Source organism: Gallibacterium sp. ZY190522, from assembly GCF_054166015.1.
Window position 1 is genome coordinate 2,183,187 of the sequence record NZ_CM135118.1, and the last position, 57,671, is coordinate 2,240,857.

A 57,671-nucleotide genomic window follows, 5' to 3' on the forward strand; every position below is an offset into this window, starting at 1 on the left:
CGTTGAAGCGGAAGTGCATTTAGAAGGCGGTTTCGTTGGTCTTGCAGCTGCTCCATCAGGTGCATCAACAGGTTCACGTGAAGCATTGGAATTGCGTGATGGCGATAAATCACGTTATTTAGGTAAAGGTGTATTAAAAGCAGTTTCAAACATCAATGATGTTATTGCGCCGGCTTTATTAGGTAAAGATGCAACTCAACAAGCTGAAATCGACCAAATTATGATCGATTTGGACGGCACAGAAAACAAATCTAAATTAGGTGCGAATGCGATTCTTGCGGTTTCTCTTGCTAATGCAAAAGCGGCAGCAGCATCTAAAGGTTTACCACTTTATGCGTGGATTGCTGAATTAAACGGTACTCCAGGTCAATATTCAATGCCATTACCAATGATGAACATCATCAATGGTGGTGAACACGCAGATAATAACGTTGATATTCAAGAATTTATGATTCAACCGGTTGGGGCAAAAACTTTACGTGAGGCACTTCGTATCGGTTCTGAAGTGTTCCACAACTTAGCGAAAGTATTAAAAGCGAAAGGTTTAAATACTGCAGTTGGTGATGAAGGTGGTTTCGCACCTAACTTGGCTTCTAATGCGGAAGCATTGGCTTGCATTAAAGAAGCTGTGGAAAAAGCAGGTTATGTATTAGGTAAAGATGTTACTTTAGCAATGGACTGTGCATCATCTGAATTCTATAACAAAGAAACCGGTATGTATGAGATGAAAGGTGAAGGCAAATCATTCACTTCTCAAGAGTTCACACACTACCTTGAAAAACTTTGTGAAGAATACCCAATCAAATCTATCGAAGATGGTCAGGATGAATCAGACTGGGAAGGCTTCAAATACCAAACAGAAGTTCTTGGTGACAAAATCCAACTTGTTGGTGATGACTTATTCGTAACTAACACTAAGATCCTTAAAGAAGGAATCGAAAAAGGTATCGCTAACTCAATCTTGATCAAATTCAACCAAATCGGTTCATTAACTGAAACTTTAAATGCGATTCGTATGGCGAAAGAAGCCGGTTATACCGCAGTAATCTCTCACCGTTCAGGTGAAACCGAAGATGCAACTATTGCAGATTTAGCAGTTGGTACAGCAGCAGGTCAAATCAAAACCGGTTCAATGAGCCGTTCAGACCGTATTGCAAAATATAACCAATTAATCCGTATTGAAGAAGCATTAGGCGATAAGGCACCGTTCTTAGGATTAAAAGCGGTTAAAGGTCAGGCTTAATTTCTGATTCTGAATTATGAATGACGAAACTGCACCCTAAAAGGTGCAGTTTTTTATTGGAATAAGCAGAATAACTGTGGTTAATGATCAGGAAATGCGATAAGTATGAGATTTAAGCAAAAAAACGAAAATCTGCCGTTTCTGATTAAATCTCGTTGACATCAATTCAGCGTGCCATTAATATTAGCAACGTTTCACATCGATCGTGGGGATATAGCTCAGTTGGGAGAGCGTTTGAATGGCATTCAAAAGGTCGTCGGTTCGATCCCGATTATCTCCACCAAACAAATAAATCACACTAACCCACCATAACTCACAAACCCAATAATACCAAGACTTGAAAGCACTTTTTATCAATCAGATTAAATCACAATAAATCACCATAACCCAAGATTTTAGTAACACATTTAGTAACACGGAATTATAATAGCTCAATAGCGTGTTACTAAAATTTAGATAAATCCATATATAACAATGATTTATATAATATCGTGATTTAGTAACACGGAATGATAGACTTTGAATTGTGTTACTAAAACTTGATTAATCTTAAATATGGCAAGGCTAACAACACCACTAACCAATACACAAATTGAGAAAGCTAAACCATCCGAGAAAGAATATAACTTAGCAGATGGGAAAGGTCTTTATTTACGTATAAAGCCAACGGGTTTAAAGATATGGCTTTTTAATTACTATCACCCTCTAACAGAAAAGAGAACTAATCTAAGTATTGGGCGTTATCCTGAAATATCATTGGCACAAGCAAGAGCAGCTAGAAATGAGTTTTTAGCATTATTAGCAAGAAAGATCGATCCTAAAGCCTACTATGAGCAACAAAAGCAGGAACAGCAATTAAACAGACATAGAACTTTTTTAGCTATTGCCGAACAATGGAAAGCGAAAAAACAAGGCGAGATTGAGTTAAAAACATTAGTGAAGTATTGGCGTAGTCTTGAATTGCATATTTTTCCTTTTATTGGGAATTACTTAATTAATGAGATTTTGCCGACAGTTGTTATTCCGCCGATTAAACGAGTTGAGGAAAGAAATAACATTGATATGGCTCAACGCTTATGCGGTTATATTAATGAAATCTTGAATTTTGCAGTCAATAGCGGACTGATAGCATTTAATCCTTGTTTAAAGATAGGAAAGACATTCAAGCGTGTTTCTAAGCAGAATAATCCTCGTATTAGTAGCGAAGAATTACCCGATTTTATTCAAGCTATAGAGCAAGCTCATATAGAGCCACAAACAAAGAATTTAATTTATTTCCAAATGCTCACAATGACAAGACCAGGCGAAGCGAGTGGGGCAGAATGGGGAGAAATAGACTTTAAAGCTAAGTTATGGACTATTCCAGCTGAAAGAATGAAAGCGAGAGAAAAGCATATTATTCCATTATCTAAACAAGCCATTGCAATTTTACAACGCCAGAAAGAAATAACAGGTCAATTTAAATATGTGTTTACAAAATATGGCAACAATAACGAGCCAATGAACCCGAGTAGTGCAAATGTGGCGATTAAAAGAATGGGCTATCAGGGTAAGCAAACCGCACACGGTTTAAGAGGGTTAGCAAGGACTTATTTAGCTGAACAAAATGTTATACACGAACACGCTGAAGCCTGCTTAGCACATAAAACAGGGGGAAATGTAAGCCTAGCCTATAATCACGCTACCTATTTAAAACAGCGTAAAAAAATAATGCAATTATGGGCGGATTATGTTGCCAAATGTTCCACTATTAAGGTTATTTAATCATCAATGCCACCATTAGAATAACACTGTAAAAATAAACAGTTTTTAATGTATAAAATTACAGTATTTGCCGTTGACTTCATTTCTCTGGTATGGAATATTGTGTTATACAGATTTAATCTGATTTAACTTGAATCAGTGCAACTAGATACGGCGTAATTAACCGCATTGAAAAGAAAGTAACCCTATTTGCTTTTCTGTTGCACTTCCACCAACAAATAGGGCAACGTATAGGGGCGGTTTATGGCAAAGCCACAATCTTATTATAATTCATTGCCTGAATGTTCAATTATTGATTATGAAGTAATACCATTACCAGAAGCCGCCTTATTATGGTGCGGAGTTGAGTTTAAAGACTTATCTGGCGAAGTACCTTTTTTGACAAATATTTCACAAAGCATATATAGACACCCTTATATTCCTTGCTTAGAAAAGAAAACAAGAGTTTTAAACCGAGCTATTAACAATGGAACCTTGCGAGCCGTTAGAGAACACGGAGAGGGGGGGCGAAAATGGCGATCACGTTGCATATGCAAGGCGGCATTTTTGGATTAAGGATTTAAAACAATTTATTACAGATAATTACCCAAATGACCGACCTAAAACAATTTTTTTTGAAGAAGAGCTAAGACCGCAAATTGATATTGCAGAATATGAGCGAATGAATAACGAGTATCAGAAGTTTTTAGCAGAAAATACTAATCTACAAGCAAAAATAAATGAATTACAAATTTCACTGGCTAGTAAAGATAGTTTTCTCAGGGATCAAGAATTAGCTATACAATCTTTATCTTCTCGATTACAACAAGCAATAATGGCACAAAATGACGCGGAAGAAAGACTAGAACGAGGGCGAAAACTTTATAGTTGCTTAAGAGCGGAGTATGAAACTATTATTTCTAATTCTAGCGACATAAACACAACCACCGCACTATATTTAATTGGTGAAATGATAAGCGTATTAAAAAATCCAATCTCACCAGCTAAAAAATGGACTCAAAACGACATTATAAACGCTATATTGCAAGCTAGAGTAAACGCCAGTAGAAAGGTGCAAGGCTTAGAACAACGAAAAATAGAAGAATATTTTGCAGAAGCAAATAAAAAACTCAAGTAAATTGCCAATCTTAATACTCAATTCCCTATAAAATCATTAAAAATCAATTAATTATTTTTGCAGCGAAAATTTATTTTTCGTTGCGATGACTCATTTCTTTTAATTTTCCATAATCCCCACCAAGCCCAAGACTTACGAGGGTGAACCTAGATTGATATGTATCACTACCACAATTAAGAGATGGAATTATGGAAACAACACACATTCAAAAATATTACAGCATTAAAGAATTAACCGATTTAGGAATAGGATCACGCTCAACGATAGATCGCCTTGTTAAAGCTGGAAAATTAACACGGATTAAATTAGGTAGCTCTACCCGTTTTTCTGCTGAAGATGTTCAGAAATACCTATCACAACAAACTAATAAATAATCCACCAACAAACCGAACCGAATAAACCAGATAGAGAAAGGGGAAAATGCGAGCAGAAATAGCAAAAAGGAATTTACTTAATATCGCTATCAAGCATTACCTAGAGAATAGCGAAATTATGCGATTTATGAGCTTACAAGACGATAACGAACCTTACCCAAGTGAAACCGCTTTAAATTTCTACCGACAAGGAGCAACACAATGAACGACTATAAGCCAACCCTACAGGACGCAAAAGAACAGATTGAAACGTTATTGGCGATGGTGGAAAACGCTACAGAGGGAAATTATCCACGTTGGAAGCATACAACAGATGGCACGACTCACACCGACACACCAGAACAGTTTTTAGAGTTTGTTCACGAGCGATTAATTTACATTGATATGGATATTGAGAAAGTGCAGCAACAGCTAGCGGTAATTGTAACCCCTATCACGCCATTTATCGCAATTAAGGAGTAAACAATGACAATTAGCAACACTTCACTACACACGCAACGAATAGCCATATTAAACCGATTAAAAACGGGGTCTTGCTCAACGTTAGAATTTAGGGCGATGGGAATTTGTAGCCCAGCTCCACGAATTATGGAATTGCGGTCTAAAGGTTATGACATTTCCACCACCACAAGGGACGAAGTGGATCACGCAGGAGTTAAACACAAAGGCATAGCAGTTTATACCTTACACTCACAGGCACAGGATTAACCACAATGACCGAAAAACTAACGCCAAAACAAGAAAAATTTTGCCAGTTATATCTTGAGTTAGGCAACGCAAGCGAAGCCTATAGGCAGGCTTACAATGCGGAAAAAATGAAGTCTGAAACCATTAACACCAAAGCAAGCGAATTATTGCATAACGGTAAGATCGCGGAAAGGGTAAGCGAACTTAGACAATTACATCAAGAACGGCATTGCCTAACCGTGGATAAAGTTATTTTTGACCTACAAGACTATTTAGCGGTTTGCACGGGTAAAAAGCCGATCACCACCACCGCGATTATAAAAAACGCCCAAGAGGGAACCGCCAACGCCGTAAACGTTGAAGCCTTTATTTTTGAACCCACAGGAGCAAATAAAGCCCTTGAGCTACTTGGCAAGCATTTAGGAATGTTCAGCCAAAAAGTGGATTTAACCTCAAGCGATGATGCGATAAAACTAGGCTCATTAAGAGATTTATTTTTAGATGGCACAGAAGAGGGGAAGCAAGAGCAATAGACAAGCGAGGCTTTACCTGAACCCCAAAAAACGCCCTCAAGGGGAGGGCAAGAACAAAGATTAACTTTAACTTTTAGGAAAAAATAATGAAAACTCAAACTAATTATAGCCAAAATATGAATTTCGTTCATCAAAATTTTAAACATTATCAAGCCTATTTTAGAGCAAATATTAGTTTATGTTAAAATATTAACAATATTCAAATACTCACGGGAGCGTTTCTATGATTGTAAAAGGCAATAAACATCATATTGTCAAAAGCGGTAGATACTCCGCAAAACTTACTGAAGTTAAGACCGTTCAAAGCGGATATGGTGAAAGAATAGCATTCATCTTTGAAATTATTGAGGGAATATATCAAGGCGTTAAATTAGCCCGAACTTGTACCCCAATACTAAAGCCTAACAGCAACTTAACTGAGATCATCCAAAGTCTAAACCACAAACCACTTTCAGCAGAGCAAATTTATGACGGTATTGACGTCTCTCAATTTCAAGGCAATGAATATCAGATTAGAGTTACGCAACGAGAAAGCAAAAACGGCTTTTACTACAGCCACATTGAACAAATAATCTAGTTGGTAGCTACACTTTTAACATCACCAAAAAGCAAAGGCTAAAAGGTATGAAGAAAAAGACAAAGAATAATAGTCAGTATTTCCAAGCTGATTTTTCTCTATTGAAATCTATTGCAAGTAAAGGCGATTTTAGGCTTCTATCTGCTATGCTTGTATTAAATCGTTTTGCTAACGGCATTCCCAAAACCCCAAAAGAACAACCTTTTAGCATTACCTATGCAGGTGCGAAAGCAATTAGCGAGCATTTAAATTGTCGCTGGGAAACCGGCAAACAGCTTCAGACTGAGCTTTTTTTAAATGGTTATATTTCTAGGCTAAAACAGGCACAAAGAACATTATTTAAAATCAACTACACGGCACTAAACATTAATTTGCCCGTTGCATTTGTCGATAGTATCAATCAAGTTGATTCTGTTATATATCGTATAAATCACGCTGAAAACGTTACAGAAAGCGAAAAACTAAATATCTTAATGCTATACTAACTTTTTATAAAAACCTCTCTATGAGTGAATTAGGGGGCTTTAATGGCGTATTTCAAGAGTGGGATATAGAAAAAACGCATTTTGATACGACTGATGCACTAATAAGGCTTTCTGCTTCTAACACGAATGAACAGAAAGCCTATAATTCATTTATTCAAGATTTTTTACTCTCACAAGACGCCGTTATCACTCAAGAAAATAGTGAGCTATTTTGGGAAACGATCCCACAATTAAAACAACTAGGATTAATTTATGAGGTGATTGTATTACTAGAAAAGCAACACCCCAAAAAACAGCCCGAGCTGATATTCACGATAAGGATTAACGACTATCACGCAGACAATGCTGATTTCTCGTATGTCAGTTCGGCAATGGACAGCAGTATTGCTTACTACGGTAACAAGGATTTTAACTATGATGTAGATGAATTGTACGATGAAGAAATGAGCCTGAATGACAGCACCATAGGCAGCAAAGCAATTCGCCTAGTTATCCCTTACACCCCAGATAAACAATATGAAATTTTAACAATCTATCGCCCACGCTTCCGTTTTAGCCATCCTGATATTGCACGTTGGCAAAAAATGGAAGAAGAAAATATCTCGCATTTTATTGATGAAGTAGATAAATCTTTGCAGTGCGAACGCGAAAAGAATTGACCTGATTTGATGATTATTAGATAAAAATCTCCACCCAAAAAAGGGGGCTGAGTTAAGAGGTTTTTTATCTGTTCTAAATAACCATAAAAACCAGTGGGAAGACATATAAGTAGAACGTAAATATATACGTAGATCGTAGATATATAAGTAGAGCGTAGAATATAAGTAGAACGATTGTCAGAAAAAAATTTTTTCTGACCGTCAGAGCCAAACACAAAAAAAATTAAGATGAATAATTTGTACATTCTAGAAATGTGTAGATCGTTTTCTGATGAAAAAATCAAAAAATGTGAACAAGATCACTTTACAAATTATCATTACAGATTTATGCTTTAAACACTGTAGCAAAATCTACAGTCAGCCGTGAGAAGCTGAATATTCAAAAGGCGAACAGCACGCCAACCCGTGCTTTTTTTGTTCGTAATGTTCGCACACCTAAAGAAAACAACCTAACCGATTTTGGTTGCGTTGCGTTTCTCTCAATGGTAGAGCGTAACAGGCACGCTTTTAGCGTGGCTAGTGTTCCTTTTGAGCTAGTTTCTCACCCCGTTACGTTCTACCGCCCGACCGTGAGAAGTCTAGCGGTAGTCTTTGAAAAATTATCAAAAGGACTATCAGCAATGCTTTACCTATTCAAAGCCGTAAGCCGTTCAGACTTACGCAATACCAAAAAACATTTTTCCGCTTTCCCACGCTATACCGTCCGCATAAATGCCGACAGTATCAAGCAAGCCACCGCACAAGTTGCCCCGTTTTTTGTGATTTTGGAGGTGAACAATGCGTAAAAACACCGTTACCCAAGATTTCAAACAAGCATTTGTGCTAGCTCGCTTTTCTGAACTGGAAGCCTTGATTTACCTAGTAAGAAACTATGCCGAAACCAAATACAGCGACAGCGATTTAATGCTAATCAATAGCCTAAAATTGCTTAGCGAAGGCGTGCTAATAGATTTATACAAAGCGATTTCACTCGAAACCGAGCAAGAAAAAGCGGAGGTAACCCAATGAGCTATTTCAAATTAATCCGCAGATTACCGATTTTTTCAGATGTGAGCTTGGTGATTATTGACCGCATTGCCAAAAGCGAAGCACGGGCAAAAGCCTATCAAGTGGAACACTACCGCAAAACAGGGGAAATATTAGAGATTAAAACAATGCTCAATAAAGGTATTGCAATAGTTTCAATGATTGAAATTGGGGGATTGAATAAGGAATTTTTGCTTACGGTGGTGGAAAGTGAAAAAGAGGCGAGAAGTGTATTAAAAAGCTATTCTATTGTGTTTCCTTTCTTACAACCAATAACAAAGCCGTTAAATGATATTAGCCTTAGTTATTACTTTTTAGGGGGTAATGATGAAACTCACTAAAGCACCTTTTTTAAAATATCAGAATAACGAACCTTACGAAGAGTTAATTATTCTTGCAGGGTCAGAAGCGTGGCAAGCCTGGGGAAAAGGCGAGGGGCAAGGCTGGCATTTATTAACTGAACTGATAAAAGCTGATTATAAGAAACGGCCAATTATATTAGGAGCAGATCAACTAACAGAACTTAATTCCTTACAAATTTCACCAAAGGAAAAAAAGGTTATTGGCATTTACCGCTTTGGGGAACTGTCCAGCAATCAAATTACCGCTATCGTGTTAAATCTCGCTAAACAGACTGAAGCGGAAATTGTCGCCTTAAAGGATAATATCGGGCAAGTGGTGGAGAATTTAAGCAACTATATTGAACGCACAAGGAAAGGCGATACAGCAGCCGAAATCATCACACAAGAAGTCATAGCAACGACAGTTAAGCCTGATAAAGATAATTTATTACCTTATATCGAAGAACGCACAGAAAGCGGAAAAAAGGGCTTGTATCGCATTATTCCGAAGCTAGATAAAGATACTGGCGAAATAAATGAGCGAGTGCAGTGGCTTTCTGATGTGGTGAATGTGATAGGTATCGGACGCAGTGAAAACGAAAGCTATTTAGTGTTACAGTGGCAACTTGAGGGAAGTTATCAAAAGGTAGTGGAAGCCTTGCCACTTGGTGATATAGGTGAGCGCGAGGGCTGGCGAACATTAAAAAATAGGGGCTTAAAAGTAACAACAAATACCTCACTAAAGAACGAGCTTGCCGATTATTTACAAAACTCTGGAAATCGCACTTTATGGACAGTTACCCACGCCACAGGTTGGCAAAATGGAGCGTATATCTTACCTAATGGTGAAGTGATAGGACACCCTGAAATACCCGTCTTATTCCGCAGTCAATCCTCTAGTTTTAGTGGATATGATACTAAAGGCACATTAGGCAGCTGGCAAAAAGAAATTGCTCAATATGTAAGGGGTAATCCGTCAATGATGTTAGGAGTTGCGGTTGCCTTATCAGCGCCATTAATCCACCACCTAAACGTCGATAGTTTTGGTGTTCATTTATTTGGTGGCTCAACGTCAGGGAAAACCACAACCGCCAATATCGCCAATAGCATTTATGGCCACCCCGAGATCACAAGGGTAAGCTGGAACGCCACGTCCTTAGGCTTGACAAATGAAGCCGCAGCCCGTAATGATGGCTTTTTAGTGATGGATGAAATTGGCCAAGGTGCAAATAAAAAGCATATCGAGCAAACCGCTTACGCTTTATTTAATGGAGTGGGCAAGATTCAAGGTGCAAAGGAGGGCGGAAACAGAGAACTTTCACGCTGGAGGATTATGGCGTTCTCGACCGGAGAAATAGACTTAGAGGGGTATTTATCACAAGCAGGCATTAAAACTAATGCAGGGCAATTAGTCCGCTTGCTCAATGTTCCTATTTCTCCAGCTAAGCAATTTTATCAGTTTAGTAATGGTAAAGCTCACGCCGACCACTTAAACCACGCTAGCAAGCTAAATTATGGCGTTATTGGGCGAGAGTGGGTTAAATGGATAACCGCACATCAAAATGAATTAGATAGCACCTATCAAGTCATAAAAGCGAAATGGCTACAACGTTTACCGAAAGATGTTAGCTCACAGGTGCAACGAGTATCAAACCGATTTGCGGTATTAGAAACGGCTTTACAGCTAGCTCACCACCTGACACAGTGGAGCGAGGCAGAAAATGCGGAAGCCTTGCTACACTGTTTTAATGAGTGGGTAAATATCTTTGGTTTACATAGCCGAGAAGAAAAACAGGTTATTGAGCAGGTGAATGGGTGGTTATTAGCTAATGCAGAAAGCCGATTTATTACTTATCCTCCAACCAATCAAGCACCCATTAAAGACATTGCTGGCTATAGAGTGTTGATCACAGATAACAACAAGGAAGAATTTTTTTATCTGTACCCATTAGCCTTTAATGAAGCGATTAACGGCAACTCAAAAGAACAGGCTTGCAAAATATTAGCAGATAAGGGAATGTTAAAAAGGGGGGAGGGTGCTTACAAGTGGTTAGTAAGATTACCGCACAAAATCGACACCAAGCGGACAAGGTGCTATATGTTGTTTCCACTTATAGAACCAGATTGCGAAGAAACAGGAGAGTAAAAACAATCCCATTTTGATAGTTTTTATCAATTAATAAAACAAGCCAATCTACTTAACAGGGTTGGCTTTTTTTGTTGGTATTAACTCACTAAAATCTTACATATTAGGAGAGTGTTTTTTAGTAGTCCAATTAGTCCAATGAAAAATGCATTTATAATAATATCAATTAGATAATCTAAAAATGGATTAATAAATAACCAAAAATTGGACTAAAATAAGGGCATTTTGGACTAAAAATTTTTCTATTTATTTTTTGTTTTGGACTATTTTTGGACTAATTGGACTAATTTAAAAAAGTAAATTAGTCCAAAAAATCGCACTTAAACTATTGAAAAATAAGAAATTGGACTATTGGACTAATTGGACTAAGGTTTTTTACTAATATATATAAAAATTTTTTTAATGTTTTTTGTTGATGGATTTTTGATAGGTAAAATCTTACAAAAAGGCAAAAGAAAGCAGAATGTAAAAAAGCATTAGGATAATATAATTATAACGGCTTATTTGTTTGAATTATGGTAATAAGATCCACTATTAAAAGCCAAAATATTGAAGTCCGTAAAACATCAGATCCACCACCAACAACCGACATCCTTTCTTAAAAATAATTGGCATAATTAGCCTTTAATTGATCACCCTATAAACCATTGCTAGACAAGTAAAAATAGCTATAAAAACACTAAATACGATCACCCAGATAAATAGCTTTTAATAGAAAGATGATGATGACTAGAAATGCAAAAAAACTGCCAAAAACCACGAGCCAGCAACCCCGTGGAAAGGCTATCCCCTCAGGAGTACCTTTTAATGTATAGTGTGGGTAAAAGTTCAGCGAAAAAAGCCCAAACAACCGCCTCCGGAACTCAATTTTATCGCTATTACAGTTTTTACTGGCTTTTATTGATATGCAAAATTGCATATCTCAATATAAAAGAATAAGAACAAAGCTATCAAGAATTTGCAGATTTTGCCGGCACTATAAAAAAGGAATTAAAATTTGTTTAAATAATGTTCTATTTCTCGATTGACTTTTGATTTTAGTAACACAGGAAGTAACACGGAATAATTTTGTAAAACTAAATATTATTTATAATCAATAATATATGTTTATAATTCGATTGTGATTATCGCATCCATATAATTTTATAACTCTCCATAAATTTTTAATTTTAACAATTGATCGTAGTTGACATTGAAATTGCTCAGTGTTTTTCTAGAAGTGTATTTTTGAGTTACCTAGTCGTAAATTTTTTATATGTAGCAATACCTTATAAACCGTAGGTAGTGGATGTTCCTTGTTTTGCATTACATTACCAAAACGATGCCCTATCTCACCAATACTTTATAAAATAATTGTTTTTGTGAAGTTGATCTCTTTTTTTGCCTAAAAAATATGATATAAAAGCATATAATTTTACAACAAATAATAAAAGATAAAGTTTTATGAATATTAGTACAGAAAACTCTCTCATTCCTAAGATAAGAATGAAGCAAGAAAAAATGACGGTAACAGAGAAAAGAATTATTGATTACCTGCTTAATCCTAGCAAATTTGATTATCAAACTTCTCTAAAAGAAGTGGCTAATGAATTGAGCGTTTCAGAAGCTTTAATTGTAAAAGTAGCAAAATTACTAGGATTCACTGGATTTAGGGAGTTAAGAGCTGTTTTAGCAGAGCAACTAAAAAGCCAAGAAATTGAAAATTTTGAATTATCAAAGAGTGATACTACTCGGGATTTGATAGATAAAGTATTCAATTTATCGTACCAAACTATTTCTGAGGGAAAGTCTATAGTATCTCCTGAAATTATGGAGCGTGCGGCAGAATGTTTTTTTAATGCTAAACAACGTGATTTATATGCTGCTGGTGGTTCTAGTACGATTTGTGATGATATTTTTCATAAATTTTTACGCATTGGCGTACGTTGTAATAGTTATCGAGATATTCATTTAATGATGATGTCTGCATCTTTATTAACTAAAGACGATGTTGTTTTGGTTGTTTCTCATTCAGGGAAAACGAGCGACTTATTACAGGCAATTAAAATCGCTAAACAGAATGGCACTAAAATTATTTGTATTACGCATAGTAATATTTCTCCAATAGCTGAATTAGCGGATTTTGTGATTTGTACACCAGCACCGAATACCCCTCTTTTGGGGAAAAATGCATCAGCAAGAATTTTACAATTAATTTTAGTTGATGCGTTCTTTGTTTCTGTTGCAAAACAAGATATTCAATTTTCTGAGCAGAATTTAGAGAAAACTTCGTTAGTAACAGAATATTTTAGGAAAAAATGAGGATTGAACTATGAAGAAATCAATGAAAAAACTTATTTCTTGTATGGCTGTAGCTGGCTTATTTTGTTCAGTTAATGGTAATAGCTTTGCCGCAGATTATGCAGTGATTTTAAAAACGTTATCTAATCCATTTTGGGTGGGAATGAAACAAGGTATTGAAGAACAAGCAAAAACAATGGATGTGGAAGTTGATGTTTTTGCTTCACCATCAGAAGGAGACTACCAGTCACAACTCCAGTTGTTTGAAGATCTTATTAACAAGAATTATAAAGGTATTGCGTTTGCCCCGCTTTCTCCCGCAAATCTTGTCATTCCCACAGCAAAAGCCTATCAGAAAGGTATCTATTTAGTCAATTTAGATGAAAAAATAGATTTAGATAATTTACATAAAGCAAAGGGTAATGTAGAAGCTTTCATTACAACAGACAATGTTGCTGTAGGAGCTAAAGCGGCTCAGTTTATCGTTGATAGGTTAGGTTCACAAGGTGGTGAAGTCGCTATTATAGAAGGTAAAGCGGGCAATGCCTCAGGAGAAGCAAGACGCCGTGGAGCGAAAGAGGTTTTTGAGAAAAACCCACAAATAAAATTGGTCGCCAGTCAGCCGGCTGATTGGGATCGTATCAAAGCGTTAGATGTTGCAACTAATGTCCTATCTCGTAATCCGAAAATTAAAGCATTTTATGCGGCTAATGACACAATGGCTATGGGGGCTGCACAAGCTGTAGTGAATGCTAGTAAGTTAGATACTGTGATTGTAGTGGGTACAGATGGAGTACCTGAAGCAAGAAAAATGGTCGCAGAAGGTAAATTGACAGCTACTGTTGCTCAAGATCCTGCCAAGATTGGTGCTAGAGGATTAGAGTTATTAGTAAATGCCGTCAAATCAGGTAAAAAAATAGCTGTAGATCAAGAGCCGAAATTTGAAACAGTTGATTCTATTCTAATCACAAAATAAAAGAAAACACTAAATCAACTTAGTGTATGGCACTTAAATTTGCATTATCAGCAGACAGGTTATTGCTGATATGGGAGTGATCTGTCTGTAATTTAGTGATTAGGAGGAATTATGTCAGAACTTTTGGTTCAGATGAAAGGAATTGCTAAAAATTTTGGCGCAGTACAAGCACTGAAAAATGTAGATCTTGATATTTATACTCACGAAATTCAGGCATTGCTTGGAGAAAATGGGGCAGGAAAATCTACCTTAATGAAAGCTCTTTCTGGGTTACATAAACCAAGTGCTGGAGAGATTATTATCAAAGGGAAATCTTATTCTTGCTTGGATCATAAAACAGCTGCAACGCTTGGGATAGGCATTATTTATCAAGAGTTAAGTTTAATAGACGAACTTTCTGTTTTAGAAAATCTTTATATCGGACGGTTACTCTATAAGACTGTTTTAGGGGTGAGGCTGGTTGATTGGCAGAAAATGAGAAAACAAGCGGCAATTACTTTATTGCGTTTAGGCATTAAAGTAGATCTAGATGAGAAAGTTGCTAATTTGTCTATTTCATATAAACAAATGGTAGAGATTGCAAAAGTATTAATATCTGATGTCAATATTATTATTATGGATGAGCCAACATCATCATTAACCAATACTGAAATTGAGTTTTTATTTGTTGTAATGAAGCAATTAAAAGCAGATGGTAAGGCTCTCATCTATATTTCTCATAAATTAAATGAAATTCGGCAAATTTGTGATCGTTATACCGTGTTAAAAGATGGTAGTAGTGTGGCATCAGGATTTATTAAAGATGTTAGTAACGATGACATTATTCGTTTGATGGTTGGGCGTGAATTGCAATCTCGTTTTACTGCTGAATCAAGATCTCCTTCCAATGAAGTAATTTTTGCAGTGAAAAATCTTATTGGTAAGAAAACTAAGCAAGTCAATGATATTTCATTTGAGCTAAAAAAAGGTGAAATACTTGGATTTGCGGGGTTAGTAGGTTCTGGTAGAACAGAATTAATGAATTGTATTTTTGGGGTGGATAAAAAAGTAAGTGGAAAAATTTATTTACACCAGCAGGACATCACACCTAACTCACCATTTCAAGCAGTAAAAAGAGGAATGGCATATATTACGGAGAATAGACGAGGGAATGGTTTTTTTGCCAATTTTTCTATTCAACAGAATATAGCTATTAGCACAAGTCTTAAATCAGGAAAGTTTAAAGGTGCATTAGGGTTTATTAATGCGACTTTAGAAAAGAATACTGCACTGCAACAACAAAAGGATTTACACATAAAATGTGCATCAATTACTCAAAATATTACAGAGTTGTCAGGTGGTAATCAGCAAAAAGTGATTATTGCTAAGTGGGTTGCTTGCCAGCCTGATGTTTTAATCTTTGATGAACCTACTCGAGGAATTGATGTAGGAGCAAAAGCAGAAATCTACAAAATTATGCGAGAGTTAGCTTTAGCTGGAAAAGCTATATTAATGGTTTCTTCAGAACTTCCAGAAATTATGTCAGTTTGTGATCGTATTGCTGTATATAGAGAAGGCAAGATAGCTACCATTCTAGAAAATAATTTTTCATTGAGTGAAGAACAGATTATGAGTTATGCCCTTCCCTTAAATTCAGGAGTTGTTTATGAGTAAAGTAAATTTTCCCCAATTCTGGGATAAATATGGCACATTTTTTATCCTTAGTATTATTGTTGTGATTTTTGGTTTCCTTTCACCACAATATTTTTTAACAGCGAATAATATCCAGCAAATTTTTGTACAAAGTTCAGTAACAGTACTTATTGGTGTAGGTGAGTTCTTCGCTATTTTAATTGCAGGTATAGATTTGTCTGTTGGTGCAATCTTAGCATTATCAGGTATGGTTACTGCTAAATTAATGTTGATGGGGATCGATCCTTTTTGGGCTGCATTAATCGGTAGTATTGTTATTGGTGGTGGACTTGGGGCTATCAATGGTTTGCTTGTCAATTATACCGGATTACATCCTTTTATTATTACTTTAGGTACAAATGCGATTTTTAGAGGCGTTACCTTAGTAATTTCAGACGCTAATTCAATCTATGGGTTTTCCTTTGATTTCGTAAACTTTTTTGCTCAAGACGTTATTGGTATTCCTGTACCAGTTATTTTTGCCCTTACCGTTTCAGCAGTGTTATGGGTACTAACTACTAAAATGCGTTTAGGCAGAAATATTTATGCTTTAGGCGGTAATCGTGAATCTGCTTATTATTCCGGAATAGATGTGAAATTCCATACTTTAGTTGTTTTTATTATTTCTGGTATTTGTGCTGGGTTTGCAGGGATTGTTTCTACAGCTAGATTAGGCGCAGCTGAACCCCTTGCAGGTATTGGTTTTGAAACATATGCAATCGCAAGCGCTATTATTGGAGGAACGAGTTTTTTTGGAGGAAAAGGACGTATTTTCTCTGTCGTTATTGGGGGATTAATCATAGGTGTGATTAATAATGGTTTAAATATTTTGCAAGTGCAAACCTATTATCAATTAGTGGTTATGGGTGGACTTATTATTGCAGCAGTGGCTTTAGATCGTTTAATTAGTCGTTAAATAAGGATTATACAAATGAAAAAAATATTAATTTCTCCATCATTAATGTGTATGGATCTTCTTAAATTTAAACAACAAATAGAATTTTTAGATCAACACGTTGATTATTTTCATATTGATATTATGGATGGGCATTATGTACCTAATTTAACATTATCGCCTTTTTTTGTTCAGCAAGTGAATCGAATTGCAAGTAAACCTCTAGATTGTCATTTAATGGTAACTAAACCGGAGAATTATATTGATGATCTGGCAAAAGCTGGAGCAGATATGATTACGTTACACGTAGAAACTATTTCAGGTCAGGCTTTTAGGCTTTTTGAAAAAATTAGAAAGTTAGATATGAAAATAGGATTAATTTTTAATCCGGAAACACCTATTGAAGCAGCTAAATATTATTTGCATAAAATAGATAAAGTTACTGTTCTCACAGTAGATCCGGGGTTTGCAGGTCAACCATTTATTCCAGAAATGTTAGATAAAATTGAAGAATTGAAACAATATAGGGAGAAAAATAAATTAAATTATCTTATTGAAATAGATGGTTCATGTAATCCAAAAACATTTAAAACATTACTCAATGTTGGCGCTGATGTATTTATCGTTGGTTCATCAGGGTTATTTAATAATAATCCTGATATTGAAATAGCATGGAATATAATGATGCAATCTATTAATGAATCTCATAATTAAGTATGGGGGAAATATGCAAAAACAAAAAGTTGTTGTCGGTATTGATATGGGGGCAACACATATTCGTATTTGTGTGATTAACCCTCAAAAAGAAATATTATTAACTCAAAAAAATAAAACGAGTGAAATAATAGGAAAGGACTTTTTATCAGGTATTAGGGAATTTATTTTTCATTATTGTTCTAATTTTGATATATCCAAAATCGTTATTGGAATGCCTGCAGCTATTTCCAAAGATAGACAACAGATACTGTCTGTTCCAAATTTACCTATTAAGTTAGAACAATTAAATAATGCGATTCCATATTTACAGGAAACTTTCCATTGTTCTGTACGATTAGAACGAGATGTCAATTTGCAATTACTTTATGACGTGCATCATTTTAATCTACAGGAGTTTGCTGTACTTGGGGTTTATCTAGGCACAGGATTAGGTTTTGCTATCTATCAACAAGGTAATATTTTTGTTGGGCAAAATGGTGTTGCGGGAGAATTAGGACATATACCTTATGGAAATGCAAATAAAAAGTGTCAATGTGGTAATTATGGTTGTTTAGAAACAGTTTGCTCAGGAAGAGTATTACAGGAATGGTATAACAGTGAACAGCCTACTTATCCTTTCAATGAACTTTTTATTTATGCGTTAGATACAAAATTTGTACAAGATTATTTGCAAAATTTAGCTAAATCTATCGCAATGGTGATTAATTTATTTGATCCGGATTGTATTGTTCTAGGAGGCGGAGTGATGGATATGGAAAATTTTCCATACCATCAATTAAAACAGCATTGTTTAACAATGATTCGTAAACCATTGCCATATAACAGAATTGAATTTTATCAGGCTCAATCTTCAGATTTTAATGGCGCTATCGGAGCAGCATTGCGGGCAATATTGTGAGGTGGAATTATGAAAAAAATTGCTATCGGTTCAGATCATATTGGAATAAATCATAAAGCATTTTTAATAGAAAAATTAAAATTACAGGGATATGAATTATTGGATGAGGGAACATTTAATGAACAAAGAACAGATTATCCCCTTTATGCAGAAAAAGTTGCCTTAGCAATTCAGAATGGAGATGCGGATTGTGGAATTTTGATTTGCGGTACGGGTATTGGTATTTCTATTGCTGCTAACAAATTCCCTCATATCCGTTGTGCACTATGTGCAGACGAGTATAGTGCATTAATGTCTAGAGAACATAATGATAGTAATATTATTGCTTTTGGAGCTAAAGTAGTATCGCCAGAAAAAGCTTTAGCATTAGCAACATTATGGATAAATACACAATATGAGGGTGGACGTCATCAACAACGTTTGGATATGATAACTCGATTTGAACATCATCAATATTGATATGCTATATCAATAAAGAAAATATTGCTGAAATATTGTCAAATCCTTATACTTTTTAATTAGTCTAAAACGCACGCTAATGTTGGATATTCAGCGTGCGTTTCTTTTCCTAAGCAGAGCAAAATAGGATAGAAATTTAATGAAAAAACAAAAAATCATTTTAGCGACAGGTAACCAAGGAAAAGTCAATGAAATGGCGAATGTCTTAGCAGAATTTGGGTTTGAAGTAGTGGCGCAAACTGCACTAGGAATCGAAAGTCCGGAAGAAACGGGTTTAACATTTGTTGAAAATGCGCTGATTAAGGCTCGACACGCTGCAAAAATCAGTGGATTGCCGGCGATAGCGGATGACTCCGGTTTGGCAGTGGATTATTTAAATGGACAACCGGGATTATATTCGGCTCGTTTTGCCGGAGAACACGCTAGCGATGCAGATAATCGAGCGAAGTTGTTACGCTTGTTGGAAGGTGTTTCAGTAGAAAAACGGAATGCGAAATTTGTCAGTTGTATTGTGTTATTGCGATCAGCGGATGATCCAGTACCGATTATTGCTCAGGGAGAGTGTGAGGGAGTGATTACCGAACAAGAGATTGGAGAAAATGGCTTTGGTTATGACTCGTTATTCTTTTATTCTGAAAAACAAGCGACTTTTGCACAATTGAGTAAGGCGGAGAAACAGCAGATTTCACATCGGGCAAGAGCGTTAATTAAGTTACAACAGCAATTAAAATGATAGTTTTACCTCCTCTCAGTTTATATATTCATATTCCTTGGTGTGTGCAGAAATGCCCTTATTGTGATTTTAATTCGCATGCACAAAAAGGCGAAATTCCGCAACAGCAGTATATTCAACATTTGCTGGCGGATTTAAATCAACAGCTCAAATTTGTTCAGCAGCGGCAATTACATTCTATTTTCATTGGTGGAGGTACTCCCAGCTTATTTTCTGCGGAAAGTATTAATTTTTTATTAGCCCAAATTGCACAGCGTATTCCATTTAGTCGGAATATTGAAATTACCTTGGAGGCTAATCCTGGAACAGCAGAAGCGCAACGTTTTTTAGGTTATCGCCAGGCAGGAGTAACACGGCTTTCTATGGGAGTGCAGAGTTTTCACGATCAACAGTTACAACTGTTGGGACGTATTCATAACAGTAATGAAGCGAAAAAAGCAGTAACTTTTGCTAAATCAGCTGGATTTACACGTTTTAATTTGGATTTAATGCACGGATTGCCGAATCAAAGTGTGGATGAGGCGTTGTCGGATTTGGAGCAAGCAATCGCGTTAGCGCCACCACATCTTTCTTGGTATCAATTAACAATTGAACCGAATACACTGTTTGCTAGCAAACCACCTCGTCTGCCGAATGATGATGATCTTTGGAAAATTTTTGAATCAGGGCATCAAAAGTTGCTTGCCGCCGGTTATCAGCAGTATGAAACATCAGCATATGCAAAACCAGGTTTTCAATGTGAACACAATTTAAATTATTGGCGATTCGGTGATTATTTAGCGATTGGTTGTGGTGCTCACGGTAAAGTGAGTTTTAAAGACGGTCAAATTTTACGTTATTCTCAAACCAAACATCCGAGAGGTTATTTGCAGGGACAATATCGTTATCAACAGCATTATGTGGAATTGGAAGATCGTCCGTTTGAATTTTTTATGAATCGTTTTAGGTTGTTGGAAGCTGTACCGAAAGTGGATTTTGAACAATTTACTGGATTAGGTTTGAATGTGATTGAAAAGCAGATAGACGAAGCATTAAAACAGGATTATATTGTAGAACGGGCAAAGAGCTGGCAAATTACTAAACACGGTAAACTATTTCTAAATGATTTGCTGACGCTTTTTTTATCAAACTCTTCTGGCGATTAAAATTTATTCAATGGTAAACTTGATCTTATGCGGAAAGAGTTAATGTTTTACCGAACGAGCAATTTATTGGACAATGCTGTATATGTTGTTCTATGAATTGAAATACCAAAAGTTGAATGAAAGGATGGCAAAATGGATCAATTAACAATGAAGAAAATGGCAGCAAATGCGGCATTACAATATGTAAAAGCAGATACAATTGTTGGTGTAGGTAGCGGCTCCACAGTAAATTGTTTTATTGAAGCATTAGGAACAATTAAACATAAAATTAAAGGTGCGGTAGCAGCCTCAAAAAATTCGGAAGAATTGTTGCTTGCACAGGGTATTGAAGTGTTCAGTGCCAATGATGTTTCCGGCTTAGATATTTATGTTGACGGAGCAGATGAAATTACACCGTATAAAATGATGATTAAAGGTGGTGGTGCGGCATTAACCCGAGAAAAAATTGTCGCAGCATTGGCGAAAACATTTATCTGTATTGTAGATCGTTCTAAGCAAGTTGATGTATTAGGCTCAACTTTTCCATTGCCAGTTGAAGTGATTCCAATGGCACGTTCTCAAGTTGCGCGTAAATTAGTGGCGTTGGGGGGCTCGCCGGAATATCGTGAAGGGGTAGTTACTGATAACGGCAATATTATTTTGGATGTACACAATTTTAAAATTCTTAACCCTGTTGAGATGGAGAAAGAGTTAAATAATGTTGCTGGTGTGGTAACCAACGGTATTTTTGCGTTGCGTCCGGCAGATATCGTGATTGTTGGCAGCCCTGACGGCGCACAAATTCTCAAATAGATTTCACATATATAATAAAGGAAAATGCAAATATGACAGCTAAAGTATCATTAGATAAAGCAAAAATTAAATTCTTGTTGTTGGAGGGCGTGCACGAGAGTGCATTAGAGGTGTTACATAATGCCGGTTATTCCAATATCGAATATCATAAAAAAGCCCTTGATGAAGAAGAGTTAATTGAAGCGATTAAAGATGCTCATTTCATCGGTATCCGTTCCCGTACTCATTTAACTGAAAAAGTGTTGCAGCACGCACATAAATTAATTGCAATTGGTTGTTTCTGTATCGGTACTAACCAAGTGGATTTAGAAGCAGCAAAACAGCGTGGTATTCCGGTATTTAACGCACCATTTTCAAATACTCGTTCGGTAGCAGAATTGGTTTTAGGTGAGATGTTGTTGTTAATGCGCAATGTGCCGAAAGCAAATTTTGAGGTGCATCGAGGGGTATGGAATAAATCAGCAGCAGGTTCAAACGAAGCAAGAGGTAAAATCCTTGGCATTATCGGTTATGGTCATATTGGCTCGCAATTGAGTGTAATTGCCGAATCGCTCGGAATGCGTGTTTATTTTTATGATATTGAAAATAAATTGCCATTGGGTAATGCACAACAGGTTCGCACTTTGGAAGAGTTATTAACAATGAGCGATGTGGTTTCTTTACACGTACCAGAAAACAGCTCTACTAAAAATTTGATGAGTGCAGAGCGTATCGCACAATTGAAACAAGGGGCAATTTTGATAAATGCCGCCCGTGGAACCGTGTTGGATATTGATGCTTTAACCAAAGCATTGGAAGCTGGAAAATTACGTGGCGCAGCAATTGATGTATTCCCAAAAGAGCCGGCTTCTATTAATGAAGCGTTTGAATCACCGTTATGCCGTTTTGAGAATGTGATTTTAACTCCACATATCGGCGGTTCAACTTCTGAAGCACAAGAGAATATAGGTACGGAAGTGGCAAGTAAATTTGTCAAATATTCTGACAATGGCTCAACTGTTACTGCAGTGAATTTCCCTGAAGTATCATTGCCGAGCCACAGTTTAGTGAAAGCAAAACGGTTATTGCATATTCACCATAATCGACCGGGTATTTTGAATAAAATTAACCAAATTTTTGTAGATGATGGTGTCAATATTGCCGCACAATATTTGCAGACTGATGAAACAATCGGTTATGTTGTTATTGATGTTGAATCAGAAAACACAGAAAGTTTGCAGCAAAAATTGAAGCAGATTGACGGCACAATTAAGGCGAGAGTTTTGTATTAGTTTTTTTACTTTGTATAGAGCATATGTAATTTAAAATAGAAGCAGCTCTTATTGTTAAGTAAGAGCTGTTTTAGCTTAAATGGTTCATAATGTTCATAACGAAAGAGTTTCTATTATGGGTTTATTAATTGATAGCATCAAAAATAGTAAAATATAATTGATTTATGAAGTATTAGGTTTGTAAAATAAAAAATTTTTTAACTATTGACAGTTAAAAAAGGAAAATTACAATGCCTGACAGCACAGCACAGCACAGCACAGCACAGCACAGCACAGCACAGCACAGCACAGCACAGCACAGCACAGCACAGCACAGCACAGCACAGCACAGCACAGCACAGCACAGCACAGCACAGCACAGCACAGCACAGCACAGCACAGCACAGCACAGCACAGCACAGCACAGCACAGCACAGCACAGCACAGCACAGCACAGCACAGCACAGCACAGCACAGCACAGCACAGCAGCTTGACCATCTTTCGTTAAGGGAGCAACAGCTTTCGCAACTCAAATCCCTGCTTCCTGAAATTTTTTCTGAACAGCAAATCGATTTTGAAAAGTTTAAACAATTATTTGCCAACGAAATCGCCACTCATCCCGATCGTTATACCCTCAACTGGGCAGGAAAATCCGAAGCCTATCAGGTTTTACAAACCCCAACGCAACAAACGCTTACCCCTTGCGAGGCGGAGAGTGTGGATTTTGCTCAATCGCAAAATGTGTTTATTGAGGGTGAAAACCTAGAAGTCCTCAAAATTCTGCAAAAATCCTATTTTAATTCTGTGAAAATGATTTATATCGATCCGCCGTATAATACGGGGAACGATTTTATCTATAAAGATAACTTTGCCGACAGCCAAGCCGATTATGCGGAAAAAGTAGGCGATAAAGACGAAGCGGGCAAACTTAAGCGTGCCTTTGTGAAAAACAGCAAAGAAAACGGGCATTATCACAGCAATTGGCTCAATATGATGCTGCCTCGCCTGCATTTGGCACGAAATTTATTGCGTGATGATGGCGTGATTTTTATTTCCATTGATGATAATGAACAAGCCCAATTGAAATTGCTTTGTGATGAAGTGTTTGGGGAAGAGAATTTTGTGGCAGAGGTGGTTTGGAAAAAGAAATATGGTATCCAAAATGATGCAAAGTTTTTTTCAAAGAATCATGACTTTATAATTGTTTATGCAAAAAATATTTTGGAATATCGTCAAAATTTATTGCCTAGAACAAAAGAGCAAGATAAGCGTTATAGTAATCCTGATAATGATCCTCGTGGAGCTTGGAAAGCTGGAGACTTATCTGTTGGACGTGTAACTCAGAAAGATATTTATGAAATTACAACACCAAGTGGCAGAAAAGTTTTTCCTGCTAATGGAAGAAGTTGGGTTGTTTCTAAAGAAAAATTTAATGAAATGATTGCCGATAATCGAATTTGGTTTGGAGTAAAAGGCAATAATGTTCCCTGCATTAAACAATTTTTGTCTGAAGTAAAACAAGGGAGAACAAGCTCAACCATTTGGGAATATGATGAAGTTGGACATACGGATTCTGCTAATAGGGCTTTAAAAGAACTGATGGGTGGAAAACAGTTTTTTGATTATCCTAAGCCTGTTGATTTGATCAAACAAATATTGATTTTAGGTGGAAATGCTAATTCGTTGATCCTCGACTTCTTCGCAGGTTCTGCCACCACCGCTCACGCAGTGATGCAACTCAATGCTGAAGATGGTGGCAATCGCCGTTTTATTTGTGTTCAGCTGCCTGAAAAAACGAGCGAACAATCCGAAGCCTTTAAAGCAGGTTTTCACACCATTGCCGACATTTCCAAAGAACGCATTCGCCGTGCGGGCAAGCAAATCACCGAGCAATATCCCAATCAAACTATAGATACAGGCTTTAAAGCCTTTAAACTTTCAGGCAGCCATTTCAAACAATGGCAAACGCCCACAGAAGAGGATTTAGAAAAGCAATTGCAAATGTTTATTGACCCTGTGGCAGAGGACACCGACACGCAAGCGATGATGTATGAATTATTATTGCGTTTGGGCTTTAGCCTCACGGCAAACGTGCGGTGGGAAAATCAAGTGTATTGGGTGGAAGAAAATCATCAGCGTGTGGCATTGATATTAAATGAAGTGAATGAATCAATAATCAATGACGTGATGGCACGCCAGCCGCAAAAAGTGGTGATGCTGGATCGTTTATTTAACGGCGATGACGCATTCAAGAAAAATACCGAATTGCAAATGAGCGATGCGAATATTGCTTTATGGGTGATTTAAGGAGAAGAAAATGCAGCTTCAATTTGAAACCTTAGATTATCAATTGCAGGCGGTTGATGCGGTGGTGCAATTATTTAAAGGGCAAGGGAACGCCCAAGAAGAGGGATTGGTTTTAACCAGCCCAAATGCGGAGAATATTAGGGGAAATCGCCCTTTGCAGTTGAATGAAGCGGTTTTGCAAAACAATTTACACGAGCAACAAAATAAAGCAAAAACCGACCGCACTTTGATTGCCGAGCAGGGCAAAAATTTCACCGTTGAAATGGAAACGGGAACGGGCAAAACCTATGTGTATTTACGCACCATTTTTGAATTAAATAAACAATATGGCTGGCAAAAATTTGTGATTGTGGTGCCAAGCGTTGCTATTCGCGAGGGCGTATTGCACACCTTGCGTGCTACCGAATCCCATTTTGCTACGGTGTTTGATAATCCGAGCGTGAAATACAGCGAATATAAAAGCACGCAATTAACCGCATTAAAAAACTTTTCCCAAAGCAACCATATTGATATTTTGGTGATCAATATTGATGCTTTCGCGAAAGAAAACAATGTGATGAATATGGTTCGAGAAAGTGGCATTGCACCGATTGAACATATTCAGATGGCATCGCCCATTGTGATCATTGATGAACCGCAAAATATGGAAACCGAAACCCGCCGTAAAGCGATTGAAAGTTTAAAGCCACTGTTTACCTTGCGTTATTCCGCCACACACAAAAATGCCTACAATCCCGTTTACAGCCTCAATCCCGTGCAAGCCTACGAATTGGGCTTGGTGAAGCAAATTGAGGTGGACAGCGTACTGGCAAACAATGATTTAAACGGTGTTTATCTTTCCTTAAAAGAAATCAAAACGGGCAAAAAAAGCTGGTCAGCCAAAATTGAATTATTGGTGAACGACAAAAAGGCGATGAAGAAAAAAGCCATCACTGTCAAGCCCAATCAAGATTTATTCGAGCTTTCCAATCAAAATGAACAATACCGCAATGGCTTTATTTTGAGCGGAATGGACACCGATCAGCAAATGGTTTCCTTTGCCAATGGCGTGGAAATTTATCAAGGAACGGATTATTCCCAATTAAAAGACGAAATTCAGCAAATGCAAATCCGCCGCACCATCGCCGAGCATTTGCAAAAAGAGAAAAAATTGCGTGAGCAAGGCATTAAAGTGCTTTCCCTCTTTTTTATCGACAAGGTGGATAATTACCGCAATGGCGGTAAATTCGCCCAATGGTTTGATGCCATTTATCGCGAACTTTCAGGCAACGATCCGCAAGGCGTGCATAATGGTTATTTTTCTCAAGATAAAAAAGGCAATGCCAAAGACACTAACGGCAGCACGCAAGCGGATAACGACACTTATCGCCTGATTATGAAAGACAAAGAACGGCTATTGGATTTAAACAACCCGTTGCGGTTTATTTTTTCTCATTCCGCATTAAAAGAGGGCTGGGACAATCCGAATGTGTTTCAGATTTGCACCTTAAACGACACCGCCAGCGAAATGAAAAAACGCCAAGAAATCGGGCGTGGATTAAGGCTGCCTGTGAATCAGCAAGGGCAACGGATTTATGATCGCCGCCAAAATATCCTTACCGTGATTGCCAATGAAAGCTATGAACAATTTGCCACCAGCCTTCAGCGTGAAATTGAAGAAGAATGCGGCGTGCAGTTTGCCAAGAGCAATATCAAAAAACGTGAAGATAAAAAACAGGTTCAATATCGCAAAGATTTTAGCCTACACCCTGACTTTGAACAGATTTGGAAACGCATTCAATATCAAACCACTTATCGGGTGAAGTTTGAACAACAAGAGTTAATTAAAAGTGCGGTGGAAAAAATTCGCAAAATGCCGCCTATTGAAGCGATACAAATCCGCCACGAAAAAGCCCATTTAACCATCAATGGACAAGGCATAAGCACACAATATCGCTCAACAGGGGCAACCAATGTGCGTGCTTCATTCCATATTCCTGACCTGCTCAATGCCTTGCAAAACAAAACAGGCTTAACACGAATCAGCTTATGCCAGATTTTGCAACAATCGCAAAGGCTGCCCGAAGTTTTCCATAATCCACAACAGTTTATTGATTTGGTTGCCGAAAAAATCAACCTTGCGTTACAACAAATAATGGCAGAGGGCGTGGAATACCACAAAATCGCCGGCAAAACCTATGCAATGACGCTCTTTCAGGATTTTGAATTTTTTAAAAATGAGCATACTTTTGCAGTGGCAGAACAACAGAAAACCATTTATGAAAACTATATCCCCTTAGATTCCCAAACCGAGCAACAATTTGCCCAAGATTGCGAAAGCAGTGATGACGTGGAATTTTATTTTAAGCTACCTGAAAAATTTAAAATCCCTACCCCATTGGGCCATTACAACCCAGATTGGGCAGTGGTGTTTAAAGGTGAAAGCAAAATCTATTTTGTGGCAGAAACCAAAAATACAGGCAAAGGCATTCAACGCGGTGTGGCGGAAGAGAAATTACGCGAAAGTGAGCAAATGAAAATTGCTTATGCCCGTAAAAATTTTGATTATTTGCAAACAGAAAATTCTGATTTGGCTTATTGTGTGGTGGAGAAAGTAGTGGAGCTGTCAGAGAAATTATAAGGAAAAATAGGATTTAATTTATCAGTTGCTTTGTATGAGTTTATGATCTTTTAGATTTTTAGTTTTAATTGTAAAACATTAATTATTAGTGATTTTGAAAAGATAGAGCAATGTTACCCTATCTTTTCAAATAGTTATTATGCGTTTTCCACTTTATTCTTAATAAATTCAATCGCTTTCTGAATGCGGTTTAAGCAACGTTCTCTACCGATAAGTTCGAGTGTAATATCTAATGATGGGGATTGTCCTGATCCTGTTACAGCAACTCGTAATGGCATACCGACTTTACCCATTCCAACGCCTAATTCATTCGCAGTTTGCTCGATCACTTGATGTAATTCGTGAGCTTTCCATTCCGAAAGTTGACGCAATTTTTCTAATGCAACGCTTAATGGCTGAATAGCTGCGGCTTTAAAATGTTTTTTCGCTGCTGCTTCATCAAATTCACTGAAATCTTCGTAGAAATAACGGCTGGCTGTTGCCATTTCTTTTAAGGTTTTACAGCGTTCACCTAGTGCTTTTACAATTTCGGTTAATTCTGGTCCATTTTGGGTATTAATTTTTTGCTCTTCCATATGCCATTCAAGATAATGAGCTACCTTTTCTACTGGTAATTCACGGATGTAATGGTGGTTTACCCATTGTAATTTGTCGGTATTAAATGCACTTGCTGAACGGCTAACCTGATGAATATCAAAGAATTTGACCATTTCTTCAATAGAGAAAATTTCCTGATCACCGTGTCCCCATCCTAAACGTACTAAATAATTTAATAATGCTTCCGGTAAATAACCTTCATCACGATACTGCATTACATTAACTGCACCGTGACGCTTGGATAATTTTTGTCCATCATCACCTAAAATCATTGAAACGTGTGCATATTGTGGCACAGGTGCGCCAAGTGCTTTTAAGATATTGATTTGGCGTGGGGTGTTGTTGATATGATCTTCACCACGCACTACGTGAGTAATCCCCATATCCCAGTCATCTACTACAACACAGAAGTTGTAAGTTGGTGAGCCATCAGTACGGCGGATGATTAAATCATCAAGTTCGCTGTTGCTGATTTCGATTTTTCCACGTACGGCATCATCAAAAATCACTGAACCTTCGGTTGGATTTTTAAAACGGACAACGTGAGGTTCGCTCGGATCGTGATGTGTGTGATCGTGTAAGCAATGGCGATCATAGCGTGGTTTCTCTTTATTTTTTTCCTGCTGTTCGCGCAAGTTTTCCAAACGTTCTTTAGTACAATAACAACGATAAGCTAAACCTTGTTCTAACATTTGATCAATCACTTGATTATAACGATCAAAACGTTTAGTTTGGTAATAAGGACCGTGATCCCAAGATAAGCTCAACCACTCCATACTTTCTAAAATAGCATCAACTGCCTGTTGGGTAGAACGTTCCAAGTCGGTGTCTTCGATACGAAGTACAAATTCACCTTGATTGTGTTTGGCGTATAACCAAGAGTAAAGTGCGGTTCTTGCTCCGCCAACGTGTAAATAGCCTGTTGGACTTGGTGCAAAACGGGTACGTACTGTTATATTTGGATCTAAATTAAATAGTTTTTCGATTTCCATTATATTCTGCCTACAAATAAAAAATAAAAAACGGCTCTATTCTACTATGAGTTAGCATTATTCTTAATAAAAACTTGATATTTATGTTTACTTTTAGAACAGTTAGCAAATGAAAATCAAAAAGCGATTGACTGGATATAAATTATAATTATAATGCCACGAACACAAAATATGGGCGATTAGCTCAGTTGGGAGAGCACCTCCCTTACAAGGAGGGGGTCACTGGTTCGAGACCGGTATCGCCCACCATATTTTGTTAGTTGTCATAAGGGCGATTAGCTCAGTTGGGAGAGCACCTCCCTTACAAGGAGGGGGTCACTGGTTCGAGACCGGTATCGCCCACCACTTATGACAATCACCCAATATTAACAATGTGGGCGATTAGCTCAGTTGGGAGAGCACCTCCCTTACAAGGAGGGGGTCACTGGTTCGAGACCGGTATCGCCCACCACTATTGTTAGTAGCAACGAATTTCTATTCGGGCGATTAGCTCAGTTGGGAGAGCACCTCCCTTACAAGGAGGGGGTCACTGGTTCGAGACCGGTATCGCCCACCATCTTATCCTTCGTTAATATTTCTATTTAAAGTTAATTTATTCTTGCTGATGAAAATGGTAAGGTATCATCTATTGTTTTACCCCATAGATAACTTTTTATGCAACCCAATCTTTATATCGGAATGATGTCTGGCACCAGCCTTGATGGTGTAGATACCGTTATTGTTGATTTCTCAAACGCTTTCCCTCAAATAGTGACCTCATTATATGCGCCTATGCCGCAGGACTTACGCGATGATTTGACAGATTTAATGCGTGGCGTGACAACTTTGCAGAAACTGGGTGAAATTGAGCAACGGTTATCTTGGCTTTATGTTGAGCAAGTTAGACAGATTTTGCAGCAACAAAGATTATCGGCAGAGCAGATTATTGCGATTGGTTGTCACGGGCAGACGGTTTGGCACGCTCCAATGGGAAAATATCCGTTCACAATGCAACTGGTAGACGGTAATTTATTAGCGGCACAAACAGGAATTACCACAATAACTGATTTTCGACGTAAAGATATAGCGTATGGCGGTCAGGGCGCGCCGTTAGTACCGGCATTTCATCAAGCGATTTTTTCTAATCTGAAACATTTAACCGTATTGCTCAATATTGGCGGTATCAGTAATGTCACTATTTTATATCCGGACGGAACAGTAAGTGGTTTTGATACCGGACCGGGCAACACTTTGATGGACAACTGGATTAAATTGCATCATGGTAGAAACTTCGATCAAAACGGTGAATGGGCAGCACAAGGTCAAGTGAATACGACATTATTACAAAGCTGTTTGCGAACCGAGTATTTCCATCAGTTACCACCGAAAAGTACAGGACGAGAACTGTTTAATTTACCTTGGTTACAACAAAAACTTGATGCATTACCGCAAATTGCTGCTGTTGATGTACAAGCAACGTTATTGGAATTAACAGCACAGACAATAGTTGAACAATTACCGAAATTACAAACTGAAACAATGTTATGGGTGTTCGGTGGCGGTGCGAATAATCCGGTTTTAATGCAACGTTTGCAGGATTTATTACCGAATTGGCGAATCAGAAATAGTAATCAGAGTGGCATTGATGCCGATTTTATGGAAGCCACTGCTTTTGCGTGGTTGGCATATCGTACCATACATCATCAAAGCGGTAATTTGCCCTCTGTAACAGGAGCAAGCAAAAACGCAATTTTAGGAGCAATTCATTTAGCGGATAAGATTAATAATAAGGATTTATGATGACTTCTCTTTTTAAAACTTTGGAACAACTCACTTCTGAACAACGTAATATCTCTTCGTTAAATCTAGATCAACTTTCTGCATTAGAAATCGTTCAGTTAATGAATCAGGAAGATCAAAAAGTAGCATTAGCAGTGAACGCCCAATTAGTTCAAATTGCACAGGCAGTTGAAGTTATTGTTAGTACCTTTCAGCAAGGTGGTCGCCTTATTTATCAAGGTGCAGGAACAAGTGGTCGATTAGGGGTTTTGGATGCGTCAGAGTGTCCGCCGACATTTGGCGTGCCGTTTGGACAAGTTATCGGTCTGATCGCAGGTGGTGACAGGGCGATACGGAAAGCAGTAGAAAATGCGGAGGATAACAGCGAGGCTGGTAAAGTGGATTTAATGCAGGTTCAGCTTTCAGACAAAGATGTGGTGGTCGGCTTGGCAGTAAGCGGTCGAACTCCTTATGTATTGGGTGGGTTGGAGTATGCTAAAACCTGTGGGGCGAAAACCATAGCAATTAGCTGTAATGCATATTCAGAGATGTCAAAAATAGCAGATATTTCAATCACGCCGATAGTTGGTGCGGAAGTCTTAACTGGTTCATCCAGGTTAAAAGCAGGAACAGCACAAAAAATGGTGCTGAATATGCTTTCTACCGCCAGTATGGTGTTAATGGGTAAGTGTTACCAAAACTTGATGGTGGATGTGCAAGCGACCAATGAAAAATTGCGGCATCGAGCGGTAAATATTGTGATGCAAGCAACAGAATGTGATCGCGATACCGCAAAGCATTATTTATCATTGGCGGATAATCAGGCGAAATTGGCTATTATGATGATTTTAGGCAATTTAGATAAAGCTCAGGCAAAAGTGTTGTTAGAGCAGTCACAAGGAAGATTACATCAAGCAATACGGAAATTGGAATAGGTTATATTTTAGTCTATAAGCGATAAATATTATTAACAGTATCAAATAGAGTACTGAAACTGTAAAAAACGAACAGTTTTTGCTTGAGATTTAGTCTAACAATAAAAAATACCGTTTTTTTTGAAAAAAAGGCTTGCCAGAAGAAAAAAGATCCCTATAATACGCCTCACTTGCTTAACGATGCCGACTTAGCTCAGCAGGTAGAGCAACTGACTTGTAATCAGTAGGTCACCAGTTCGATTCCGGTAGTCGGCACCATCTTAAAAGTAAGTAGTAGCATTAGCACAGTGGAGGGATTCCCGAGCGGCCAAAGGGAGCAGACTGTAAATCTGCCGGCTCAGCCTTCGAAGGTTCGAATCCTTCTCCCTCCACCATTTTATGATGGGACAGATGAATATAGGTGCGGGCATCGTATAATGGCTATTACCTCAGCCTTCCAAGCTGATGATGCGGGTTCGATTCCCGCTGCCCGCTCCACGCTGATATAGCTCAGTTGGTAGAGCGCACCCTTGGTAAGGGTGAGGTCGGCGGTTCAAATCCGCCTATCAGCACCACCTCTATTTTTCTTTCCTTTTTTATATCCTGTAATTATCTTTGGTTAATGTGGTAATTTACGCCATCGATAACCGTGTTTTTTTAGGGGACTTTCCATGTCTAAAGAAAAATTTGAACGTACAAAACCGCACGTAAACGTGGGTACAATCGGCCACGTTGACCATGGTAAAACAACTTTAACCGCAGCCATCACAACCGTATTAGCAAAACACTACGGTGGTGCAGCTCGTGCATTTGACCAAATCGATAATGCGCCAGAAGAAAAAGCGCGTGGTATCACCATCAACACCTCACACGTTGAATACGATACTCCAACTCGTCACTATGCACACGTTGACTGTCCGGGACACGCCGACTATGTAAAAAATATGATTACCGGTGCGGCGCAAATGGACGGAGCGATTCTAGTAGTAGCAGCGACAGACGGTCCAATGCCACAAACTCGTGAACACATCTTATTAGGACGCCAAGTAGGTGTACCATACATCATCGTATTCTTAAACAAATGCGATATGGTAGATGACGAAGAGTTATTAGAATTAGTAGAAATGGAAGTTCGTGAACTTCTATCACAATATGATTTCCCAGGTGATGATACTCCAATCGTACGTGGTTCAGCATTAAAAGCCTTAGAAGGTGATGCCGCGTGGGAAGAAAAAATTCTTGAATTAGCAAACTACTTGGATACATACATTCCTGAACCGGAACGTGCAGTAGACCAACCGTTCTTGTTACCAATTGAAGACGTATTCTCAATTTCAGGTCGTGGTACTGTAGTAACAGGACGTGTAGAACGCGGTGTTATTCGTACAGGTGAAGAAGTAGAAATCGTAGGTATCAAAGAAACTACGAAAACGACTGTAACTGGTGTAGAAATGTTCCGTAAATTACTTGACGAAGGTCGTGCAGGTGAAAACATCGGTGCATTATTACGTGGTACAAAACGTGAAGAAATCGAACGTGGTCAAGTATTAGCAAAACCGGGTTCAATCACTCCACACACAGATTTTGAATCAGAAGTTTACGTATTATCAAAAGAAGAAGGTGGACGTCACACACCATTCTTCAAAGGTTATCGTCCACAGTTCTATTTCCGTACAACTGACGTAACTGGAACAATCGAGTTACCGGAAGGCGTAGAAATGGTAATGCCAGGAGATAACGTGAAGATGACAGTAAGCTTAATCCACCCAATTGCGATGGATCAAGGTTTACGTTTTGCGATCCGTGAAGGTGGCCGTACAGTAGGTGCCGGCGTGGTAGCGAAAATCATCAAATAATTAGATTTGACAATAGAGAGTAATTTGAAACCCGCCTTTTAGGCGGGTTTTTTTATGAATATGAGGTTATATTTGTTTAATAAATAAGGAGATTTTGATGAAGTTTTTATTATTAAATGGTGGAAAAGCATTTGGACATTCTCAGGGGAAACTGAATACAACATTACATAATATAGCGAAAGAAACTTTGCTTGCATTAGGTCACGAAGTTCAAGAAACCATAATTGATGCCGGTTACGATATTAATCAAGAAATTGAAAAATTTTTATGGATGGATGTGGTGATTTGGCAAATGCCTGGTTGGTGGATGGGTGAACCGTGGATTGTGAAAAAATATATTGATGAGGTCTTTACTTTTGGTCACGGAAAATTATATCAGAGTGATGGTCGTCATCGGGTAAATCCGACAGAAGGTTATGGCACTGGTGGTTTGTTGCAAGGTAGGAAACATATGTTGTCATTAACTTGGAATGCGCCGATTGAAGCATTTGAACGTGAAGGTGATTTTTTTGAAGGCAAAGGTGTAGACGGAGTATATTTGCATTTTAGAAAAGCAAATGAGTTTATTGGTCTTTCATCATTGCCTACATTTATTTGTAATGATGTTATTAAAAATCCGAATGTGGAACAGCATATTACTGAGTATAAAGCACATTTAAATAAATTATTTGCTAAATAAAATCAGAGAGGATAAAGTCTTTAATAGACTTTATCTTTTTATGGTATTCACCTGCGTGGCTTATCCTTTGGGCAATGATAGTGTAAAAATATTACCATTTATTGGAATAAACTGAATTCTTACCTGTAGAATTGCTGTTTGCTACTGAGTCGTCGCATAATAAAGACAATTCTGAGGAAATAATTGCTGTTTTACAGATTAATAGTAGATAATGGTGGTTATTTAATAGTTTCTTTATTTCAGAATATTGGGATAATATCAATATCGGTTAATAAAAAATTATTATGCCAAAATGAATATTGCCGGAAAGTATTAAGCTGACATTATTTGGTGGATGGTATATTTGAAAATACAATATTTTATTAAAAAATAAATATGGTAAAAAAAGATAATTTTAGTCAATTTGTTCAACAACATCTATTACCTTTTGTTGAAAAATTTCCTATTCAATATATTGAGGCGAATCAGCAGAAAAAAATAGCTTTCAGATATTTTACTCATCAAACTCATCAAAAATTAATTGTATTGGTAAATGGTCGTGCAGAAAATATTTTAAAATGGAGTGAAGTTGCGTATGATTTTTATCAGCAAGGATTTGATGTGCTATTATTTGATCATCGTGGGCAAGGATTTTCTGATCGTTTATTAAGGGATCGAGAAAAAGGATACATTGATCGATTTCAATATTATTTAGATGATATGGATTTAGTGATACAAACCGTTCTGCGACAAAAAGTGTATTCAAAACAATATCTTCTAGCTCATTCAATGGGAGGTTTAATTTCAACTTGTTATTTGGCTAAATACCCACATCAATTTAATAAAGTTATTTTATCTGCGCCATTTTGGGGATTACCGCAGAAAACGGTAAGAAGAGATGAAATTATTGTTGCGATAATGACATTATTAGGTTTTTCTCAACATTATGTTTTTGGTAAAGGTGCATATAAGGCAGCTGATTTAGAAACAACGTTATTGAGTCATAGTAAGGAACGAATGTCATTTATGAATGAAATTGCTGAAAAATACCCGAATGTTCGTCTAGGTGGACCGACATTTTCTTGGGTACATCAATGTATTATTATGTTCTCAAAATTAAAGAATATTATTGCTAAAATTAAAGTTAAGACACTTATTTTACAGGCGGAACAAGATTTAATTGTTTCTAATATAGCAATAAATGAATTGTCGACCTATTTCTCTAACGTAATATTAAAAGATATTGAGAAATCAAGACACGAAATATTATTTGAAACAGATGATATTCGTCAATCCGCCTTTAGAGAAATTATTGATTTTCTTTCTAAGGATTAAAACCTTGTACTGCAATAATTAGTACAGCTAAATAGAAAAGAACAAAACAGATAGCTAATAAATAATAAGCTAATTTAGGTTTTCTTAGATGAAGTTTATAAATTATTCTAGCTAAAATAAATAGTACCAGAGGATAACTCCACATAAAGATAGACATATTATTAATTTCTGTCTGTGATAATGTTGGATTGTTTTTCAATGAAGGTGATAATAATAAAGATAATGGCCACAGGAAAGCTGGAATACAAAAAATAGCGATAGCCCAAGAAAATTTAGAAAAGCCTTGCGGAAAATTATTTTTTCGATTACGCATAATAATTAAATGTAGATATTAGTGATCAATGCTAGCAGTATAGCGAATTTTATAAATAAGGACTAGGATTAACATTATGTATTACCTTTTTAGTACCTCTCAACAACAGTTGGCAATTCGATTTCAGCAGTTTATTCGACAGCAATATCAACAGCAAATTGAGATAAGAGAGGAAAAGGGCGTGTTTCATTTGTTTATATCTGAGCAGAGTGGGAAAATCGTTGAGATTAAACAGGTTGCGGAGCAATTTTTAGTGAATCCGGAAGATGAGCGTTTTTACCGCTCTGATTGGCAGCAAGAGAGCCAGATCTCTTGGCAAGAACTATGGAAACCGTTGTTGGTAACCAGTTCTCGTTTTAGATGGAATACATTATGGCAAAAAAAATTTTGTGCATTTATTACTTTAGTCTGTATTTTGGTATTTGTTTTAACTTACACTGATTGGCAACAACAAATTTTTTTCTATTTCCATTTTCCAGTGTTTCCGGAGCAGCAGTTTGAACTTTGGCGTTATTTTTCTCATAGTTTAGTGCATCTTTCTCTGACACATATTTTGTTTAATTTAATGTGGTGGTGGATTTTTGCCGGTTTGATTGAACGTTATCAAGGCACATTTAAACTATGTGAACTCTACGCTATTTCGGCAATAACGAGTGGTATTGCTCAATATTGCTCGTCTGGAGCAGATTTTTTTGGGTTATCTGGTGTGGTTTATGCTGTGTTGGGGTATGTTTTTATCGCAAATTATTTTGATCCGAAGAAGCGCTTCGCCATTCCAAGTGGGTTTGGTTTGTTTTTGATTATTGGGATTGTATCTGGTTTTTTTGCGCCTTTAGTTGGTATTGCGATAGGAAACAGCGCGCATATTGCCGGATTAATTACCGGATGTGTTTTATCCGGCATTGATGTTTGGCGACAAAAAGCAGTGAAATAATTTTTTTACAAAAATTTAATGAAAAGATATTCAATTTGGGTAGAATGACAACCAATAATTACAATAATGTGAGGCAGTTATGAAACAGGCAATACGCCACAACCGGATTATTGAGTTAGTAAAATTGCACGGTTATATTAGCACAGAAGAGCTCGTTTCTGAGCTTGATGTTAGTCCTCAAACTATTCGTCGTGATCTCAATGAGCTGGCAGCACAGAATCAAATTCGTCGTCATCATGGTGGTGCCGCTTCGCCTTCCAGTTCTGAAAATAGTGATTATGCTTCCCGTAAGACACTACTTTCTCAGGAAAAAGATTGGATAGCCAAATGTGTTGCGCAACATATTCCTAATGGTTCATCATTATTTATTGATATTGGCACTACTGCGGAAGCAGTTGCGAAAGCATTATTGAATCACGAAAATCTGCGTATCGTGACCAATAATTTGAATGCGGCTCATATTTTAATGGAAAAGGAGAATTTTCAAATTATTATTGCCGGAGGTAGTTTACGTCCGGATGGAGGAATTATTGGCGAAGCGACAATGCAATTTATTGCTCAATTTAGATTGGATTTCGGTATTTTAGGGATTAGTGCTATTGATCGAGATGGTTCATTACTTGATTATGATTACCACGAAGTGCAGGTGAAACGCACAATTATTGAAAGTTCACGTACCAGTATTCTTGTTACCGACCATTCTAAATTTTCTCGTAATGCGATGGTTCGATTAGGGGCAATAACAATGTTTGATTATCTGTTTACTGATAAAACATTGCCGAATGAAGTGGCAAAAGTGGTTGAAAACAGCAGTTTGGTGGTTGAAGTTTGCCCACGTCCTGAGTAAAGATACTATTTTATGAAATTACTAAATAAATGGCGAAGTTACATTCAGCTAATGCGTTTGGATAAGCCTATTGGCTCGTTTTTGTTATTGTGGCCGACATTGTGGGCGTTATTTTTAGCCTCAAAAGGTATGCCGGATCTTAAAATTTTGATCATTTTTATTTTAGGCGTGGTCTTTATGCGTTCAGCAGGTTGTGTAATTAATGATTATGCGGATCGTCATATTGACGGCAAAGTAAAACGTACTTCGCAACGGCCTTTAGCAATCGGAGCTATATCAGAAAAAGAGGCGAAAATATTATTTGTGCTATTGATACTGCTCTCATTTTTCCTCGTTTTACAACTTAATCTCTATGCGATAGTGTTGTCTGTAGTAGCTGCGGTATTGGCGTTCATTTATCCGTTTATGAAGCGTTATACTCATTTGCCGCAACTCTTTTTGGGGGCGGCATTTGGCTGGTCAATACCGATGGCTTATGGCGCAACAGCGGCTTCTCTGCCATTATCTTGTTGGCTTTTATTTTTAGCGAATTTAGCGTGGACAATTGCTTATGATACACAATACGCTATGGTGGATCGTGATGATGATTTGCGTATTGGCGTTAAATCAACTGCAATCTTGTTTGCAGAATATGACAATAAAATCATTGCGTTATTACAGATTGCTACATTAGCTATTCTGGTTTATCTTGGAGTGGAACAGCAGTTGTCGAAAGGTTATTTCATTGGTTTATTGCCGGCGTTAGGTTGTTTTATTTATCAGTGTCGTCTGACAAAACGACGTACTCGTGAGGAGTGTTTCAAGGCATTTTTAAATAATAACTATGTTGGAATGTGGATTTTCATTGCAATTTTAGCCGGAATTTTGGGATAAACGAAAGGGGGGATTATTTCCCCTTTCTGATCCAATAACGATAAGGTGTTTGTTCGATTTCACTTTGTAACAATGTATGTTCCATAAATTGACAGAATCCTGGAATATCACGAGTAGTTGCCGGATCATCGGCAATAATAAGCAAAATTTCTCCGTTCTGCATTTCACGAATTTTCTTTCTTACTAACATTACCGGTTCTGGACAACGTAATCCTTGTGTATCAAGTGTTTGATTAATTTCTAATTCGGTCATATGATTGCTGCTGATTATTAATAAAAGCAGTAATGATACTGCATTTTCACGTAATATGGGATAGTGGAGTAGAGAATGGAAACATTATTTAATGCTCATTTGGCACGAGTTCAAACAATTATACAGGAAGCCTTATCAAGTTGTCGGCTTGATGGAGTATGGATTTATGCCGGTCAGGCTGATTATTATTTTATGGATGATCAAACTAAAACTTTTCGTGTTAATCCGTATTTCAACTATGTTGTGCCGATGCCACAGGCTGAAGGAAGTTGGTTGTTTTTAGACGGTTACAGCAAACCAAAACTCTATTTTTATCAACCAAAGGATTATTGGTATTTTGTTGAAACATTGCCGAATGCGTTTTGGTGTAAACAGTTTGAATGGGAAGTATTTACCTACCCGGAACAGATGCAACAGGAAGTTAATAATCGTAAAAATTGTGCATTTATTGGCGAAGATGAGTCCTTGGCAAAATCATTTGGTTTTTATTCAGTTAATGACCGTAAATTATTGAATATTTTGAATTATTATCGAGCTTATAAAAGCGAGTATGAAATTGAATGTATTTTTAGGGCACAGAAACCAGCACTGTTGGGACACCAAGCGGCTAAGCAGGCATTTGAGCAAGGGAAAAGTGAGTTTGAAATTAACTTGGCTTATTTGCAGGCAAGTCAGCAGATGGATTTAAATGTGCCTTATGGCAATATTATTGCCTTGAATGAACACGGTGCGGTGTTGCATTATAATCGTTTATCCCATCAAACTCCGACAACGGTTAATAGTTTTTTGATTGATGCAGGAGCGAGTTATCTTGGCTATGCCTCTGATATTACGCGTACTTATCAACGACAAGAACAACCGATATTTGCTGAATTGTTGCATAGAATGGAACAAATTAAGCGAGATATTATTGCCGATTTGCGTGTTGGGCATAACTATTTGAGCTATCACACTCAATTGCAACAACGAATTGCAGAATTATTAGCGGAAAGTGAATTAGTAAAATTACCGGCACAACAGATTTTTGATTTAGGTATTAATCGTGCATTTTTGCCACACGGTTTAGGGCATCTTCTCGGTTTGCAGGTACACGATATTGGTGGATGGCAACAGAATAAAAGAGGGGCTATTAAACGTCCTCCGGAGGTATATCCGAGTTTGCGTTGTACCCGAGAATTGGCGGAAGGAATGGTGTTGACGATTGAACCCGGCTTCTATTTTATTGATTTATTATTGCAGCCTTGGCGACAAAGTGAATATGCAAGCAAAATTGATTGGGCAATGATCGATGTTTTAAAAGCATTCGGTGGTATCCGTACAGAAGATAATATTGTGATGAGAACTGAAGGTGCGGAAAATTTAACCGTCAAAATGGAACAACAATTAGGACTGTCATAAAAGGAGAATTATGCAATACCCGGTGTTAAAGTCTGCGGTCACCTTTAGTGAGGAAATCAAAAAAAGTCGATTTATTACCTATCTACAGCCGGTATCGGGAATGGAGGAGGCGAAACAGTTTTGGCAGCAAATACGGCAGCAACATCCTGACGCTCGACATCATTGTTGGGCAGCGGTTGCTGGAATACCAATTGATTCACAACAGTACGGCTTTTCCGATGATGGCGAACCATCCGGAACTGCTGGTAAACCGATGTTGAATTTATTATTGGGTAGCGGTTTAGGGGAAGTCTGTGCGGTAGTAGTACGGTATTATGGTGGTATTTTGCTTGGTACTGGCGGTTTGGTAAAAGCTTACGGTAATGGCGTACAACAGGCATTAAAGTTAGCAGAAACTACAATTAAGATTGAGCGTAAATTATATATTATTGTTTGTGAATATGCACAATGGTCGTGGTTGGAAGCAATGTTGAAACAGTATGATGCGCAAATTATTACGCAACAATTTACCGCTCAAGTTACGTTGCAGCTGGCGATAGCTGAACAACAGGCGGAACAATTGGCGAAGCAAATTAATGAACGTTCTTCAGGACAACTTAAATTACAGTTATTGGAAAACTGAGATATTTTTATGAAAACACTGATTTTATATCTTACTCACGATGGACAAACCCGGAAAATTGCTGAAGCAATTGCTACCAAGTTAAATGGACAATGCGTATTGGTAAATTTAGCAGAAAATATGCAGATTGATCTCACACCTTATGATCGCGTTGTTATTGGCGCGTCTATTCGCTATGGGAAATTCAGCACTCAATTGTATGATTTTATTCAGCAGCATCATTCTCAATTACAAGCGAAAAAAGGTGCGTTGTATACTGTCAATTTAACTGCAAGAAAAGCGGATAAAAATACACCGCAAACCAATGTTTATACAAGGAAATTGTTGGCAAAAATTATCTGGCAACCACAGTTAGTTCAGGTGTTTGCCGGAGCATTACTTTACCCACGTTATGGTTGGTTTGATCGGATGATGATTCGTTTTATTATGAAAGTTACCGGTGGAGAAACCGATCCAACAAAAGAGATTGAGTACACTGATTGGCAACAGGTTGCTCGTTTTGCGGAGCGCTTACAGCAACTTTGAACAGACAATAAAAAACCGCCGATTTAGGCGGTTTTACTTTTAATCTAACAAAAATCATTAAGCTAATTTTTTGATTTGTGCAGATAATTTAGATTTGTGATTTGCTGCTTTATTTTTGTGGATTAAGCCTTTAGAAGCCATTCTATCCACAACTTTTTGCATTTCAACAAAAGCTGCTTCTGCAACTGCTTTATCCCCAGCGGCTACTGCTGCATAAACTTTTTTGATATAAGTACGCATCATTGAGCGGCGGCTGGCGTTATGTTGACGGCGTTTTTCAGATTGAATCGCACGTTTTTTTGCTGACTTGATATTAGCCAAGGTCAAACTCCCAAAATTTCTAATTAATTACACTAAAAATGAAAGGCGTAAAATATGCCTATTTTTTAAGCCTTTGTCAATCAATTTATCGCTTGATGCCGTAAATTTGCTTCGAGAGTAAGCAAGGCAATAGCTAACTTGCTTTAGTGAGACACAACCAAAGTAAGCCATTAAAAGGCGGCGTGATTTTAACAGTTTTTCCGGTGAGAATATAGCTTAAAAAGTAAAAATATATACAATGTGCAATAATTTTTATGAAGTCAGACCGAATTGTGGTGGTTATTTTGAGCAAAGGATTATTAAAATCAGGTATCGTTGTTAGCAGTATGACATTGCTTTCACGCGTGTTGGGCTTAATTCGTGATGTGGTGATCGCGAATTTGTTAGGGGCCGGTGTCGCTGCGGATGTCTTTTTATTTGCAAACCGTATTCCCAATTTTTTACGTCGTCTGTTTGCTGAAGGGGCATTTTCTCAAGCATTTGTGCCTGTGTTGGCTGAATATCAGAAAGAGGGTGATTTAGATAAAACCCGTCAATTTATTGCTAAAGTTTCCGGTACATTGGGTGGATTGGTTACAGTTGTTACTTTATTAGCAATGATCGGCTCGCCACTAGTAACAGCTGTTTTTGGCACTGGTTGGTTTATTGATTGGTTAAATGATGGGGCGGATGCAGAGAAATTTACCCAAGCGTCATTATTATTAAAAATTACGTTTCCTTATTTGTGGTTTATTACTTTAGTGGCATTATCCGGTGCAATTCTAAATACTATTGGAAAATTCGGTGTAATGTCGTTTTCGCCAGTGTTGCTGAATGTTGCAATGATTGCTGCAGCCTTATTTATTGCTCCAAGATTGGATAATCCGGACATTGGTTTAGCGATAGGGATTTTCTTGGGCGGGCTGTTACAATTTTTATTTCAACTCCCTTTTTTAAAACAGGCGGGATTGTTGGTAAAACCGAAATGGGCGTGGAATGATGCCGGCGTGAAAAAAATCCGTACGCTAATGATTCCGGCACTGTTTGGTGTGTCGGTCAGTCAAATCAATCTTTTGTTGGATACCTTTATCGCCAGTTTTTTAATGACAGGTTCAATCAGCTGGTTATATTACTCTGATCGTTTGTTGGAATTCCCTTTAGGTTTGTTCGGTATTGCGATTTCAACCGTTATTTTGCCGACCTTATCACGCCATCACGTCAATAAAGATAATATGCAAAGCGAGCAGGCTTTTCGTCAGACGCTGGATTGGGGCGTGCGGATGATCTTATTGCTCGGCGTACCGGCAATGGTCGGTATTGCGTTATTGGCACAGCCAATGTTATTGGTGCTGTTTATGCGTGGTAATTTCTTGCTTTCTGATGTGCAGGCGGCTTCGTATTCATTGTGGGCATTCAATGCCGGTTTGTTGAGTTATATGCTCATTAAAATCTTGGCAAACGGTTATTATGCGCGTCAGGATACCAAAACGCCAGTGCGTTACGGTATTATTGCGATGATCAGTAATATGGGATTTAATTTATTGGCGATCCCTTTCAGTTATGTCGGCTTGGCAATGGCATCGGCAATGTCTGCTACATTGAACGCTTTTCTGCTTTATCGTGGTTTATCGCACCAACAGGTCTACCATTTTTCCGCACGAAGTTTATACTTTTTCTTGAAAGTGGTGATTGCTGCCGTGGCAATGGGCGCTCTGCTGTTTTACCTCACGCCGGATATCACTGCTTGGCAAACAATGACAATAATGTGGCGAGTCGTTTGGTTAGCCGGTCTGATCGCAGTTGCTGCCGTTTGTTATTTATTGTCGTTGCTGTTATTAGGTATCAGAAAACGCGATTTGTTTGCACAGTAATATGAGTATTTTGCAATCTTTGTGGATGATTTTTGCCAGTGCTTCTTTTGCAGCAATGGCGGCATTTGTTAAATTGTCGTCAGAAGAAGGGGCAAGTTTGGGCGCAATTATTTTTACGCGAGGATTGCCGTCAGTCATATTGATTTGGTTATGGGTAATGCTGGATCGACAGCACCGCAGTTTTAGAACGCCACGTTTAAAATCGCATTTAGCGAGAAGTATTTTCGGTGTGATGTCTATCTGGTGCGGCTTCTATGCTTATGCTCATCTACCGTTGGCAACAGCGGCAAGTTTAAACTATACCACCACACTTTTTATCACTTTTTGGACCTTGTTGACGACAGTGGTTGCACGCAGTGCGCTACAGGTGTTGGCTGTCTGTTTGGGCTTTATGGGCGTATTAGTGGTGTTGCGACCGAGTATTAATGCACAGGATTGGTGGGCTATTGTGGTGGGGCTATTTGCTGGCTTAAGTGCAACCGGCGCAGTGCTGACCGTTAAGCGGCTCGGACAGGCGGGCGAACCGGTGTGGAGAACGGTATTCTATTTTTCTGTTTCAGTAACTGTTATCGGCTTAGTCGCGTTTTTATTTTCCAATAATTATATTGCTGATTTAAATGCCGGTTTTTATTTATTAGGCACCGGTGTTTTCGGCTTATTGGGGCAGTTAGGCTTAACGCGATCATTCAGTTATGGCGCAACGGTGTTAACCGCCACTTTGCAATATACGGCGATTATTTTTTCCGCACTATTAAGTTTATGGTTGTGGGATACAGAAATTGATTTATTAAGTTGGCTTGGTATGTTTGTGATCATCCTTTCCGGCGGTTTATGTGCTTATGCCACTAAAAGATAGGTCGACACTGCTGTTTTACACTATTTAACAATCTGCGTATAATACCGACATTTTTGTAACCTTTTCCAATAGCAAACAGATCATAATGCGATTAATTCGAGGTCTTTATAATTTACCTGCTTTCCCTAACGGGTGTGCGCTGACTATCGGGAATTTCGATGGTGTACATTTAGGGCATCAAACTATTTTGCGTCATCTCAAGCAAAAAGCACAACAATTAGGATTGCCGGCAGTAGTGATGTTATTTGAACCACAGGCAAAAGAGTTTTTCTTAAAACAGAAAGCGCCGGCGAGGTTAATGCGATTACGTGATAAATTGACCGCACTGGCGCAATTCGGTATCGATTATGTTTTCTGTGTTCCTTTCAATGCAGCTTTCGCACAACAAAGTGCAGAACAGTTTATTCAACATTATTTAATTGAAAAATTGCGTGTTAAATTTTTAAGCATTGGTGATGATTTTCGTTTTGGCATTCATCGTAGTGGTAATTTTGCAACATTACAAAAAGCCGGCAAACAATACGGTTTTCAAGTGGAAAATAATGCCAGTTATTGTTTAGTAGAGCAGCGTGTGAGTAGTACTGCAATCCGTGAAGCGTTAGCACAGGATAAATTGGAACAGGTTGAGCAGATGTTAGGGAGGCCTTATAGCATTTTAGGGCGAGTAGTACACGGTAATGAGCTGGGCAGAACTATTGGATTTCCAACTGCTAATATCAGACTTCATCGTAATGTGAACCCGATTCAGGGTGTTTATGCGGTAGAAGTTAAAGATAAGGCGAACCATCATTATTATGGCGTTGCTAATGTCGGAAATCGCCCTACCATTAATGGCTTTAAACCGTTGTTGGAAGTACATCTGTTTGATTTTACTGGTGATCTTTATGGGCAAACATTGGAAATTTTCTTTAAGTTGAAATTGCGTTCGGAAATTAAATTCCCTTCATTTGAGGCATTACAACAACAGATTAAGTTGGATGCGGAAAATGCGAAACGTTATTTTCAACAAAATCGGCAAAAATAACGGAAAATTTTGATAACTTTGTTTGCATAGCGATCTAAAAAAGGCTATAAAAGAGCGTTTAAAGATGAAAATAACGGCAATTCTGCCGGAAAAAATTTAGCAATTTTGATTTAACTTTATTAATTACGGAATATTCTAATGTCTAAAGATACAACTGATTACAAAAGCACATTGAACCTGCCTGAAACAGGTTTCCCAATGCGTGGCGATTTGGCAAAACGTGAGCCGGCTATGCTAAAAAATTGGTATGATAAAAACCTTTATCAAAAAATTCGTCAGGCAAGTAAGGGTAAGAAAACCTTTATTTTGCACGATGGGCCTCCTTACGCTAATGGAACAATTCATATTGGACACGCAGTAAATAAAATTCTGAAAGATATTATCGTTAAATCAAAAACTGCATTAGGTTATGACTCTCCTTATATTCCGGGATGGGATTGCCACGGATTGCCGATTGAATTAAAAGTGGAGGGGTTGGTTGGTAAACCGAATGAAAAAGTGAGTGCAGCGGAATTCCGTGAAGCTTGTCGTGTTTATGCTAAAGAACAAGTGGAAGGTCAGAAAAAAGATTTTATCCGTTTAGGTGTGCTTGGCGATTGGGATCATCCTTATTTAACAATGAATTTTGAAACCGAAGCCAACATCATCCGTACTTTGGCAGATGTGATTAAAAATGGTCATCTTTATAAAGGCTCTAAACCAGTTCATTGGTGTTTGGATTGTGGTTCAGCTTTGGCAGAAGCGGAAGTGGAATATTATGATAAAACTTCACCATCTATTTATGTTCGCTTTAATGCGGTGGATGAAAATGCAGTATTGGCTAAATTTAATTTGAGTGAAAAAGGCGAAGGAAAAATTTCTGCGGTCATTTGGACAACCACACCTTGGACATTGCCGTCAAACCGAGCAATTGCTCTGCACCCTGAATTGGAATATCAATTGATTCAGGTAAATGGTGAACGTTTAATTCTCAACACCGAATTGGTAGATAGCGTAATGAAAGCTATTGGCGCAACAGATTACCAAGTATTGGGCGTTGCAAAAGGACAAGATCTTGAGTTATTACAATTCCAACATCCGTTCTATGATTACAGCGTGCCGTTTATTTTGGGTGATCACGTTGGCAATGATGCTGGTACTGGTTTGGTTCATACCGCACCGGATCACGGTCAGGACGACTTTATTGTCGGTCAAAAATATCAATTACCAATGGCAGGATTAATCGGTAATGATGGCAAATTCAACAGCCAAGCGAAATTCTTTGCCGGTGAAAATGTGTTCGATGCCAACCCATTGGTGGTGAAAAAATTGGAAGAAGTGGGCGCATTGTTGAAGCTGGAAAAAATTACTCACAGCTATCCGCACTGTTGGCGTCATAAAACCCCAATTATTTTCCGTGCGACACCGCAATGGTTTATCGGTATGGAAACCAAAGGGTTACGTGCACAAGCATTGAAAGAGATTAAAGGGGTGCGTTGGGTGCCGGATTGGGGGCAAGCTCGTATTGAAGCGATGGTGGAAAATCGACCTGACTGGTGTATTTCCCGTCAGCGTACTTGGGGTGTGCCGTTAACCTTGTTTATCCATAAAGAAACAGAAGCATTGCATCCGCGAACATTGGAATTAATTGAAGAAGTTGCAAAACGCGTGGAACAAAAAGGTATCCAAGCGTGGTGGGATTTGGATATTAATGAAGTATTGGGTGAAGATGCCAAAGATTATCAAAAAGTGCCGGATACCCTTGATGTGTGGTTTGATTCCGGATCAACCTATTCTTCAGTAGCGAAACATCGTGCTGAATTCGGCGGTAATGACGTTGATATGTATCTGGAAGGTTCGGATCAACATCGTGGTTGGTTTATGTCTTCATTAATGTTATCAACAGCAACGGATAATAAAGCACCTTATAAACAGGTACTTACACACGGCTTCACCGTTGATGGTCAAGGACGCAAGATGTCAAAATCAATCGGAAATATCGTTACTCCGCAAGAAGTAATGGATAAATTCGGTGGCGATATTTTGCGTCTATGGGTCGCCTCAAGTGATTATACCGGCGAAATTGCGGTATCGGATGAAATCTTCAAACGAGCGGCGGACACCTATCGTCGTATTCGTAACACCGCACGTTTCTTATTGGCAAACTTAAACGGTTTTGATCCGAAACGAGATATGGTGCAAGCGGAAGAGATGATCGTGCTCGATCGTTGGGCGGTTTCTTGCGCATTACAAGCACAAAATGAAATTAAAGAAGCCTACGATAATTATCAATTCCACGAAGTGGTGCAACGTTTGATGCGTTTCTGTTCGATTGAAATGGGCTCATTCTATTTGGATATCATTAAAGATCGCCAATACACCACGAAAGCGGACAGTTTAGCGCGTCGTAGCTGCCAAACTGCGTTATACCATATTGCAGAAGCGTTGGTGCGTTGGATTGCGCCGATCCTCTCCTTTACTGCCGATGAAATTTGGCAATATTTGCCGGGCGAACGCAGCGAATTTGTCTTTACGGAAGAGTTCTATCAAGGTCTATTTGCTTTAGCGGATGACGAAGAGATGAATGATACTTACTGGCAAGAAGTGTTGAAAGTGAGAGCCGAAGTTAACCGTGTGCTTGAACAGGCGCGTAATGATAAAGTGATCGGTGCGGCGTTGGCAGCGGAAGTAACACTTTATGCAAATCAGCATTATCGTGAGTTATTGGCGAAATTAGCGTCTGAATTACGTTTTGTGTTGATTACCTCAAAAGCGGAAGTGAAATTGTTAGAAGAAGCAGACATTGCTGAAGGCGAATTAAAAGGTCTAGCGGTGAAAGTGGTTGCTTCTAAAGATGAAAAATGTCCTCGTTGCTGGCATTATTCCGATACTATCGGACAAAACAGCGAACATCCGCATCTTTGCGCACGTTGTGTAGAAAATGTGGCAGGACAGGGTGAAACCAGACAGTTCGCTTAATTTTTAATGTTGTTTGAATGAGATAATCACTGTTAAGCATTGCTTGGCAGTGATTATTTTTATGCAAAGGAGCAGATCTCCTAAATTAAATAGCTTCTGCCGCCGTAGATGGCGGAAGGCTCAACCACAGAGGAGTTTTTGATGCAAAAACAGGCAAATGGTTTGATTTATTTATGGCTGAGCGTTGTCGCCTTTATCTTGGATTTATTCACTAAATGGTTAGTGGTTTCGCATTTTGAACTGTATGAAAGCGTCAATATTCTGCCGATTTTTAACCTGACCTATGTCAGAAATTATGGCGCGGCGTTTAGCTTTCTTGCCGATCATAGCGGTTGGCAAAAATACTTTTTTGTCTTAATTGCAGTTGTGATTTCAGCATTATTACTCTTTTGGCTGGCAAAAACGCCACGCCAAAAAATCTTGGTGAACAGTGCTTACGCTTTAATTATCGGCGGTGCATTAGCCAATATGACGGATCGTCTTTATCACGGTTTTGTGGTCGATTTTCTTGATTTTTATTGGCAAATTTATCACTATCCGGTGTTTAATGTTGCAGATATTGCAATTTGTGTTGGGGCAGGATTACTGATCATCGATTATCTGAAGAATGAACGCAAACAGGTAAAAGGAAAGGACGAATGAAAATTATCTTAGCAAATCCGCGAGGTTTTTGTGCCGGTGTAGATCGCGCTATCAGCATCGTGGAATTGGCGTTGGAAATTCACGGCGCACCGATTTATGTACGTCACGAAGTGGTACATAACCGTTTTGTGGTGGATGGTTTACGTCAGCGTGGTGCGATTTTTGTTGAAGAGTTAAGTGAAGTGCCGGACGGATCGATTGTGATTTTTTCGGCACACGGTGTTTCTCAGGCTGTGCGTCAAGAGGCAAAAGAGCGAGATTTAAAAGTGTTCGATGCAACCTGTCCACTCGTAACAAAAGTCCATATGCAGGTCGCAAGAGCAAGTCGAAAAGGGACAAAAGCGATTTTAATCGGTCACGAGGGGCATCCTGAAGTGGAAGGCACAATGGGGCAGTATGATAATCGCGAAGGTGGCATTTATTTAGTGGAAAATGTGGAAGACATTGCCGGCTTGCCGCTTTCTAATCAGGACGATCTCACCTTTATGACGCAAACGACCTTGTCGATCGATGATACGGCAGAAGTGATTGAAGCCTTAAAAGCAAAATATCCGGCAATTCAAGGGCCTCGCAAAAATGATATTTGCTATGCAACAACCAATCGTCAACACGCAGTCAAGGAGTTAGCAAAACAGTCTGATTTAGTTATTGTGGTCGGCTCAAAAAATTCATCAAATTCCAACCGCTTGGCTGAACTGGCTTCGCGAATGGGGGTGTCATCCAAATTAATCGATGATGCTGCTGATATTGATCCTCAATGGCTAGAGAATATTAATGTGATTGGCATTACCGCAGGGGCATCCGCGCCGGAAGTGTTGGTGCAGTCAGTGGTGAATCGTTTATTGGAACTCGGTGCGACAAGCGTTGAAGAGCTGGAAGGCTGTGAAGAAAATACAGTGTTTGAAGTGCCGAAAGAGTTGCGAATTACCGAAGTCAATTAACAAAGACAATGCCGTTGTTATCTTCAATTAACAACGGTTTTTTCTTTTTATTAAATGGCGTGAGATTGAATGAAGTATCACTTCATTTTTTTTATTTTTTTAAGTGATCGCTATCACAATTCTAATAATCTGTGTTTTACTTCATTTTTATGGGCTTCTATACTGAAACGGATTAACAAAGATTAATCAATCTTTGTATTAAAACTAAACAATGGGGATATTGTTATGAGTATGTTATCTTATTTACAAAAAATAGGTCGAGCTTTGATGGTGCCGGTCGCCGCATTGCCGGCAGCCGCTATTTTAATGGGGATAGGCTATTGGATTGATCCGGACGGCTGGGGAAGTAATAGTGCTTTAGCGTCTTTGTTGATTAAATCAGGTGCTGCAATTATTGATAATATGTCGTTGTTATTTGCGGTTGGTGTTGCATTTGGTCTTTCTAAAGATAAACACGGCTCAGCAGCATTATCAGGTTTAGTCGGTTATTTAGTGGTGACCACGTTGCTTTCTCCCGGCGCAGTTTCTCAACTTCAAGGCATTCCTTTAGATCAAGTGCCGGCAGCATTCGGTAAGATCAATAACCAATTTATCGGTATTTTGGTTGGTATTATTTCTGCGGAACTCTATAACAGATTTTCTCACGTTGAGTTACATCAAGCATTGGCATTTTTCAGTGGTAAACGTTTAGTACCGATTGTTGTTTCTTTCGTGATGATTTTAGTGTCATTTGTATTGCTTTATGTATGGCCGGTGATTTTTAACGGATTGGTCAGTTTTGGTGAATCAATTCAAGGTTTAGGGGCAACCGGTGCCGGTATTTATGCTTTCTTCAATCGTTTATTAATTCCTGTCGGTCTACATCACGCCTTGAACTCTGTGTTCTGGTTCGATGTTGCTGGAATTAATGATATTCCTAACTTCCTTGGTGGGGCGAAATCATTGGCGGAAGGTAAAGCGGTGCTTGGGCAAACAGGTATGTATCAAGCCGGTTTCTTCCCAATTATGATGTTCGGTTTGCCGGCAGCGGCATTGGCGATTTACCATAGTGCTAAACCATCTAAAAAAGCATTGGTCGGTTCAATTATGTTTGCAGCGGCATTGGCATCATTCTTCACCGGTGTTACTGAACCGTTGGAATTCTCCTTTATGTTTGTTGCGCCGTTGCTCTATTTAATTCACGCACTATTGACCGGTATTTCCGTATTTATTGCAGCAACATTCCACTGGATTGCCGGTTTCGGATTTAGTGCCGGATTGGTGGACTTAGTGTTGTCTTCTCGCAATCCATTGGCAACAGAGTGGTATATGTTGATTGTGCAAGGTCTGGTGTTTGCGGTGATTTACTATCTATTGTTCCGCTTCGTGATTAAAGCATTTAATTTAAAAACACCGGGACGTGAAGAAGATAGTGCAGATAGCGCCGGTGTCACATCGAAAAGTGCCGCAAGCCAAGATAATGAACAGGCAAAAGTTGAACGCGCACAAGCATTTATCACCGCGCTTGGCGGTAAAGGTAATATCAAAGAAATCGATGCCTGTATTACCCGTTTACGTTTGATTTTAGTGGATCGTAATAAAATCAACGAAGCGCAGCTCAAAGCATTGGGTTCAAAAGGAAATATTAAATTGGGCGATAACGCCTTGCAGGTTATTTTAGGTCCGGAAGCAGAACTTGTAGCTGATCAGATGAAAAAATTATAATTTTTCCTGCAAGATGATGAATAACAACGTTAAAGTCGAAAGGCTTTAACGTTGTTGTTATGTATTAGGCAAAGGAAAAATCAACTTCGCCTTTCTTGCCGATAAAACGAACTTCAGGCTGTAACACCACACCAAAACGTTCGGCAATGTTATGACAAATATAATGAGCAAGTGCGACAACATCTGCACCGCTTGCTCCTTCTTTATTAATGATGACTAATGCTTGTTTATCGTGCACCGCCGCACCACCTAACTGATAGCCTTTTAATCCGCAACGATCAATTAACCAGCCGGCGGCTAATTTGACATAGCCATCAACCTGAGGATAGTGAGGAATATCCGGATATTGTTTCTTCAACCATTGAAATTGCTCCGCAGAAACCAGCGGATTTTTGAAAAAACTGCCGGCACTGCCAATTTTTTTAGGATCGGGCAATTTCGCCTGTCTGATGGCACAAACTTGTTGAAAAACCGCTTTAGGTGTGAGCTGTTTTGGATCTAACCGTGCTAAGTTTCCGTAATGTAAAATTGGTTCCCATTGTTTTGCTAATTTAAAATGCACGGCAATTACTGCATAATGATCACGATATTGATGCTTAAAAATACTCTCACGGTAACCAAATTGACATTCATTATTTTGCAATACAAATTGTTTACCAGTAGATAGGTCAACTACTTCAACAGCTTGGCAAACATCTTTTAACTCTACACCGTAAGCTCCGATATTTTGCACAGGTGCAGAACCAACACATCCCGGTATTAATGCTAAGTTTTCTAAACCACCGATATTCTGTTCAACACAGTATTGAACAAATTGGTGCCAATTTTCACCACTTCCGACTTTAAAATAGTGGAAATCCTCATCGTTGTGATATTCAATGCCTTTAATGCGATTTAACAGCACTATGCCGGAAAAATCTTCGGTGAACAATACATTGCTTCCTTCTCCCAACAGTAAAACCGGCAATTGGTGGTGTTGAGCTTGCTGCCATAAATGGTATAACTCATCGGCTTGATCAACTTGATAAATCTGTTTCGCGGATGCTGGAATAGCAAAAGTGTGATATGGCTGTAAATTTGTTCCAAGATCAATCATTTAGCTAACCTAATAAAATAATTAACCAGACTAGCCCACAAGTTACCATTGCCACAAAAACTGCGGCAGAACCGAGATCTTTAGCACGACCAGAGAGTTCGTGATATTCCTTGCCAACACGGTCGACAATCGCTTCCAAACCACTGTTAAGAAGCTCAATAGCGAAAACCATTAATACGGAAGAGACCATCAATGCGATCTCAATTTTGTTTTTCCCAAGCCAAAATGCGAGAGGAATCAAAATAATAGCAGCACCGACTTCGTGGCGGAAAGCAGCTTCATATTTAAATGCGGCACGTAAACCCTGCATTGAATATTTTGCCGCTTTAAAAAAATGAGTTAATCCAGTGTATTTTTGCATAATATTCCTTAATTAGTGATGCGTTTTGCTTCAATGACATCATCCAGTTTTGCCAAACGAGATAAAATCTTGCTTAACATTTGTACATTGCTGAGTTCAATTTGCATATCAATGGTCGCAATTTGGCGTTTGGTATCACTACGGCTACTCACGCCTAAAACACTTACTTTTTCATTGGCTAAAACGGTTGTAATGTCGCGCAATAATCCATTACGGTCGCTGGCAATAATCCGAATACCAACGTGAACACCATAAGAATAGCTATCTCCCCAAAGTGCTTCTACGATGCGTTCTGGATTGTTCGCCTGTAATTCCGCTAGCTGTTCACAATCAGAACGGTGAATAGAAATGCCTCGTCCTTGAGTGATGTAGCCAACAATATCATCGCCCGGAATCGGTTGACAACAGCGAGCGATATGATGCATTAAATTGCCGACACCTTCAACGACAACGTGTCCTTTTTTCTTCTCTTTCTGCTGTTGCGCGTTGTTGGCACTTTTATTGGAGATATGTTTTAAAATCTCTTCATCAATCTCTTCATTGGACGGTTTAAGCAATTTGCTTTGTAAAAAGTTGATAAGTTGATTTAAGCGAATATCACCGCCACCAATGCCGGCATAAAGATCATCCAGATTACGCAAGTTATATCGTGGCAAGGCATATTGTTCGATCTGTTTTTGAGTTAAGCCGATACGATTCATTTCGCTTTCTAACATTTCGCGACCGGCAGGAATATTTTTATCGCGATCCAGTTTTTTGAACCAAGCGTGGATTTTCGCTCTGGCACGAGCGGTATGCACGAAACCAAGATTTGGATTGAGCCAATCGCGACTTGGATTTGGATTTTTTTGCGTGATGACTTCAATTTGATCGCCCATTTGTAATTGATAAGTGAAGGGTACAATTCTGCCGGCAACTTTGGCACCGATACAGCGATGCCCGATTTCACTATGAATACTGTAGGCAAAATCTAACGGCGTTGAGCCGGTTGGTAAATCAATGACTTCACCTTTCGGGGTAAAGACATAAACGCGATCATCAAACACTTGGCTACGCATTTCCGCAAGCACTTCGCCGGAATCCGCTAAATCATCTTGCCATGCCAATAATTTGCGTAACCAAGCAATTTTTTCTTCATAACCGCTGCGACCGGCAGTTGCGCCCTCTTTATATTTCCAGTGCGCCGCCACACCGAGTTCGGCATCATCGTGCATTTTTTGAGTACGAATCTGTACCTCTATCGGTTTGCCGCCCTTGCCCAAGACTACGGTGTGGATGGATTGATAACCATTAGGTTTAGGGTTAGCGATATAATCATCAAACTCTTTTGGTAAATGTTTAAAATGGGTATGGACAATACCTAACGCGGCATAACAATCCTGTAGTTTCTGTACGATAATGCGCACTGCTCTAACATCATAAAGATCACCAAAAGCGAGATTTTTTTTCTGCATTTTACGCCAAATACTATAAATATGTTTTGGACGACCATAAACCTCAACTTCAGAAAGGCTTTCTTTAAGGTAATGGGTTAATTCCTGCACGAAGTCTTGAATATACTGCTCACGATCTAAACGGCGTTCGTGTAGTTGATTAGCAATATGGCGATATTGATCCGGATGCAAATAACGGAAGCAGTAATCTTCCAATTCCCATTTCAACTGCCCGATACCCAAACGATTCGCCAATGGTGCATAAATATTGGCGCACTCTTTTGCCGCCAACACTTTATCTTCTTCACTGACGCGGCTGTCAGCGGTGCGCAAAAAGGTAATGCGTTCGGCAAGTTTAATCACGACACAGCGGAAATCTTCCACCATCGCTAACAGCATTCGCCGAATATTATCGATTTGTACGCTATCTGAACCACGATTGGTATTGAGTTGACGAATATTGTCCATTTCAAAGACGCCGTGTACCAATTTTTTGATCGTTGCGCCGAAATGTTCCTGTAAATCATCAAGGGAGAGAATTTCGTTTTCAATAAAAGGGAAGAACAGTGCTGCCAACAAGGAGTTGTCATCCATATTCAATTCCGAAAGGATAGACACCATTTCGACACTGTTGGAAAGAATGTCCTGCGCGTGGGCATTATCCGCAATTTTAGGATGAAGATATTGCCACGCTTGCATCAATAAACCTCTGGTACGATCCGCTAAAGTAAGCGAATTTAACCAATCTTCAAAAACAAAATGACGTAAATTTGTTAAATGTGTTTCTCTTACTGCGACCATTTTCTTCTTCCTGTTTTATTGAAAACACTATTGCATTAATCATACCGCCCCAATGATGTGAATATCAAACTGATCGGACAAACTTTTCGCCTTCAAGCAGACACTTTTATTATCAAATGGAGTAGTTCTATTTGAGTCTATTTTGCGGGAAAAGTTTAAATTTATTTTGAAAACAGCGTGATAGATTCTAAATGTCCGGTTTGCGGAAACATATCAATCATTGCGCTTTTCTCTAAATGGTAACCGTTTTCCACCAATATTTTCGCATCACGCACCAAAGTTGCAGGATTGCAAGAAACATAAAGAATTTTCTCCGCTTGCAACTCAATAAGGTGGTTTAACACAAAAGCTGCACCGCTGCGAGGAGGATCAAGCAAGATTTTATTAAATTTTTCTTGTGCCCAATTTTGATTGGCAAAAGGTGCGCTTAGATCAGCTTGGTGAAATAACGCATTTGTAATCTTGTTCTGTTGTGCGTTGTAACGTGCTTTTTCCACCATCTGTGCTACGCCCTCAATACCGACAACACGTTTACTCTGTTGCGCCAATGGCAAAGTGAAATTTCCCATACCACAAAAGAGATCCAATATCTGATCATCTGCTTGCGGATCAAGCCAATGCAACGCAGTTTGCACCATTCTTTCATTAATTTGTTGATTAACCTGAATAAAATCACGAATATCAAAAAAGAGTTTTAATGCGCCGATATGGTAATAAGGTCGTGCTTCTGTCCACGCTGAAACCTGTTGTTCTTGCTCACTCACGAACAGCATTAGCTGATATTGTTGCCCAAATAATTGTAGTTTTTCGGCATCCACAGCGTTTAATGCACCTAAATGACGTAAAAACAGTGCAATGCCATTGTCGGCGGCAACCAATTCGATATGCCCCAATTTTCTCGGTTGTTGCCATTGTTGCAGCAGTTGTGTAAGCGCTGGCAACAGTGCCGATAATGCCGGCACCAGCACTGGACATTGGCTGATTTCAACCAGCTGATTACTCTGTTTTTGCCGAAAGCCGAGCTTAATTTGCTTGGTAGTCGCGACATATTGCACGCTCAATCTGGCACGGCGGCGATAATGCCACTGTTCACCGCTTATCATTGCTTCAGTTTTTACTTCAGGAGCAATTTTTTGTAGCTGTCGTATTAACGCTTGTTCTTTGGTACGGCGTTGCATTTCAATCGGAATATGCTGCATTTGACAACCGCCGCACTGCTGATAATACGGGCAGCGAGGTTCAAGGCGTTGTGTCGATGTTGTCAGACGCTTGGTCGCCTTGCCGACACCATATTGCCGTTTTTCTTCTTGTATCGTGAACTGCACTTTTTCGCCCGGCAGCGCATCTGCAATAAACCAAGTTTTGCCCTCAATTTTGGCAATGCCCAACCCTTGATAATCCAAAGATTCAATTAACGCCGTTTTGTTTTTTGCAGATGTTTTTGTTGTAGCTTGATAAAACAGAACCATAATTTATTCGCTAGGATATAAAATATTTAAATGTTGTTGAAATAATTCCCGACTTTTCAAAGGCTTACCGCCTAAAAACGGTTTTAATGCAATGCGAGTAAAGCGTTTAGCCGCTTGTAAGGTCTCTTTTTCGTTAAAACTTAAATTAGCAAACGCCTGCAGATCTCGTCCGTAAAAAGTGAGATTATTTTTGATTAATGAAGCGATAAAGCCTTTTTCTTCCCGATATTGATAAGTCATTTCAGCGGCAACCGGCTCACCGCTGCCGGCACAATGTTCAAAATCTATGCCGTAGCCAAGTGCTTTCAACAACATAAATTCAAACCGGCGTAATGTTGCTTCCACTTGATCACCATTTGCCGCCAATCCGGTCAGACAACGCAAATATTCGTGGAACAGCTCCGGATAAGCGGTTTCCTGTTCCAAAGTTCGCACCAGCAATTCATTGACATAAAAACCGCTGTATAACGCGACTGTCTGCATCGGTAAAGTAACAGAAATCGCTTCCGCTTTGGTCAATATTTTTAACGTTCCTCGACCGCTCCAACGCAACAGCAACGGCGTAAACGGTTGTAATAAGCTCTTTAACGGAGAACGTTTTGCACGTGCACCTTTTGCTAAAAGCGTGATACAACCATAATGTT

At 38.5% G+C, this 57,671-nt stretch carries 57 protein-coding genes and 9 tRNA genes (2 of these 66 cut by a window edge); 57 read left to right on the forward strand and 9 right to left on the reverse strand.

The genetic code is table 11. The features are described 5' to 3' along the window. The 31 genes from eno to ACXPAV_RS10685 form a co-directional block, all read left to right on the forward strand. Positions 1-1,243, forward strand: partial view of a phosphopyruvate hydratase gene (gene eno, locus ACXPAV_RS10535; protein WP_039134845.1) — the 3' portion only. The gene continues 59 nt to the left of window position 1, outside the view; 1,243 of the gene's 1,302 nt are visible here — the last part of the coding sequence; the start codon falls outside the window, past its left edge; its stop codon occupies positions 1,241-1,243. Positions 1,244-1,450: 207 nt separating this feature from the next. Continuing rightward, a tRNA-Ala gene (locus ACXPAV_RS10540) sits at positions 1,451-1,526 on the forward strand. Between the two features lie 272 nt (positions 1,527-1,798). Next, a complete protein-coding gene (locus ACXPAV_RS10545) occupies positions 1,799-3,007 on the forward strand; it encodes a tyrosine-type recombinase/integrase (RefSeq protein WP_458003431.1) in 1,209 nt (402 codons plus the stop codon). 243 nt (positions 3,008-3,250) lie between these two features. Then, positions 3,251-3,562 carry a hypothetical protein gene (locus tag ACXPAV_RS10550; protein ID WP_458003432.1) on the forward strand — a complete coding sequence of 104 codons (312 nt, stop codon included), beginning with the start codon at positions 3,251-3,253 and terminating at the stop codon, positions 3,560-3,562. Continuing rightward, complete coding sequence (locus tag ACXPAV_RS10555; RefSeq protein WP_458003433.1) at positions 3,474-4,124, forward strand: hypothetical protein; 651 nt, start codon at positions 3,474-3,476, stop codon at positions 4,122-4,124. The genes ACXPAV_RS10550 and ACXPAV_RS10555 overlap by 89 nt, the downstream gene beginning before the upstream one ends. Before the next feature lie 188 nt (positions 4,125-4,312). Then, positions 4,313-4,498, forward strand: coding sequence for a helix-turn-helix transcriptional regulator (locus tag ACXPAV_RS10560; protein ID WP_458003434.1), 186 nt, complete (start codon positions 4,313-4,315; stop codon positions 4,496-4,498). A 46-nt stretch (positions 4,499-4,544) separates the two neighbouring features. Beyond that, entirely contained in the window at positions 4,545-4,703 is a 159-nt protein-coding gene (locus ACXPAV_RS10565; RefSeq protein ID WP_458003435.1) for a hypothetical protein, read from the forward strand. Further along, a complete protein-coding gene (locus ACXPAV_RS10570) occupies positions 4,700-4,960 on the forward strand; it encodes a hypothetical protein (RefSeq protein ID WP_458003436.1) in 261 nt (86 codons plus the stop codon). Before ACXPAV_RS10565 ends, ACXPAV_RS10570 begins: the two co-directional genes overlap by 4 nt. A 3-nt stretch (positions 4,961-4,963) precedes the next feature. Beyond that, complete coding sequence (locus tag ACXPAV_RS10575) at positions 4,964-5,206, forward strand: helix-turn-helix domain-containing protein (protein ID WP_458003437.1); 243 nt, start codon at positions 4,964-4,966, stop codon at positions 5,204-5,206. Positions 5,207-5,211: 5 nt separating this feature from the next. After that, positions 5,212-5,718 carry a terminase small subunit gene (locus tag ACXPAV_RS10580; RefSeq protein ID WP_458003438.1) on the forward strand — a complete coding sequence of 169 codons (507 nt, stop codon included), beginning with the start codon at positions 5,212-5,214 and terminating at the stop codon, positions 5,716-5,718. Between the two features lie 223 nt (positions 5,719-5,941). Then, positions 5,942-6,295, forward strand: a complete 354-nt coding sequence (locus ACXPAV_RS10585) for a DUF669 domain-containing protein (RefSeq protein WP_046097681.1) — start codon at positions 5,942-5,944, stop codon at positions 6,293-6,295. Positions 6,296-6,342: 47 nt separating this feature from the next. Continuing rightward, the gene (locus ACXPAV_RS10590; RefSeq protein WP_458003439.1) at positions 6,343-6,780 is read left to right on the forward strand and encodes a hypothetical protein; all 438 of its coding nucleotides are present in this window, start codon (positions 6,343-6,345) and stop codon (positions 6,778-6,780) included. 20 nt (positions 6,781-6,800) lie between these two features. Beyond that, positions 6,801-7,439 carry a hypothetical protein gene (locus ACXPAV_RS10595; protein WP_458003440.1) on the forward strand — a complete coding sequence of 213 codons (639 nt, stop codon included), beginning with the start codon at positions 6,801-6,803 and terminating at the stop codon, positions 7,437-7,439. Between the two features lie 620 nt (positions 7,440-8,059). Continuing rightward, complete coding sequence (locus tag ACXPAV_RS10600; protein WP_458003441.1) at positions 8,060-8,224, forward strand: hypothetical protein; 165 nt, start codon at positions 8,060-8,062, stop codon at positions 8,222-8,224. Beyond that, complete coding sequence (locus ACXPAV_RS10605; RefSeq protein WP_458003442.1) at positions 8,217-8,447, forward strand: hypothetical protein; 231 nt, start codon at positions 8,217-8,219, stop codon at positions 8,445-8,447. Before ACXPAV_RS10600 ends, ACXPAV_RS10605 begins: the two co-directional genes overlap by 8 nt. Next, positions 8,444-8,806 carry a hypothetical protein gene (locus ACXPAV_RS10610; protein WP_458003443.1) on the forward strand — a complete coding sequence of 121 codons (363 nt, stop codon included), beginning with the start codon at positions 8,444-8,446 and terminating at the stop codon, positions 8,804-8,806. The genes ACXPAV_RS10605 and ACXPAV_RS10610 overlap by 4 nt, the downstream gene beginning before the upstream one ends. After that, entirely contained in the window at positions 8,790-10,952 is a 2,163-nt protein-coding gene (locus tag ACXPAV_RS10615; protein ID WP_458003444.1) for a DUF927 domain-containing protein, read from the forward strand. The genes ACXPAV_RS10610 and ACXPAV_RS10615 overlap by 17 nt, the downstream gene beginning before the upstream one ends. A 1,443-nt stretch (positions 10,953-12,395) precedes the next feature. Beyond that, entirely contained in the window at positions 12,396-13,253 is an 858-nt protein-coding gene (gene alsR / locus ACXPAV_RS10620) for a transcriptional repressor AlsR (protein ID WP_458003445.1), read from the forward strand. Between the two features lie 10 nt (positions 13,254-13,263). Further along, positions 13,264-14,208 (forward strand): D-allose transporter substrate-binding protein, encoded by a 945-nt coding sequence (gene alsB / locus ACXPAV_RS10625; protein WP_209434492.1) that lies wholly within the window; start codon positions 13,264-13,266, stop codon positions 14,206-14,208. Positions 14,209-14,319: 111 nt separating this feature from the next. Further along, the gene (gene alsA, locus ACXPAV_RS10630) at positions 14,320-15,861 is read left to right on the forward strand and encodes a D-allose ABC transporter ATP-binding protein AlsA (protein WP_335801345.1); all 1,542 of its coding nucleotides are present in this window, start codon (positions 14,320-14,322) and stop codon (positions 15,859-15,861) included. Beyond that, a complete protein-coding gene (gene alsC / locus ACXPAV_RS10635; RefSeq protein WP_458003446.1) occupies positions 15,854-16,795 on the forward strand; it encodes a D-allose ABC transporter permease in 942 nt (313 codons plus the stop codon). The genes alsA and alsC overlap by 8 nt, the downstream gene beginning before the upstream one ends. A gap of 15 nt (positions 16,796-16,810) precedes the next feature. Next, positions 16,811-17,488: a D-allulose 6-phosphate 3-epimerase gene (gene alsE / locus ACXPAV_RS10640; RefSeq protein WP_458003447.1), complete on the forward strand. Its 678-nt coding sequence runs from the start codon at positions 16,811-16,813 to the stop codon at positions 17,486-17,488. Positions 17,489-17,501: 13 nt separating this feature from the next. Continuing rightward, a complete protein-coding gene (gene alsK, locus ACXPAV_RS10645) occupies positions 17,502-18,389 on the forward strand; it encodes an allose kinase (protein WP_458003448.1) in 888 nt (295 codons plus the stop codon). Between the two features lie 9 nt (positions 18,390-18,398). Further along, positions 18,399-18,848 (forward strand): ribose 5-phosphate isomerase B, encoded by a 450-nt coding sequence (gene rpiB / locus ACXPAV_RS10650; protein WP_458003449.1) that lies wholly within the window; start codon positions 18,399-18,401, stop codon positions 18,846-18,848. Between the two features lie 139 nt (positions 18,849-18,987). Beyond that, positions 18,988-19,581 (forward strand): RdgB/HAM1 family non-canonical purine NTP pyrophosphatase, encoded by a 594-nt coding sequence (gene rdgB / locus ACXPAV_RS10655; protein ID WP_039090079.1) that lies wholly within the window; start codon positions 18,988-18,990, stop codon positions 19,579-19,581. Beyond that, entirely contained in the window at positions 19,578-20,726 is a 1,149-nt protein-coding gene (hemW, locus tag ACXPAV_RS10660) for a radical SAM family heme chaperone HemW (protein WP_458003450.1), read from the forward strand. Before rdgB ends, hemW begins: the two co-directional genes overlap by 4 nt. Positions 20,727-20,858: 132 nt before the next feature. Beyond that, complete coding sequence (rpiA, locus tag ACXPAV_RS10665; RefSeq protein WP_039174530.1) at positions 20,859-21,518, forward strand: ribose-5-phosphate isomerase RpiA; 660 nt, start codon at positions 20,859-20,861, stop codon at positions 21,516-21,518. Positions 21,519-21,550: 32 nt separating this feature from the next. Then, on the forward strand, positions 21,551-22,789 hold the full coding sequence (gene serA / locus ACXPAV_RS10670; RefSeq protein WP_458003451.1) for a phosphoglycerate dehydrogenase: 1,239 nt from the start codon (positions 21,551-21,553) through the stop codon (positions 22,787-22,789). A 230-nt stretch (positions 22,790-23,019) separates the two neighbouring features. Next, the gene (locus tag ACXPAV_RS10675; protein WP_458003452.1) at positions 23,020-23,277 is read left to right on the forward strand and encodes a hypothetical protein; all 258 of its coding nucleotides are present in this window, start codon (positions 23,020-23,022) and stop codon (positions 23,275-23,277) included. A gap of 29 nt (positions 23,278-23,306) precedes the next feature. Further along, a complete protein-coding gene (locus ACXPAV_RS10680; RefSeq protein ID WP_458004426.1) occupies positions 23,307-25,076 on the forward strand; it encodes a site-specific DNA-methyltransferase in 1,770 nt (589 codons plus the stop codon). A 10-nt stretch (positions 25,077-25,086) separates the two neighbouring features. Next, positions 25,087-27,696, forward strand: a complete 2,610-nt coding sequence (locus ACXPAV_RS10685) for a restriction endonuclease (protein WP_458003453.1) — start codon at positions 25,087-25,089, stop codon at positions 27,694-27,696. A gap of 137 nt (positions 27,697-27,833) precedes the next feature. Here the strand turns inward: ACXPAV_RS10685 and gltX are convergent, their stop codons facing one another. Further along, positions 27,834-29,285, reverse strand: a complete 1,452-nt coding sequence (gltX, locus tag ACXPAV_RS10690; RefSeq protein WP_458003454.1) for a glutamate--tRNA ligase — start codon at positions 29,283-29,285, stop codon at positions 27,834-27,836. A gap of 173 nt (positions 29,286-29,458) precedes the next feature. On the opposite strand from gltX, the gene ACXPAV_RS10695 reads away from it, so the two are divergent. From ACXPAV_RS10695 to ACXPAV_RS10755, 13 genes are all read left to right on the forward strand, one after another. After that, positions 29,459-29,534 (forward strand) — tRNA-Val (locus ACXPAV_RS10695). A gap of 20 nt (positions 29,535-29,554) precedes the next feature. Further along, positions 29,555-29,630: transfer RNA gene (locus ACXPAV_RS10700), tRNA-Val, on the forward strand. A 30-nt stretch (positions 29,631-29,660) separates the two neighbouring features. Then, positions 29,661-29,736 (forward strand) — tRNA-Val (locus tag ACXPAV_RS10705). A gap of 29 nt (positions 29,737-29,765) precedes the next feature. Beyond that, positions 29,766-29,841, forward strand: a tRNA-Val gene (locus ACXPAV_RS10710). A gap of 98 nt (positions 29,842-29,939) precedes the next feature. Next, positions 29,940-31,064: an anhydro-N-acetylmuramic acid kinase gene (locus ACXPAV_RS10715; RefSeq protein WP_458003455.1), complete on the forward strand. Its 1,125-nt coding sequence runs from the start codon at positions 29,940-29,942 to the stop codon at positions 31,062-31,064. After that, positions 31,064-31,978 carry an N-acetylmuramic acid 6-phosphate etherase gene (murQ, locus tag ACXPAV_RS10720; protein ID WP_018347184.1) on the forward strand — a complete coding sequence of 305 codons (915 nt, stop codon included), beginning with the start codon at positions 31,064-31,066 and terminating at the stop codon, positions 31,976-31,978. Before ACXPAV_RS10715 ends, murQ begins: the two co-directional genes overlap by 1 nt. Before the next feature lie 182 nt (positions 31,979-32,160). Beyond that, positions 32,161-32,236: transfer RNA gene (locus tag ACXPAV_RS10725), tRNA-Thr, on the forward strand. A gap of 31 nt (positions 32,237-32,267) precedes the next feature. Next, a tRNA-Tyr gene (locus ACXPAV_RS10730) sits at positions 32,268-32,352 on the forward strand. A gap of 28 nt (positions 32,353-32,380) precedes the next feature. Then, positions 32,381-32,455 (forward strand) — tRNA-Gly (locus tag ACXPAV_RS10735). Between the two features lies 1 nt (position 32,456). Next, a tRNA-Thr gene (locus tag ACXPAV_RS10740) sits at positions 32,457-32,532 on the forward strand. Positions 32,533-32,628: 96 nt separating this feature from the next. Then, on the forward strand, positions 32,629-33,813 hold the full coding sequence (gene tuf / locus ACXPAV_RS10745) for an elongation factor Tu (protein WP_065231733.1): 1,185 nt from the start codon (positions 32,629-32,631) through the stop codon (positions 33,811-33,813). Positions 33,814-33,910: 97 nt separating this feature from the next. Further along, positions 33,911-34,492, forward strand: a complete 582-nt coding sequence (locus ACXPAV_RS10750) for an NAD(P)H-dependent oxidoreductase (RefSeq protein ID WP_285092745.1) — start codon at positions 33,911-33,913, stop codon at positions 34,490-34,492. Between the two features lie 375 nt (positions 34,493-34,867). Continuing rightward, positions 34,868-35,806: an alpha/beta fold hydrolase gene (locus tag ACXPAV_RS10755; RefSeq protein ID WP_458003456.1), complete on the forward strand. Its 939-nt coding sequence runs from the start codon at positions 34,868-34,870 to the stop codon at positions 35,804-35,806. Here the strand turns inward: ACXPAV_RS10755 and ACXPAV_RS10760 are convergent. After that, a complete protein-coding gene (locus tag ACXPAV_RS10760) occupies positions 35,796-36,119 on the reverse strand; it encodes a DUF5389 family protein (protein WP_409025738.1) in 324 nt (107 codons plus the stop codon). The two genes, ACXPAV_RS10755 and ACXPAV_RS10760, sit on opposite strands and share 11 nt — an antisense overlap. A 76-nt stretch (positions 36,120-36,195) precedes the next feature. Between ACXPAV_RS10760 and ACXPAV_RS10765 the strand changes: the two genes are divergently transcribed. From ACXPAV_RS10765 to ubiA, 3 genes are all read left to right on the forward strand, one after another. Next, positions 36,196-37,053 carry a rhomboid family intramembrane serine protease gene (locus ACXPAV_RS10765; RefSeq protein WP_458003457.1) on the forward strand — a complete coding sequence of 286 codons (858 nt, stop codon included), beginning with the start codon at positions 36,196-36,198 and terminating at the stop codon, positions 37,051-37,053. Positions 37,054-37,132: 79 nt separating this feature from the next. Next, complete coding sequence (locus ACXPAV_RS10770) at positions 37,133-37,900, forward strand: DeoR/GlpR family transcriptional regulator (RefSeq protein ID WP_039172771.1); 768 nt, start codon at positions 37,133-37,135, stop codon at positions 37,898-37,900. 12 nt (positions 37,901-37,912) lie between these two features. Next, positions 37,913-38,773, forward strand: coding sequence for a 4-hydroxybenzoate octaprenyltransferase (ubiA, locus tag ACXPAV_RS10775; RefSeq protein WP_458003458.1), 861 nt, complete (start codon positions 37,913-37,915; stop codon positions 38,771-38,773). Between the two features lie 13 nt (positions 38,774-38,786). Here ubiA and tusA read toward each other — a convergent pair whose 3' ends face one another. After that, on the reverse strand, positions 38,787-39,026 hold the full coding sequence (gene tusA, locus ACXPAV_RS10780; RefSeq protein ID WP_039172776.1) for a sulfurtransferase TusA: 240 nt from the start codon (positions 39,024-39,026) through the stop codon (positions 38,787-38,789). Between the two features lie 75 nt (positions 39,027-39,101). Here tusA and pepQ point away from each other — a divergent pair, with 75 nt between their 5' ends. Genes pepQ through hemG form a run of 3 tightly spaced genes read left to right on the forward strand, consistent with a single transcriptional unit; the run spans position 39,102 to position 41,571 of the window. Continuing rightward, the gene (gene pepQ, locus ACXPAV_RS10785; protein ID WP_458003459.1) at positions 39,102-40,424 is read left to right on the forward strand and encodes a Xaa-Pro dipeptidase; all 1,323 of its coding nucleotides are present in this window, start codon (positions 39,102-39,104) and stop codon (positions 40,422-40,424) included. Positions 40,425-40,434: 10 nt separating this feature from the next. Next, the gene (locus ACXPAV_RS10790; protein WP_458003460.1) at positions 40,435-41,046 is read left to right on the forward strand and encodes a YigZ family protein; all 612 of its coding nucleotides are present in this window, start codon (positions 40,435-40,437) and stop codon (positions 41,044-41,046) included. A gap of 9 nt (positions 41,047-41,055) precedes the next feature. Beyond that, entirely contained in the window at positions 41,056-41,571 is a 516-nt protein-coding gene (hemG, locus tag ACXPAV_RS10795; RefSeq protein WP_458003461.1) for a menaquinone-dependent protoporphyrinogen IX dehydrogenase, read from the forward strand. A gap of 57 nt (positions 41,572-41,628) precedes the next feature. On the opposite strand, the gene rpsT is transcribed toward hemG, so the two are convergent. Further along, complete coding sequence (gene rpsT / locus ACXPAV_RS10800) at positions 41,629-41,892, reverse strand: 30S ribosomal protein S20 (RefSeq protein ID WP_013746125.1); 264 nt, start codon at positions 41,890-41,892, stop codon at positions 41,629-41,631. 284 nt (positions 41,893-42,176) lie between these two features. Between rpsT and murJ the strand changes: the two genes are divergently transcribed. The 7 genes from murJ (at position 42,177) to nagE (ending at position 51,867) form a co-directional block, all read left to right on the forward strand. Continuing rightward, a complete protein-coding gene (gene murJ, locus ACXPAV_RS10805) occupies positions 42,177-43,742 on the forward strand; it encodes a murein biosynthesis integral membrane protein MurJ (RefSeq protein WP_458004427.1) in 1,566 nt (521 codons plus the stop codon). Position 43,743: 1 nt separating this feature from the next. After that, on the forward strand, positions 43,744-44,598 hold the full coding sequence (locus ACXPAV_RS10810) for a DMT family transporter (RefSeq protein ID WP_084598503.1): 855 nt from the start codon (positions 43,744-43,746) through the stop codon (positions 44,596-44,598). Between the two features lie 85 nt (positions 44,599-44,683). After that, on the forward strand, positions 44,684-45,622 hold the full coding sequence (ribF, locus tag ACXPAV_RS10815; protein WP_458003462.1) for a bifunctional riboflavin kinase/FAD synthetase: 939 nt from the start codon (positions 44,684-44,686) through the stop codon (positions 45,620-45,622). Positions 45,623-45,760: 138 nt separating this feature from the next. After that, the gene (gene ileS / locus ACXPAV_RS10820) at positions 45,761-48,580 is read left to right on the forward strand and encodes an isoleucine--tRNA ligase (RefSeq protein WP_458003463.1); all 2,820 of its coding nucleotides are present in this window, start codon (positions 45,761-45,763) and stop codon (positions 48,578-48,580) included. A gap of 141 nt (positions 48,581-48,721) precedes the next feature. Then, on the forward strand, positions 48,722-49,222 hold the full coding sequence (gene lspA, locus ACXPAV_RS10825) for a signal peptidase II (RefSeq protein WP_458003464.1): 501 nt from the start codon (positions 48,722-48,724) through the stop codon (positions 49,220-49,222). Further along, complete coding sequence (gene ispH / locus ACXPAV_RS10830) at positions 49,219-50,163, forward strand: 4-hydroxy-3-methylbut-2-enyl diphosphate reductase (protein WP_018346374.1); 945 nt, start codon at positions 49,219-49,221, stop codon at positions 50,161-50,163. Before lspA ends, ispH begins: the two co-directional genes overlap by 4 nt. A gap of 225 nt (positions 50,164-50,388) precedes the next feature. After that, positions 50,389-51,867 carry an N-acetylglucosamine-specific PTS transporter subunit IIBC gene (nagE, locus tag ACXPAV_RS10835; RefSeq protein WP_458003465.1) on the forward strand — a complete coding sequence of 493 codons (1,479 nt, stop codon included), beginning with the start codon at positions 50,389-50,391 and terminating at the stop codon, positions 51,865-51,867. Between the two features lie 64 nt (positions 51,868-51,931). Here nagE and murB read toward each other — a convergent pair whose 3' ends face one another. The 5 genes from murB to recO all read right to left on the reverse strand — a co-directional run. Continuing rightward, entirely contained in the window at positions 51,932-52,963 is a 1,032-nt protein-coding gene (murB, locus tag ACXPAV_RS10840) for a UDP-N-acetylmuramate dehydrogenase (RefSeq protein ID WP_458003466.1), read from the reverse strand. Between the two features lie 4 nt (positions 52,964-52,967). Further along, positions 52,968-53,324 (reverse strand): diacylglycerol kinase, encoded by a 357-nt coding sequence (locus ACXPAV_RS10845; RefSeq protein WP_039089404.1) that lies wholly within the window; start codon positions 53,322-53,324, stop codon positions 52,968-52,970. A gap of 8 nt (positions 53,325-53,332) precedes the next feature. Beyond that, positions 53,333-55,558 (reverse strand): GTP diphosphokinase, encoded by a 2,226-nt coding sequence (relA, locus tag ACXPAV_RS10850; RefSeq protein ID WP_302508650.1) that lies wholly within the window; start codon positions 55,556-55,558, stop codon positions 53,333-53,335. Between the two features lie 161 nt (positions 55,559-55,719). Then, positions 55,720-57,027 (reverse strand): 23S rRNA (uracil(1939)-C(5))-methyltransferase RlmD, encoded by a 1,308-nt coding sequence (gene rlmD / locus ACXPAV_RS10855; protein ID WP_458003467.1) that lies wholly within the window; start codon positions 57,025-57,027, stop codon positions 55,720-55,722. A gap of 3 nt (positions 57,028-57,030) precedes the next feature. After that, a protein-coding gene (gene recO / locus ACXPAV_RS10860; RefSeq protein WP_302508653.1) for a DNA repair protein RecO crosses the window boundary here: on the reverse strand, positions 57,031-57,671 show its 3' portion. Its footprint extends 91 nt past the window's final position; 641 of the gene's 732 nt are visible here — the last part of the coding sequence; its start codon lies off the right edge, out of view; its stop codon occupies positions 57,031-57,033.

Excerpts from the sequence above, each read along its gene's own strand:
- alsA (WP_335801345.1), top strand. The coding sequence starts at position 14,320 with ATGTCAGAACTTTTGGTTCAGATGAAAGGAATTGCTAAAAATTTTGGC.
- rdgB (WP_039090079.1), top strand. The coding sequence starts at position 18,988 with ATGAAAAAACAAAAAATCATTTTAGCGACAGGTAACCAAGGAAAAGTC.
- hemW (WP_458003450.1), top strand. The coding sequence starts at position 19,578 with ATGATAGTTTTACCTCCTCTCAGTTTATATATTCATATTCCTTGGTGT.
- ACXPAV_RS10600 (WP_458003441.1), top strand. The coding sequence starts at position 8,060 with ATGCTTTACCTATTCAAAGCCGTAAGCCGTTCAGACTTACGCAATACC.
- ACXPAV_RS10675 (WP_458003452.1), top strand. The coding sequence starts at position 23,020 with ATGCCTGACAGCACAGCACAGCACAGCACAGCACAGCACAGCACAGCA.
- rlmD (WP_458003467.1), bottom strand. The coding sequence starts at position 57,027 with ATGGTTCTGTTTTATCAAGCTACAACAAAAACATCTGCAAAAAACAAA.
- ACXPAV_RS10585 (WP_046097681.1), top strand. The coding sequence starts at position 5,942 with ATGATTGTAAAAGGCAATAAACATCATATTGTCAAAAGCGGTAGATAC.
- ACXPAV_RS10845 (WP_039089404.1), bottom strand. The coding sequence starts at position 53,324 with ATGCAAAAATACACTGGATTAACTCATTTTTTTAAAGCGGCAAAATAT.
- ACXPAV_RS10755 (WP_458003456.1), top strand. The coding sequence starts at position 34,868 with ATGGTAAAAAAAGATAATTTTAGTCAATTTGTTCAACAACATCTATTA.
- ACXPAV_RS10760 (WP_409025738.1), bottom strand. The coding sequence starts at position 36,119 with ATGCGTAATCGAAAAAATAATTTTCCGCAAGGCTTTTCTAAATTTTCT.
- ACXPAV_RS10545 (WP_458003431.1), top strand. The coding sequence starts at position 1,799 with ATGGCAAGGCTAACAACACCACTAACCAATACACAAATTGAGAAAGCT.
- hemG (WP_458003461.1), top strand. The coding sequence starts at position 41,056 with ATGAAAACACTGATTTTATATCTTACTCACGATGGACAAACCCGGAAA.
- ubiA (WP_458003458.1), top strand. The coding sequence starts at position 37,913 with ATGAAATTACTAAATAAATGGCGAAGTTACATTCAGCTAATGCGTTTG.
- ACXPAV_RS10555 (WP_458003433.1), top strand. The coding sequence starts at position 3,474 with ATGGAACCTTGCGAGCCGTTAGAGAACACGGAGAGGGGGGGCGAAAAT.
- ACXPAV_RS10570 (WP_458003436.1), top strand. The coding sequence starts at position 4,700 with ATGAACGACTATAAGCCAACCCTACAGGACGCAAAAGAACAGATTGAA.
- ACXPAV_RS10550 (WP_458003432.1), top strand. The coding sequence starts at position 3,251 with ATGGCAAAGCCACAATCTTATTATAATTCATTGCCTGAATGTTCAATT.
- murQ (WP_018347184.1), top strand. The coding sequence starts at position 31,064 with ATGACTTCTCTTTTTAAAACTTTGGAACAACTCACTTCTGAACAACGT.
- relA (WP_302508650.1), bottom strand. The coding sequence starts at position 55,558 with ATGGTCGCAGTAAGAGAAACACATTTAACAAATTTACGTCATTTTGTT.
- ACXPAV_RS10575 (WP_458003437.1), top strand. The coding sequence starts at position 4,964 with ATGACAATTAGCAACACTTCACTACACACGCAACGAATAGCCATATTA.
- ACXPAV_RS10685 (WP_458003453.1), top strand. The coding sequence starts at position 25,087 with ATGCAGCTTCAATTTGAAACCTTAGATTATCAATTGCAGGCGGTTGAT.
- ACXPAV_RS10750 (WP_285092745.1), top strand. The coding sequence starts at position 33,911 with ATGAAGTTTTTATTATTAAATGGTGGAAAAGCATTTGGACATTCTCAG.
- ACXPAV_RS10580 (WP_458003438.1), top strand. The coding sequence starts at position 5,212 with ATGACCGAAAAACTAACGCCAAAACAAGAAAAATTTTGCCAGTTATAT.
- ACXPAV_RS10590 (WP_458003439.1), top strand. The coding sequence starts at position 6,343 with ATGAAGAAAAAGACAAAGAATAATAGTCAGTATTTCCAAGCTGATTTT.
- ACXPAV_RS10810 (WP_084598503.1), top strand. The coding sequence starts at position 43,744 with ATGAGTATTTTGCAATCTTTGTGGATGATTTTTGCCAGTGCTTCTTTT.
- ileS (WP_458003463.1), top strand. The coding sequence starts at position 45,761 with ATGTCTAAAGATACAACTGATTACAAAAGCACATTGAACCTGCCTGAA.
- rpiB (WP_458003449.1), top strand. The coding sequence starts at position 18,399 with ATGAAAAAAATTGCTATCGGTTCAGATCATATTGGAATAAATCATAAA.
- alsB (WP_209434492.1), top strand. The coding sequence starts at position 13,264 with ATGAAGAAATCAATGAAAAAACTTATTTCTTGTATGGCTGTAGCTGGC.
- ACXPAV_RS10790 (WP_458003460.1), top strand. The coding sequence starts at position 40,435 with ATGCAATACCCGGTGTTAAAGTCTGCGGTCACCTTTAGTGAGGAAATC.
- ACXPAV_RS10595 (WP_458003440.1), top strand. The coding sequence starts at position 6,801 with ATGAGTGAATTAGGGGGCTTTAATGGCGTATTTCAAGAGTGGGATATA.
- gltX (WP_458003454.1), bottom strand. The coding sequence starts at position 29,285 with ATGGAAATCGAAAAACTATTTAATTTAGATCCAAATATAACAGTACGT.
- alsK (WP_458003448.1), top strand. The coding sequence starts at position 17,502 with ATGCAAAAACAAAAAGTTGTTGTCGGTATTGATATGGGGGCAACACAT.
- ACXPAV_RS10565 (WP_458003435.1), top strand. The coding sequence starts at position 4,545 with ATGCGAGCAGAAATAGCAAAAAGGAATTTACTTAATATCGCTATCAAG.
- ACXPAV_RS10770 (WP_039172771.1), top strand. The coding sequence starts at position 37,133 with ATGAAACAGGCAATACGCCACAACCGGATTATTGAGTTAGTAAAATTG.
- ACXPAV_RS10610 (WP_458003443.1), top strand. The coding sequence starts at position 8,444 with ATGAGCTATTTCAAATTAATCCGCAGATTACCGATTTTTTCAGATGTG.
- ACXPAV_RS10615 (WP_458003444.1), top strand. The coding sequence starts at position 8,790 with ATGATGAAACTCACTAAAGCACCTTTTTTAAAATATCAGAATAACGAA.
- tusA (WP_039172776.1), bottom strand. The coding sequence starts at position 39,026 with ATGACCGAATTAGAAATTAATCAAACACTTGATACACAAGGATTACGT.
- serA (WP_458003451.1), top strand. The coding sequence starts at position 21,551 with ATGACAGCTAAAGTATCATTAGATAAAGCAAAAATTAAATTCTTGTTG.
- alsR (WP_458003445.1), top strand. The coding sequence starts at position 12,396 with ATGAATATTAGTACAGAAAACTCTCTCATTCCTAAGATAAGAATGAAG.
- ACXPAV_RS10605 (WP_458003442.1), top strand. The coding sequence starts at position 8,217 with ATGCGTAAAAACACCGTTACCCAAGATTTCAAACAAGCATTTGTGCTA.
- murB (WP_458003466.1), bottom strand. The coding sequence starts at position 52,963 with ATGATTGATCTTGGAACAAATTTACAGCCATATCACACTTTTGCTATT.
- nagE (WP_458003465.1), top strand. The coding sequence starts at position 50,389 with ATGAGTATGTTATCTTATTTACAAAAAATAGGTCGAGCTTTGATGGTG.
- alsE (WP_458003447.1), top strand. The coding sequence starts at position 16,811 with ATGAAAAAAATATTAATTTCTCCATCATTAATGTGTATGGATCTTCTT.
- tuf (WP_065231733.1), top strand. The coding sequence starts at position 32,629 with ATGTCTAAAGAAAAATTTGAACGTACAAAACCGCACGTAAACGTGGGT.
- ispH (WP_018346374.1), top strand. The coding sequence starts at position 49,219 with ATGAAAATTATCTTAGCAAATCCGCGAGGTTTTTGTGCCGGTGTAGAT.
- alsC (WP_458003446.1), top strand. The coding sequence starts at position 15,854 with ATGAGTAAAGTAAATTTTCCCCAATTCTGGGATAAATATGGCACATTT.
- rpiA (WP_039174530.1), top strand. The coding sequence starts at position 20,859 with ATGGATCAATTAACAATGAAGAAAATGGCAGCAAATGCGGCATTACAA.
- lspA (WP_458003464.1), top strand. The coding sequence starts at position 48,722 with ATGCAAAAACAGGCAAATGGTTTGATTTATTTATGGCTGAGCGTTGTC.
- ACXPAV_RS10560 (WP_458003434.1), top strand. The coding sequence starts at position 4,313 with ATGGAAACAACACACATTCAAAAATATTACAGCATTAAAGAATTAACC.
- ribF (WP_458003462.1), top strand. The coding sequence starts at position 44,684 with ATGCGATTAATTCGAGGTCTTTATAATTTACCTGCTTTCCCTAACGGG.
- pepQ (WP_458003459.1), top strand. The coding sequence starts at position 39,102 with ATGGAAACATTATTTAATGCTCATTTGGCACGAGTTCAAACAATTATA.
- ACXPAV_RS10765 (WP_458003457.1), top strand. The coding sequence starts at position 36,196 with ATGTATTACCTTTTTAGTACCTCTCAACAACAGTTGGCAATTCGATTT.
- ACXPAV_RS10715 (WP_458003455.1), top strand. The coding sequence starts at position 29,940 with ATGCAACCCAATCTTTATATCGGAATGATGTCTGGCACCAGCCTTGAT.